The sequence below is a fragment of the Prevotella sp. P2-180 genome (assembly GCF_002251435.1).
Lineage (GTDB): Bacteria > Bacteroidota > Bacteroidia > Bacteroidales > Bacteroidaceae > Prevotella.
Window position 1 is genome coordinate 115,343 of the sequence record NZ_NPJI01000029.1, and the last position, 57,671, is coordinate 173,013.

Genomic DNA, 57,671 nt, shown 5'->3' on the forward strand with positions numbered 1-57,671 from the left:
TTGAAGTTGACGAGAGAGATACCGCATTCAAAGTTGGCAGCCACCTCTTTCACGTCGTCCTTGTATCTCTTTAGAGCGTTGATGTCGCCTGTGTGAACCACGATACCGTCTCGTATGAGGCGGGCTTTGTCTGTGCGGTGAACCTTTCCTTCGGTGACGAAAGCACCAGCCACCGTACCGACCTTTGAGATTTTGTATACTTCCCGCACCTCGACTTGACCAGTAGCCACCTCTTTCTTGACTTTTTCGAGCATGCCTTCCATGGCAGAGTGTATGTCGTCGATGGCGTCGTAGATTACGGAGTAGGTATTGATTTCCACACCCTCACGTTCAGCCAGTCTCTTTGCCTCCACGGAAGGTCTCACTTGGAATCCCACAATCATACCCTTTGCCGTTGATGCGAGCATCACGTCGTTTTCTGATATCTGTCCTACTGCTTTGAGTATCACGTTCACCTGCACTTTTTCTGTAGACATCTTGATGAACGAGTCTGACAGGGCTTCCACCGAACCTTGGGTGTCGGCTTTTACCACAAGGTTGAGTTCGTGGAACTCTCCGAGAGCCACTCTGTGGGCTATTTCCTCGAGAGAGAGTGTGGTGGCTGTACGTAGGCTCTGTTCTCGCTGCAGTTGAGTACGCTTGTTGGCAATTTCTTTTGCCTCCTGTTCAGTGTCCATGATATGGAAGGAGTCACCTGCCTGAGGAGCTCCGTTGAGTCCGAGTATGGTAGCTGGTTCTGACGGCAAAGCCTTTTCGATGCGCTGATTTCTCTCGTTGAACATTGCCTTGATGCGTCCATGGCTTGTACCTGCTATCACGATGTCGCCCACTTTCAGCGTACCGTTAGAAACGAGCACCGTTGAGACGTATCCGCGACCTTTGTCGAGCGACGATTCTATGACAGAACCGGTAGCTTTTCTGTTAGGATTAGCTTTGAGGTCCAGCATTTCAGCTTCGAGTAGCACCTTTTCGAGCAGTTCTTGCACGCCGATGCCCTTTTTGGCTGATATTTCCTGACACTGGTACTTTCCGCCCCATTCCTCCACGAGAAGGTTCATGTTAGCCAAGTCCTCACGTATTTTGTCAGGGTTAGCCCCCGGCTTGTCAATTTTGTTGATGGCAAACACCATAGGCACGTTGGCGGCTTGAGCGTGAGCGATGGCCTCTTTGGTGGTTGGCATGACGCTATCGTCGGCTGCGATGATGATGATGGCGATGTCGGTCACCTGTGCTCCTCGGGCACGCATGGCGGTGAATGCCTCGTGACCTGGAGTGTCAAGGAAGGTGATCTGTCGTCCGTCGCCAAGAGTCACGTTGTATGCACCGATATGCTGAGTGATGCCTCCAGCCTCGCCTGCTATGACGTTAGATTTTCTGATATGGTCGAGCAGCGATGTCTTTCCATGGTCGACATGACCCATAACTGTGACGATTGGAGCTCTGGGCACGAGGTCGTTTTCGTCGTCGACTTCTTCGCTGACAGCCTCGCTCACTTCCGCGCTTACATATTCAGTCTTGAATCCGAACTCGTCAGCCACGATGTTGATGGTTTCAGCGTCGAGTCTCTGGTTGATAGACACCATGATGCCGATGCTCATGCAAGTGCCGATGACTTGGTTTACCGGCACGTTCATCATGGTAGCCAGTTCGCTTACGGTCACAAACTCTGTGAGTTTCAGGGTTTTGCTTTCAGCAGCCTGTTCCATCAGCTCTTCGTTGAGACGCTCTTGCACGGCTTCACGTTTCTCCCTTCTGTATTTTGCACCCTTTTTGTTTTGGTTTTTATTGGTGAGACGTGCAAGTGTTTCCTTTACCTGGCGTGCCACATCTTCCTCGTTTACCTCAATAGGCTTTTGAGGCTTGTTTTTGGCTTTGTTCTTGTTTTTGCCTCCGCCTCCTTGCTGGTTGTTGGCATTACCTTGGTTGTTGGCGTTGCCTTGGTTGTTGCCACCTCTATTTTTTTTCTTTTTGTTCGACCCGCCTTGGTTAGCTGCAGCTTCTATGTCAACTCTCTCATTATTGATGCGCACTCTTTTCTTTCTTTCGCCATTGTGGATGGCTTTTTCCTCTCTTTCCTTTCTTCTTTCCTCTTTGGTTTTTTTCTTTGGTCTTGTGCTTTGGTTGAGAGCGTCAAGGTCGATTTTTCCGAGCACGTTCACCTTAGGAGCAAGTTTTTTCTCGCTTCTGAGTGTGAATATTTTGTTGTCGTTTCTCGCCTCTTGAGTCTGTTTGTTTTGACTATTATCGATAGAAGCCGCTGATTTTCCGTTTTGTCGGTTCTGATTTGAGTTCTGATTGGAATTATTGTCCACTTTGGTATTTTTTTGGTTGGATTGCGAATTGCCCATGTCGTTTTGCATCGCATCCTTTCCGTTCTGATTTATCTTTTCGCTTTTGACGTTTTCGTTGCTTTCTATTGCCTTTTGTTTTGTCTCGGGCAATATTATATTATTATTGTCTGTCGTCATTTCGGTTTCGGCCTTTTTGACATTGTCAATGTTGTCGGCCTTTTCCGTAGAGTTTGAATCTGAGGCTTTTGGTGCGTTTTTTTCGTTGTTGGCAGTATTGTCGTTATTCTGCTTGTTGATGTTAATTTGTTGAGATTTGTCCACCTCGTTGCGCTCAGTCGTATTCCCCTTGTTAAGGCTTTCGGCAGTAGTCTTAATTTCGGGTTTTGTCTCAATAGCATCAGATGAGGCCTTGGCAGGCTTGCCAATGCTATCAAGGTCGATTTTTCCGAGAGGAGTGTACTTCTGCACTTTTTTGACTAGGTCGTCTGCTTTGGTGTTAGAAATTTTCTTCTCGGCTTTTCTTTCCTTTCCTTTTTTAGCAAGCTTCTCAGCCTCATTCTTAATGTCCTTGTCGCCTTTGAATTGGCTGACGAGGGCATTATACTGCTCATCTGAAATCTTGGTAGAGAGGTTAGCGTCTTCTGCTATCTCTCCCAGACTTTTCTTGTTTCTCAGGAAATCAACTGCCGTTTGAAGTCCTATATTCAATTCTGTTAAAACTTTATTTAATCTGATGCCCACGATAATTTATTTTTTTAGTTTCGCATGTGCTCAACTTTGTGGAGTTTTTACGTTTTCTCCCTTTCTAAGGTTGAGTTATAATGCATATTGAAAATAATGAATACTATATTTTTGTCTCGCATGTGCTCATGCTTTGTGTGAGTTCAACACGCTTACTGTTCGAACTCAGCTTTGAGCACTCCGAGAACCTGGTCAACGGTTTCTTCCTCGAGGTCGGCCTTTTCGATAAGCATTTCGCGTGGAGCGTTTATCACAGCTTTTGCAGTGTCGAGTCCGATAGCTTTGATAGCATCAATTACCCACTGGTCGATTTCGTCGGAGAATTCGTCGAGGTAGATATCTTCGTCGGCTTCGTTTTCGCCCACTACGCGGAACACGTCGATGGTATATTCTGTCAGCATGCTGGCAAGCTTGATGTTCATACCGCCACGTCCGATGGCTAACGACACTTGGTCGGGCTGCAGGTAAACCTCAGCTTTTTTGTTTGCTTGGTCTACTGTGATGCTGGTTACGGTGGCTGGTGCGAGAGCACGTTGTATGTAGAGCTGAATATTGTTTGAGAAGTTTATCACGTCGATATTCTCGTTGCATAGTTCTTTTACTATGCCAGCCACACGGCTTCCCTTTACTCCAACGCAAGCTCCCACGGGGTCGATGCGGTCATCGTAGCTTTCCACTGCCACTTTAGCTCTGTCTCCGGGCATACGGGCCACACCTCGTATAGAGATCATTCCTTCGCTCACCTCAGGCACTTCGGCTTCCAGCATTCTTTCGAGGAATTTTGGTGATGTTCTGCTGAGAATGATTCTTGGGTTGTTGTTATCGTTGTCTACTCTGAGCACCACGGCCTTAACAGTTTCACCTTTTCTGTAGTTGTCGCGCGAGATTTGCTCGTTTTTCGGCAGGTGTAGCTCGTTGCCCTCGTCGTCGATGAGCAGTACCTCTTTTTTCCATATTTGGTAAACTTCTGCGCTGACCACAGTTCCCACTTTGTCTTTATATTTGTTGTAGAGAGCGTCGTGTTCGAGTTCGAGTATTTTCGAAGCCAATGTTTGTCTGAGGTTAAGGATGGCACGACGTCCGAACTTGCTGAAGTTCACCTCTTCGCTCACTTCCTCTCCGATCTCGTAGTCGGGAGCTATTTTCTGTGCATCGGTGAGTGAGATTTGCTTGTTTTCGTCAGCCACTTCGCCGTCAGCCACAACAATTCTGTTGCGGTGAATCTCGAAGTCGCCCTTGTCGGGATTGACAATGACGTCGAAGTTTGCGTCGCTGCCGAATATTTTCGCAATCACGTTGCGGAAGCTTTCTTCGAGCACGCTGACGAGAGTGGTTCGGTCGATGTTCTTTGTCTCCTTAAATTCCTGGAAGGTTTCGATCATGCTCGGTCCCTTCTCTTCTGTTTTTGCTGCCATAGCTGATTACTTGAAACTTAATAAGTATTTTGTATATTTTATATTATTCATGTTGTAAGTCTTGTCTACTTCCACCTTCACTGGACGTTTTTTCCCTTCCACCTTTTGTTTTTCTGTAATGGTAATGGAGAAACAGTCGCCGTCAACGTCTTTCAGTACTCCTTGTACTTTTTTCCCTTCGTTGTCGAGCACTTCCACTTGTTTTCCTATGTGGTTGATGTATTGTTGTGCTACTTTAAATGGTTGCCCGATGCCAGCCGACCCTACTTCGAGTTCATAGTCGCCTATATTCTCTCCCAGTCGCTCTTGCAATAACCGGCTGAGGTCGGCGCAGTCTTCAATCCATACGCCGTCGGCATGGTCGATTTCCACCACTATACGGTCGTCGTTAGTAAACATCACGTCGACGAGGAAGTAATCATTACCTGTCAACCATTCATCTACAATTGTCTTAACTTCTTTTTTCTCTATCATATCTATATTAAAAAACTGTGTCCCTTGCATGCTTTACCAAGGCGTGCTGCAGGGTAATAAAACAAGAATGAGGAGCTTTCTCTGAAGCCCCTCATTCCACTGAACGGTGCAAAGGTACGGAAAAAATCTGAAATTCTCGCTACAAAGCTAAGAATTAACCTTTTCGTTAATGTTATTTAACTAAAGAGTGGAGAGTAGAGTGATTTCTCACTGTTCACTCTTTGCTACTTTCTCCAGCACGCTTTTGTATTCTTCCTCATTTTCGAGCAGTCTCACGGCTTCTTTGAGTTGTTTGTCGTGATACATTATGTTTTCTATAGCTCCGGCTTCATAATAGTAAGCGGCCACTATGTCTTGTTCAATCATTTCTTTCAGAGTGGCTTTCTCTTTTTCTATATCCCGGGCCACGTTGTGTTTCAGCTTTTTCCTTAGGGCTTCGAATTCTTCTTTCGCGTCTTGGTAGTAACCCTCAAACCGTGCCAACTTCTCCAGTTGGTCGAGTGCCTTGTCACTTTCGGGGTCGTAGTTGAAACCGCTGCTCACCACTCTCTGTTTGAAGTCTTCGAAGTCGGCGTCGGAGAGTCTGAATTCCTTTGGCGGAGCTATCGAGTCGTGTTTTGCCACATAGTCGGCCACATAGTCAAACATCACCTCCATGGAGTCTAGCCGGTCGATATAGAAAGCGATGTTGGGCAAGGTGTCGGGTTTCACCTCCACGTCTGGTTTTATGCCTCCTCCGTCGCGCACCTCGCGTCGGTTTTTAGTGTAGAATACTCTGGTGAGGCTATCGGGTATGCTTTCTTTATATCCGCCTCCGCTGTGCTTGTAGTTTACGGCCTGTATGCATCTGCCGCTTGGAATGAAATATTTTCCTGTGGTGAGTTTCAGGCTTCCGTTGTATGGCATGTCGATGGTGGCTTGTACCAAACCTTTACCATACGTGCGCGTACCTAATATTATCGCTCTGTCGAGGTCCTGTAGTGCACCGCAGGTTATTTCGCTCGAGCTGGCTGTCATGCCGCTCACCAGCACCACTATGGGCATCAGTGTGTCTACAGGTTCGAGCCTTGTCATATAGTCGTGGTTAGCTTGCGGCAGCTTGCCTTTCTGCTTTATGATGAGAGTTTCTTTCGGTACCCATAGGTTGATGATGTCTACAGCCTCTTGCACCGACCCGCCTCCGTTTTCCCTAAGGTCGAACACGAGATTTTTTGCGCCTTTGTTTTTCAGGTCAATAAATGCCTTTCTCACGTTTCTTGCGCAACCGTCGGTGTATGACCTGAAGTTGATGTATCCCGTGTTGTCTCCAATCATTCCATAGTAAGGGATGTCGGCTTCCTTAATGTTTTGCCTTGTGATTTTCAGTTTTAAGGTTTTACCTGTTGATGGTCGTTTTACTTTCAGTACAAACGAAGTTCCGGCAGTGCCTCTGAGGTGTTCGCTCACGTATTTTGTGTCTTTCCCCCTCATGTCCAGATTGTCGATGCTGAGTATTATGTCGCCCTTCTTCAGTCCTGCCAAGTCGGCAGGCATTCCTTTGTACGGTTGGTCAATCACGGTAGCCTTCAGTCTTTGGTGCCATCTTATAATCGAACCAATACCGGCATACTTGCCTGTGATCATGAGTTTGAGGTCTTTGGTTTTTTCCTCCGGATAGTATTCTGTGTAAGGGTCGAGACTGTTGAGCATGGCCTTAATGCCGTTGCCAATCACCTCCTGTGGGTTGAGCGTGTCGACATACATTAAGTCGAGTCCCTTGTAAATATTGTTAAACACGTCGAGGTTTTTCGCCACCTCGAAATTATGGTTTTTCACCTCTTGCGCATTCAAGCAAGCCGTTGTGGCCAAAAAGAATAGCAGAGCCGCTAATGATTTCTTCATATCTACAGACATTATTATTTTTGGTTGCAAAATTACAGTATTATATGGGAAAAGCACAATAAATTGCCATAAAAATAAAAAAAATAGGGCTTTTCGGCCATTTTTTTTGAAAAACGTTTGGTGGTTTCGAAATTTCGTCGTACCTTTGCAGCGCAAATCAGAAATGATGCGCATACTGCTTCAGTAGCTCAGTTGGTTAGAGCACATGACTGTTAATCATGGGGTCGTTGGTTCAAGCCCATCCTGAAGCGCTTTTTTTAGGCTGCATGCGGCAGTCTTTTTTTAACATCACTGCTTCAGTAGCTCAGTTGGTTAGAGCACATGACTGTTAATCATGGGGTCGTTGGTTCAAGCCCATCCTGAAGCGCAGAAGAGTTCGTCGGTCATTGGCTTTAGCCTTTACCGACGATTTTTTTGTTATGCGGTAAAAACACTTATCCGTGCAAAGTAAACTTTTCCAGAAATAGACACTCAAGCAAATCGCGCTCCTCATTCTTTAAATATTTTACCCGAAAAGGTATGAATCTGCGCAAGAATTTACGTAAACTTTTAGGTTAAAAATGTTAAATTTATAATATTGTTTTATTATTTAGCTTCACTGCTGTCCCGTTTAGAAATCATCGTTGTCCAAAAGGCTGGGATATAGCTCTTCGTCACTCTTTTCTTTTGGGACAGTTTTGATAAACAATTCATTTAATGGGGTCTTATCCGTAAGGAATAAACCGACGTTTTTTGAGATAGTATGTAATGATTGATCTATATGCATTACCTTTTTTGCATAAGCCAAAAGCAGATATGTGCATATGGCAATCCAAATTTGCATGTATATGGCATTCTCGGAAGTACCATAGAATGATTTTATGTGAAGATGCTGCTTGATCCATTTGTTGGTATTATGTGAAGCTTCTCATAATACCAACCGTCAGTTGAAGACCGATCTGAACCTGCGTCCGATACATCACAAGAAGGACGACCGGTCTGATGCCCTACTCTTTCTCGGCCTGCTTTCATACTGGATAGTCAACACCATACGATACAAACTCAAGCAAACCGGAGAGACATGCTTTTGGACGGAGATTGTCCGAAGGCTATCCACGCAGAAGGCTGTCACCACGGAAGCCACCAATGCCCTTGGAGAGGAGGTCTACATGAGGCTTTGCAGCGAGCCGAACAAATCCGCGGATGATATTTATGAACGACTAAAGTACAAAAAGATGCCATTCAGAAAAATCAGAATCGAGAAAAGTTTGTAGTACACAGCGCCGCAAATGAAAATCGCAAAGTACAGGAGAGCAGGAAAAACGGATAAGCAAATGTCAAACTTGGGTTAATAGGCGAAGTCCACGATTTGTTGGGACATTCAGTAAATGAGGATGGTACATACCCAATGATAAACACTGGTGTAACATCCGATAATGGCAAGACTGTACAAACAATCACAGTTCCTGCTGATTTCAATCTGGCATCAGACGACATGGGAGGATTTAGCATTAAGGTGACTATTCCAGAATCAGAAGAGTTGGGTGGTCAAGCTATAAGAATTTACGGTCCGGATTCAGGCACGGCACCTCAGATGTTCTTGCTTGAGGGTACATGGCAATGGCCTAAGGAGAGGCAAAACATAGAGGTTGCATATCCTGATTTCGCTAAATGGAATGCCGACCATAACTATTTAGACTGGGTGAAGAATTCTAAGTCAGAACTTATTTGGCAGTAAGATAACAGAAAAATAGTAAATAAGAAGATGCCTTCTACCTCCATATTGCAGGAGGATAGAAGGCATCTTCTATATGATTGATTGTGAAGTCAGACGAAGGAGTTCCTGTAATGGCCACTATGTCAAAACGTATGTTCAAGGATATCCGGTGGAGTCGAATATAAGCGTTTGCCGCTTTTGACAATGACAGCATCTTGAGAGCGTCGACTGTCTGCTCTGGATCCATAAAGAGATTGTTGCGGCGGGTCCTGACTTCAACTATCACAAGAGTGTCGTCTTGCTGCATGATAAGGTCGAGGTCGCGATGGCCTTGGTGCCAGTTTCTGTCCAACAGGCGGTAGCCTTGGTCTAAAAGATAGGCCAGAGCCACGTCTTCTCCCCATTTCCCAAGGTCGTTGTGTTCTGCCATAACGACATCCTCCTTTTTTATAAGCTTTCGAGCATTCGCTTGATGACCACAGTGGCAGATATCTCGCGATTGGCTGCCTCGGGGATGACGAGAGAGTTAGGGCTCTCGATGACATCGTCGGTGACGATGAGGCCACGACGCACAGGGAGACAGTGCATGAACTTGCCGTTGTTGGTGACAGACATATGGGCTGAGTCGATGGTCCACGACATGTCCTTGCTGAGAATCTTGCCGTAGTCAGATTTGTTGGTGACACCAGGGCAGCTCCAGTTTTTGGCGTACACGAAATCTGCTCCTTCGAGAGCCTTCATCTGGTCGTACTCTACACGAGCGTTGCCCACAAACTTTGGATCGAGCTCATAGCCCTCAGGATGAGTGACCACAAAATCCACATTGGCGGCATTCATCCACTCGGCAAACGAGTTGGGCACGGCCTGTGGAAGGGCGCGACAGTGAGGTGCCCACGAGAGCACCACCTTAGGACGACCCACAGGGCTATGCTCAGAGATGGTGATGAGGTCGGCAAAGGCCTGGAGTGGATGGACAGTGGCCGACTCCATGGCAAAGACGGGACGACCGCTATACTTGATAAACTGCTGGATGACGGTCTCGGCATAGTCGTAGTCGCGGTCGGTGAGGCCTGCGAAAGAGCGCACACCTATGAGGTCGCAATAGCAGCCCATGACAGGAATAGCCTCCAGCAGATGCTCGCTTTTGTCGCCGTCCATGATCACACCACGTTCAGTCTCGAGCTTCCAGGCTCCAGCGTTGACGTCGAGTACGATGACATTCATGCCAAGGTTCATTGCCGCCTTTTGTGTGGAAAGGCGTGTGCGCAATGAGTTGTTGAAGAACACCATCATGAGTGTCTTGTTCTTACCGAGGTTCTGATACTTGAACCTGTCGTTCTTTATCTCTTTTGCCTCGGCAAGTGCCATCCTAAGGTCACCGAGGTCATGTACATTCATAAATGTTTTCATATTCTTTTTATTTATTGGGGGGAGTTATTATTCCCTTACTTGTCCTTCTCCTTCTATCAGCCATTTGTAGGTGGTGATTTCTTCGAGTCCCATAGGACCGCGTGGGCCGAGCTTTTGTGTGCTGATACCAATTTCTGCTCCAAGTCCGAACTGAGCTCCGTCGGTGAAGCTCGTCGGAACATTCCAATACACACAGGCAGCATCAACAAGTTGCTGAAAGCGGCGGGCGTTGGACTCGTCCTGAGTGATTATACACTCGCTGTGGCCTGAACCATAACGAGTTATGTGGGCTATAGCCTCGTCGAGAGAGTCGACCACCTTTACAGACATCTTGTAGTCCATAAATTCAGTGCCCCAAGCAGATTCTTCCTCGTATATTTCCACACCTTTAGCTTTCACAGGCTCAAGAAGTTTCGGAAGGTCGGAAAGTCGTGAACGATGGATGATTAGACAGTCGAGGGCGTTGCATACGCTGACACGACGAGTCTTGGCATTGTCGATGATGCGCGCTCCCATCTCTACATCGCCATACTCGTCGAAATAGGCATGAACCACACCAGCACCAGTCTCTATAACTGGCACCTTGGCATTGTCGCGCACAAAGTCGATGAGCTTACGACCGCCACGAGGTATACACACGTCGACATAGCCCACTGCATTTAGCATGGCTGCGGTGGCATCGTGTGTAGCAGGCAGAAGGGTAACAACATCTGGAGAGACACCATATTGATGGAGTATCTCGTGGATGAGAGCCACCTCTTCGCGATTGCTCTCGTCGGCGTCCTTGCCGCCTTTCAGCACACAAGCGTTGCCACTCTTGAAGCAGAGTGAGAAGACGTCGAACGTGACGTTCGGCCGTGCTTCATAAATCATTCCTATCACGCCAAATGGCACGCTGACACGTTTCAAACGCAAGCCGTTTGGCAAGACAGTCTCACGAAGCACACGACCGAGTGGAGATGGCAACGAGGCCACATTGCGCATGTCTGACGCTATGCCGTCAAGACGTGATGAGGTGAGCTGAAGTCGGTCGTAGAGTGGATTGGAGTGCTCCATACGAGCCAAGTCGCGTGAATTGGCAGACAGGATGCGCTCCTTCTGAGAAATGATGGCCGTAGCCACGGCAAGAAGAATCTCGTTGCGGCGGTCGTCGGAAATGGCGGCAAGAGTTCGGCTTGCCGCCTTAGTGTTTTCAAACAGTTGTTTCATACTTCAAACTCCGTATGTGGTGTATTGTCTTTGTTTGTTATTAAGTCGGCAAGTATGTTTTCGCGCTCTCCATTGGCTATGATCACCTTGATGCCCGATTGTTGCACACGTATGGCTGTGGTGTATTTCGACACCATGCCACCACGGCCTGCAGAGCTCTTGGTGGTCTGGATATACTCGCTAAGGTCGCGTCCTAAGGCCACACTGGGGATGAGGCGCGACTGAGGGTCGGCAGGATTGCCTGTATATATGCCGTCAATATTGCTCAGCAGAATGAGCATGTCGGCGTGCATCATCTGTGCTATGAGACCAGAAAGCTCGTCGTTGTCGGTGAACATCAGTTCGGTGACGCTGACAGTGTCGTTTTCGTTTACTACAGGAATGACATCATTTTCAAGCATTACCCGCATGCAAGCACGCTGGTTGTCAAACTGCTCTCCAGGTTCAAAATTCTCCTTCATGGTGAGTATCTGTCCCACATGCATGTTGTGCTCGCGGAAGAGGTCGTAGTACAGACCTATGAGTTTCACCTGTCCGAGAGCGGAGAAGAGCTGACGTTGCTCTACTGTGTCGAGGTCATGGCTGACCTGCAGTTCCCGTCGTCCGCAAGCCACGGCTCCTGAGGAAACGAGAATTACCTCATGATGCTGCTGCTTTAGCCAAGCTATCTGGTCGATGATGGCAGACATTCGGGTGATGTCGAGATGTCCGTCGCTTCTTGTGAGCACATTGCTGCCCACCTTTACAACTATTCTCATTTCTTATTGTCTTTTTCTCTTATTTCCACGCGTCGAATCTTGCCGCTGATGGTCTTAGGGAGTTCGTCGACAAACTCGATGATGCGTGGATACTTATATGGTGCGGTGACATGCTTCACATGATTTTGCAGTTCTTTCACAAGTTCGTCACCCGCCTTTCTTTTCCAGTCGTTGTGTAGCACTATAGTGGCCTTTACCACCATGCCTCGTATCTCGTCGGGCACGCCGGTGATGGCACATTCCACCACGGCAGGATGGGTCATGAGAGCACTTTCCACCTCAAAGGGTCCGATGCGGTAGCCGCTGGACTTGATGACATCGTCTATGCGGCCTTCAAACCAATAATAGCCATCCTCGTCGCGCCATGCCACATCGCCTGTGTGGTAAAGACCGTCGTGCCATACGTTTTGGGTCAGTTCCTCGTCGCGATAGTAATACTTGAAGAGTCCGACTGGCTTGTCGGCTCCAGCACGCACCACTATCTCACCCTTCTCACCGTCTTCGCAAGGTGTGCCATCAGGCTTGATAAGGTCGATGTCGTATTGTGGGTTGGGAAGCCCCATCGACCCAGGCTTAGGCTTTGTCCATGGCATGGTGCCAAGAGTCATGGTCGTCTCGGTCTGTCCAAAGCCTTCCATAAGCGATATGCCAGTGAGCTGCTTGAACTTGTCAAATACCGCGGGATTGAGGGCCTCGCCAGCTGTGCAGCAGTAGCGGAGGGAAGAGAGATCGTAGTTGGAAAAGTCTTCGTGGATGAGAAAACGATAGACCGTGGGAGGTGCGCAGAAGGAGGTGATGCGATAACGCTCTATCTGACGCAGAATCTTGTCGGCGGTGAACTTCTCATGGTCGAACACAAAAACGGCGGCACCTGCAAACCATTGTCCGTAGAACTTGCCCCATACGGCCTTTCCCCAACCAGTGTCGGCCACGGTGAGATGTATGCTGTCGGAGCTGAGGTTGTGCCAATAAACGCCAGTGGTGAGATGTCCCATGGCGTAGAGGAAGTCGTGAGCAACCATCTTCGGTTCGCCGCTGGTGCCAGAGGTGAAATACATAAGCATCGTGTCGCTATTGTCGTTTTTCTCCGGACGGACAAAAGCAGGAGCGTCGTTCCATTCCTTGTGCCAGTCGTGGAAGCCTTCAGCCTGTTTAGGACCTATGCTGACAAGAGTCTGTAGTGTAGGGCTTTCAGCCTTGGAGCCTACAACCTGCTGCATGATATATTCCTCACCTGCGCAGATGATGGCCTTCACGCCAGCACGATTGTTGCGATAGACGATGTCGTGCGTGGTGAGCATGTGAGTGGCAGGGATTGCCACAGCACCTATCTTGTGAAGTGCGAGCATGGCGATCCAGAACTCATACCTACGCTTTAGTATGAGCATCACCATGTCCCCACGGCCGATGCCGAGGCTCATAAAGTAAGCGGCAGCGCGATCGCTCTGTTCCTTGATGTCGCGAAAGGAGAAACGAATGCATTCGCCGTCGTCGTTGGTCCACAGAAGAGCCAGTTTGTCGGGGGCTTCCTCTGCCCAACAGTCCATCACGTCGTAGGCGAAGTTAAAGTGGTCGGGGATAATAAACTCCAGATGCTTTTTATAGTCCTCCTGCGAGGTAAATGATGTCTGTTTTAGGAATCTTTCTATCATGATGTTGGATATGGTTCTGGTTAGAAGATGATGGCAAGAAACTGGACTGCCTTGTCGCCTATGGCTTTCATGCCATGAGGTTGTGTGGCGTCGAAATAGATGCTGTCGCCCTCGTTGAGCGTGAGTGTCTTTTTTCCTATGGTCAGAAGGAGAGAACCAGAGGTGACATAGTTGAACTCCTGCCCTTGATGAGAGTTTAGGTGAATGGGCGCGTCGGCAGCACTTGGCTCGACGGTGACTAAGAAGGGGTCGGCAGAGCGTCCGCGGAAACCGCTGGCAAGGCTTTGGTACTTATACGCCTTGCGACGCTCCACGCTCATTCCTTGACCCTTTCGGGTGAGGAAATAATGGCTCAAGTGAGGTTCTTCACCAAAGAGCAGCACGTCGAGTGCGATACCATACTTCTTAGATATTTTTTGTAGACTACTGATGGAGAGTTCGCCTTCCCCATCTTCCATTTTTAGATACGTGTCGATGTCTAAATCACATAATTGCGCAACGTCCTCGGCTTTAATGTCGAGTACGTCGCGCAGTCCACGGAGTCGTTCTCCAATTTGTTGAATAGCGTCGTGCATAATTGTTAGCCCCCCTTTACTCCCACTGTCGGGGATGGCCTAACGGGGCATCGGGCACAATAAGTAAAAATCGGCTTAAACAATATTTAAAGTGCTGCCTTCAGACCCCTAATGACGGCGCTGGTGAATCCAGCATGCTCCATCTCGTTGAGTCCTCGGATGGTCACACCGCCTGGGGTAGTGACTTTGTCGATGGCAGCTTCGGGATGCTCGCCGGTGGCCTGTAGCAGTTCCACGGCTCCCTTTACTGTCTGCAGCACGATGTTCTTGGCGTCGTCGGCCTTGAATCCTATCTCCACACCACCTTCAGAGGCTGCACGCATGTAGCGCATGGCATAGGCTATGCCACAGGAGGCAAGTGTAGTACCGGCGGCGAGATGTTTTTCGTCAGTGATAATCACCTCGCCCATGCTGCCGTACAACTCGCTGATCAGTTTCGTGTGTTCTGGCTTTGCATTGGCTGGTACGATGAATGTCATGGAGCTGAGGAGAGCGATGGCTATGTTGGGGATGACGAGGAAGAAGGGTATCAGATCCTCGCCGTCCTTGGCGAGCCATTCCTTAATCTGACCAGAGGACACTCCGGCAGCCACTACTACGAGAATCTGTTTCTTGTAGTTAAGCGATGGCTTGATGCCTTCGAGCACGTCTTTTACGAGCCATGGCTTAACCACAACGTTGACGATGTCTGACGACTCGGCGGCTATGTTGTTGTCGGTGGTAATGCTGGCTCCAGTTTCTGCAAATTGGTCGATTACCTTCTGTGAAGGGTCGGCGATGGTGATGTCGGAGTTTTTGGAAAAATCTCCTTTTAGCAGTCCTTGGACGATAGCACCGCCCATGGCTCCTGCGCCAATAACTGAAACTTTCATTGTCTAAATTGTTGATAAAATGTGTTTGAGTCTTTCTATGAACGTGTCGGCCATCTCCTTGCTGAAGCAAAGTGGCGGCAACAGTCTGAGGATGTTTGTGGATGCGCATCCCGTAAAGATGTGGTCGGTGAAGAGAAGGTGGGAGCGCACGTCCTTATGAGGAATGTCGAGTTCGATGCCTATCATGAGTCCGCGACCGCGAACATCTACGATATGCTTTTCTGTCTGCTGAAGTTCCTTAAGTTTATCAAGAAGATAATCTCCCACTTCGCGTGCATTCTCCACGAGATTCTCCTTCTCAATCACGTCGAGCACAGCAAGTGCTGCGGTACATGCAAGATGGTTGCCGCCAAAGGTAGTGCCGAGTTGTCCGTATTCCGGTTTGAAGTCGGGGGAGATGAGCACTGCTCCCATGGGGAATCCGTTTCCAATGCCCTTGGCGCATGTGATGATATCTGGACGGATGTCGAGCCACTGGTGGGCGAAGAACTTGCCGCTACGTCCGTAGCCGCATTGTATCTCGTCGCAGATAAGTATTGCTCCGTATTTCTTGCAAAGAGCCTGCAGTCCTTGTGCAAACTCCTTAGATGCCATACGGATGCCTCCCACTCCTTGTATGCACTCGATGATGCAAGCGCATACATCGCCCTTGGCGAGTTCAGTCTCCCATGCCTCAAGTTCGTTAAGAGGCAGGTAGGTTACATGGCCGCCGTTGTTGATTGGAGCGATGATTTTGGGATTGTTGGTTACTTCGACAGCCAGCGAAGTGCGTCCGTGGAACGCTTTCACGGCAGAGAGCACACGTTTGCGTCCGTTGGTGAACGAAGCCAGCTTCAGTGCGTTCTCATTGGCCTCGGCGCCACTGTTGATAAGAAACAGCTGATAGTCGTCGTATCCGCATGCTTTACCGAGACGCTCGGCAAGAAGCTGTTGCAACTTGTTGACCACTGAATTGGAGTAGAAGCCAAGTAAGTTGAGTTGTTGGGTCATCATCTCCACGTAGTGAGGATGGCAGTGGCCAATGCTGATAACGGCATGTCCGCCATAAAGGTCGAGATATTCCTGCCCCTTGTCGTCCCATACATTACAGCCCTTACCTTTAACTATGTTTATGTCGAATAAAGGATATACGTCGAATAATTTCATTTTTAATACCAATTAAAATGCAGAAGCCTTGAGGTTTAGTCCTGCAGCCTCGTCGAGTCCAAACATGATGTTCATATTTTGCACAGCCTGTCCAACGGCTCCTTTCAGAAGGTTGTCGATGGTGGAGGTGACAAGAAGTTTGTCGCCATACTTGTCGCAATGTACAAGAGCCTTGTTGGTGTTGACCACCTGTTTCATGTCGATAGGTTTGTCGACATAGTGAGTGAATCGGGCGTTTTTGTAGAATGCCTTGTATCCCTCTACGATTTCCTCTATCGGTTTTTGGGTTTTTACTACCGATGTGGCAAAGATGCCGCGGGCGAAGTCGCCACGGTATGGTATGAAGTCGATGGCGGCATCAAGACGTCCTTGCACTTGGGTGAGGCTTTGCCTTATTTCAGGAACATGCTGATGGGTGAATGCCTTGTAGATGCTCATATTGTTGTTGCGCCATGAGAAATGAGTGGTGGCTGAGGGTTTCTGGCCTGCTCCGGTGCTACCGGTGATGGCGTTGACAGCCACGTCGTCTGTGAGGATTCCCATGTTTGCGGCGGGGAGAAGTCCCAGTTGTATGCAGGTGGCGAAGCATCCTGGATTAGCCACATGCTGCGCCTTTTCTATTCTTTCTTTGTTGATTTCGGGGAGTCCGTATACATAGTCGTTGCCGGGAGCTGCCAGACGAAAGTCTTGTGCGAGGTCGATAATCTTTACATTTCCTGGTATGGAATGCTCTTTAAGGAATGCCTCGCTCTTGCCATGTCCGAAGCAGAAGAACACGACATCCACTTTGTCGAAAGGCATCTCCGACGTAAAGCAGAGGTCGGTGTCGCCATAGAGTCCTTCGTGTACTTCTGCCACGTGGTTGCCGGCATTGCTTTCGGAATTGGCAAACACAATGTCAGCCTCAGGGTGATTAAGCAGCAGGCGTATCAGTTCACCGCCAGTATAGCCTGCTGCACCTAAAATACCTACTTTTACCATATTTTTTTCTATAATCCTTTCTTCGGTGCAAGAATCCACAAGAGAATATAAAGCAACAAGCCAGTGCCCCAACCAATGATCAGTGCAACGAAGATAAGTCTCAGGATGAGTGAATCGATACCGAAATATTCGGCGAGACCACCACATACGCCACCGATTTTCTTGTCGGTTTCTGACAAATAAAATTTCTTGTTCATAATTGTTATGTATTAAAGGTTATCTCTCATTCGGATGTATGCCATAATAAACTCTCAGCGGAGTGCTCGACACCTTGATAAAGCCCTTTGCCTCATCTGCTGTCCATCCTGTCTGTGTCTCGCCATATTCGCCAAGCTTCGACTTAGTGAGGTCGTTGTCGGAGTCGATGCCCACTGTCTCGAAACCGTAGGGACGGAGCTTGAGTATTGCCGTTCCTGTCACGTTGCGCTGCGAAGAAGTCAGCATTGCCTCGATGTCCGGCATCACCGGCTCAAGATACTGGCTCTCGTGGAGGAACATGCCGTACCAGTTGGCAACCTGGTCCTTCCAATACTGCTGCCACTTGCTCAGAGTAGACTTCTCTAACAGACGATGGGCTTCGATGATAAGCTTCGGAGCGGCTGCCTCAAACCCTACACGCCCCTTGATACCAATGATGGTGTCGCCCACGTTAGCGTCGCGGCCGATGGCGTAAGAAGCACCAATCTCCTCAATTTTCTGAATGGCGGCAACCTTGTCGTCGAATGTTTCGTCGTTGACTGCCACTATCTCGCCCTTGTCGAATGTGATTTTCAGTACAGCCTCTTGTTCCTTGGCGGTGACATGCTTTAGATAAGCCTCCTCGGGCAGACCTTGTGTTGGGTCGAGCAGTTCGCCACCGCAGATACTTGTGCCCCAAATGCCTACGTTGTATGAGTACTTCAGCTTGGTGAAGTCGGCGAAGAAGCCATGGTCGTTGAGGTAGTCAACCTCTTCCTTGCGGGTCAGTTTGTGGTCGCGTGTAAGTGTGATTATCTCCACTCCCGGAGCCATGACGAGGAAAGTCATGTCGAAACGTATCTGGTCGTTGCCGGCACCGGTAGAACCGTGTGCTATGGCATCGGCTCCAATCTCCTTGGCGTAGCGTGCAATAGCGATGGCTTGGAAGATGCGTTCTGACGACACAGAGATAGGATAGCAGTTGTTTCGAAGGACGTTGCCGAAAATCATGTATTTCAGCGACTTTTCGTAATACTCGTGAGTGACGTCGAGTGTCACATACTGTACTGCGCCGAGCTTATAGGCGTTTTCCTCGTTCTTCTCCAACTGTTCTGCGCTGAATCCACCAGTGTTGGCGCAAGCTGCATAAACGTCATAACCTTCCTCCTTCAGTTTCATTACTGTGTAGGAGGTATCCAATCCGCCAGAAAAGGCTACTACTACTTTCTTATTCATGTTTTATATAAATATTATATTTAAATTTCGAATTAGTTTTGCCAAACGATTATTTTTCCAATTCTCGTATACGGTCCAGCACATCCTGTGGGATTTTTGCTGGCAGATGCTCTTCAGGGTCGTAGAGCATGGCAGTGCAGATGCAGTATTTGCGATCGGTGCGGTGCAGCACATCGACATTGATGCAACCCTCGCATCCACGCCAGAAAGCCTCGTCATCTGTAAGATCAGCGAAGGTGACAGGTTGATAGCCCAATTGAGTGTTCATGGTCATTACGGCCGCTCCGCTGGTGAGAGAGAAAATTTTGGCATGTGGCCATCTTGTTCTTGCCAGAGTGAACGTCATGTCCTTGATTTTCTTAGCAATGCCAAGATGACGATAGTTTGGATGTACAATGAGTCCCGAGGTGGTGACATATTGTTTGTTGCCCCACGTCTCGATATAGCTAAATCCGGCGAAGTTCTCGCCTTCAAGTGCAATCACAGCCTTTGCCTCTTTCATCTTTGTGGCAAGGTATTCATGAGTTCGCTTTGCGATACCGGTGCCTCGCACTTTTGCGGCATCGGCGATGGTCTGTAAGATGGTGTCGACATATTTCTCATGTGAAGGGTCGGCTACCAAAATTCTAATTTCTTCCACTTTTATATATTATATATTTAAGTTTCGCATGTGCTTAACTTCCCTTACTTGTGATCGAAAGTCACCTCTCTACTTACACCATATTCGGCACCACCTTGCTCAATGCAGCCACCACGTCGTGTTCGGAGGAATTTTCCGTACATACTATAAGAATGGTGTCGTCGCCCGCTATTGTACCTAAGATATATGGTATGTTGCTGGCATCGATGTTATAAGCAATGCTGCTTGCGTATCCAGGTCGTGTTTTTATCACACCAATATTTCCTGAGAAATTGATAGATAAGAATCCCGGAACCTGCATCATCTCTTTCACTTGTGCAGGGCTGCTCACCCTTTTATACATTGCCACGTTTGGCAACACATAGACATAGTTTCCGCCCATGCTTGCCGCCTTGGCGACCTTCAGCTGCTTAAGGTCGCGGCTAAGAGTAGCCTGTGTGAGTTTGAATCCCTCTTCCTGCAAAGCAGCTAGAAGCTCTTCCTGACTTCCCATTTCCCTGCTTGAAATTATCATTCTCAAGGTTTCAAGCCTGTCCTTCTTTATCCTCATTATTGAATGTTTATACAAATTTGAGCGCAAAGGTATACATATTTATGCAAAACGCCAAATAAAATTCCACTTTTTTTTGTTTTAACCATAAAAAATAGCCATTTACTATCAAAAGGTGGAAAAATCAATTAAAGCATGACAGTCTATTATAAAAAGTAGACTGTCATGCCCTAAATAGTTATTATGAAAAATGTGGTTTATTTTAGGTGTTTAAACCAACAATTTTTTCACGATTTCCGATATTGTCTTTCCGTCTGCTTTACCGGCGAGCTGCTTGCTTGCAATACCCATCACCTTTCCCATCTCTTTGATAGAAGAGGCTCCGGTTTGTGAAATAATGTCTTTTACTGCATTTTCAATTTCTTCGGAGCTCATGGGCTTTGGAAGGTAGCTCTCTATGACGGCAACCTGTGCCAGTTCTGCCTCGGCAAGGTCTTCTCTGTTTTGTCCTTTGTAAAGGGCAGCAGAGTCGTTACCTTGTTTTGCCAGTTTCTGAAGTATTTTCAATGCGGCTGCATCGTCGAGAGTGTCGTTGGCCCCTGGAGCCGTTTTAGCTTCGATAAACACTTTTTTTATGTTGCGAAGTGCTTCAAGACGCACTTTGTCTTTTGCCTTCATGGCAGCAACTATGTCTTTGCTTACTTGATCGAATAACATGTTCTATATTTTTTTATTGAAATTTGTAACTTGCTCAAGTTTGTGTGGAGTGTAAAACTCCAATGAGTTCCGTTGAACTATACAATGATTCCTTTTTTTATAAAAACTTTATGGTTCCTGGAGTGGAGTCTTTGGCTTCCTCAACCACTGGTTCTGGCTTTATGACCTGAATGTTTGACAAACTGTTGATGCTTTCCAGTATCTCTTTTGTCCTCTTATAGGTAGGAGTGTCTTCAACCTTGGCAATGACATTGTCGTTGTCGAGGTCTTCAGGATGGAAGAGGTAGATGTGTGGTCTACGCTTATATTTCTTGTTGTTGCCTTCTGTGCCATAATATTGGTTTCGTCGTTCTTGACGCTCGGCAGCCCTTTCCTGTTCCTCCGCAATGCGGTTAGCCTCTTCCTGAGTGTGGCGCTTGATATGCCCGTGCATTCCGTCCACGTTTTCTATGCCGAATCCTGTGGCGAGAATGGTGACCTTCACCTTTTTACCTAATTCCGGGTCTGTAGCGATACCCCATTTTATCTCGAAGTCGCCAAACTTCGCCATGAAGTCGTTGACATCGTTCATCTCCTCCATGAGCAGTCCGTCCTTGCTGTCCTTGTTGCCGCAGAAGGAGATGTTGAGAAGAATCTTTTTCGACTTAAACACATTGTTGTCGTTGAGCAACGGCGAGTTAAGGGCGTCGTCGATAGCCTTCTTTACACGTCCTTCCCCTTCACCGTATCCAGTAGACATGATTGCTACACCACCATCCTTGAGAACGGTTTTCACGTCGTTGAAGTCGAGGTTGATGAGTCCATGAACCGTAATGATTTCAGCTATACTTTTTGCTGCTATGCTCAGTGTGTCGTCAGCCTTTCCGAATGCGTCGAGCACAGTGAGCTCTGGATAGATCTCACGCAAACGCTCGTTGTTGATGACGAGCAAAGCATCTACATTTTTCGACATTTGTTCAACACCATCGAGAGCCTGGTCTATTTTTCTGTCGCCCTCGAAACGGAATGGAATTGTCACGATGCCCACGGTGAGAATGTCCATTTCCTTCGACACCCTTGCTATGACCGGAGCAGCGCCAGTGCCAGTACCACCTCCCATACCAGCCGTAATGAATGTCATTCGCGTTCCGTCGTTAAGCATTTTCCTGATGTCGTCGATACTTTCCTCAGCAGCCACTCTTGCACGTTCAGGCTTATTACCTGCTCCAAGACCCTCTTTGCCAAGCTGCAAGTGAACAGGCACAGGCGAGTCGTTAAGAGCTTGCGCGTCTGTGTTGCACAACACGAATGTCACGTCGTGGATTCCCTCTCGGTACATGTGGTTAACGGCGTTTCCACCACCTCCACCGACGCCGATGACCTTAATGATGCTATGTTCTTTCTCTGGTGACCCAAAGTCGACCAATGGTATATTGTTGTCTGCCATCTTAATTTTCTTAATGTTTATAAAGTTCTAAAACTGTTGCTCATCTGTCCTCTGAGTATGTTGAGTTTTGGTTTATTCATCGGTAGTGATTTCCTTCACCACCTTTTTAAGCCATCTCATACCCTTGTTTAGAGGGCTGTTGAGTTTTCTCTCTTCTTCTCTTTTCTTTTTCTCCTCTTCTTCGATACGTTTTCTTTCAAGTTCTTCCTCTTCTTTCCTTCGTTCCTCTTCCTCGCGTTTTCTTTGCGCTTCCTCTTCAGCCTTCCGCTTCTCAGCTTCGGTAGGAACCACTCCTGGGCGTTTGGCGGTATCAGCGCGCTGTCCGAGAGCTATAGGGCCGTTGAGCGAGGCAGTATTGTTGCTGTCGAAGAGGTTTGTAGGGTCTACTTCCACTCCAGCGCAATTCTGGTCTCCTTTTATGAGTAGACCCAATATTGTGTTCATCATTCCGTTTTTTGCATTGATGTCTGCATTATTGGACTTAACGGTGTGGTTGACGAATTTAGCCACACGAATTTTGTCGAGATGCGTATAGTTGTAGAAAGCTTTTTCTATGTTTTTGAAATTTGAGCCTCCACCAGTGAGTATGATACCTCCGAGGAGTAGCTTTTCGTAGTAGTCAGAAGGTATCTGGTTCCACACGTTTTCTATTATTTCTTCCAGCCTTCCTTCTACTATTTCGATAAACTTCCTGCTGTCTACGCTTCGGTCAGCATCAATAGGCAGTTTGAGATTGTTGTCGATGTCAGCGTTGTCGGTATATGCGCAACCATATTTCAGTTTCATCTTCTCCGCGTCGCTTTCCTCAATCTGCAGGGAAGCGATATCCTTTGTGATGTTTCGGCTTCCGAGTGGAATGACGGCGAGATGGCGCAGTACATTCTTGTTGTAGACACTCACTGTGGTGGTGTCGGCACCGATATCGACGAGAGCACATCCCGACCTTTTTTCAGTTTCAGTAAGCACACTGTCGGCTAATGCGATAGGTGAGATAAACATTTGTGCGACATTCACTCCAGCATTTTCAAAACACTTGTTGAGGTTCTTGTAGAAGGTGTATCTCTGGAGAATATTCAAGAAATTACCCTCCAGTCTTGAGCATTGTATACCTACGGGGTCGCTCTGATATTGTGAGTCAATCTTATACTCCTGTATGGCCACATCAAGGATTTCCTGATCAGGATACTTCACCATGTTGTTGGCATCCATAAGGTCGATGACCATTTGTTCTGTAACCTTAGTGTCAACAGGCAGGTCTTTTGTAATTACATTTCTTACACTTCTTATAGATTGCCCACCAACACCAACATAGACCTTTGTGATCTCTGTCTTGAGTTGATTAGTCAGCTTCTTGACTATATTCGATATGCAAAGAGCCGTTTTGTCGATATTATAGGCGACTCCCTTACGAATGAACGATGACGACTCCTCCTTAACCACGGCCAGCACATTGATGCTTCCGTCGAGGTTCTTCTGTCCTGCGATGCCTGTCACCTTAGATGAACCAAGCTCGATTGCTACAATAAATTCCTTTGTTGCCATCTTTATATTGTACTATTGTTATGTTGTTTTTTCTTGCAAATTATCTGGTTGTCGAATGCGATGTTTATATAAGAATACTTATTCCACCCTGCCTGACTCAATCCGTACTTATAGAATTTCATCAGTCTGTTGAGCTTGGCTCCTACGTCAACAGGTTCTCCGAGATATACGATGTGGTCGCCAACCCTTGGTACCATTTCTAAAGTTCCGTCGGGCAAGACATTTATCTGTACCACTTGATTTTGCCAGAACTTGTCAGAGAGTATGGTGTTTCCCACCTTTGTCAGCACTTTCTGTGCATACTGTCTGCTGATGTTGCCTGTAGCGACCACGATATTGGTACAGTACTTCACGTTAGGCATAATGCCTCCGTTGTTGTCGATGTAATAGTCGTCGCCGTTGTTTGCCTTTATCCTGATTATTGGCATCCTCTGAGTCAGTTTGATGCAGATATGTCCGCTTTGGGTCTTATAGCACTGTGCCTCATTAACGAACGGGCTTTTGACGAGAGTCTCTTCAATTTCCCTTATGTCGACCGTATTCATAGGTTTAGCCAGAGGGTAGAGATGATTTCTCTCCAGTATGCCTTTTATCTCATCAACGTTCAGGAATCCGTCGACCACGCCATCCGTTATGTCAATCTTCACTTTATTGCATATGGCATTTGCCCCTTCAGGCTTGTTGAAGGATGTAACGGCAAAAAGCAGGTAAACTGCCAAGATGACATCGAGTACGATAATGACGATTTTCTTCCAATTCATTGATGCTGATTCGTTTCCACCATTCAGGGGATGTTATATATTCTTTTTCAGTATATTCTCTATCTCAGGCACATAGTTGTCGAGGTCTCCTGCCCCAAGGACAATAAGCACTTGGAAATCTTTGGACTTCACAAAGTCAAGCACCTCTTCTTTTTTGATCATCTTCTTTTCCACCCCTTCGCGCAAGTTGTCGTAGATGAGCTTGGAGGTTACTCCCTCAATAGGCTTTTCTCGAGCAGGATAGATGTCGCAAAGCACCACCTCATCGAGCAGACTGAGACTGCTTGCGAAATCCTTGTAGAAGTCTCGAGTGCGAGTGTACAAGTGTGGTTGGAATATTGCAGTTATCTTTTTATCGCGATATAGTTCCCTTATGCTTCTTGCGCTTTGGAAAATTTCTTGGGGATGATGTGCATAATCGCTAAGGAACACCAGCTTGTCTGTCTTTATCTTAAAGTCAAACCTTCGTTCCACGCCGCTATAAGTCTCCATTGCCTGTCGAAGTTCGTCGGCAGTACATCCTGCCAATTGTGCCATTGCCATTGCAGCCACACCATTTTCGATATTAATAGGCACAGGTTGTCCTAATCTCACATTCTTCACATTTTCTATCGGAGAAACGAAGTCGAATGTTATCTCTCCGTTCTCGATGATGATGTTTTCGGCATGGAAGTCACCTTCGTCAAGACTGTATTCATATCTTTCGACACCCTCCTGCAGTTCGTCCTTCATCTCCAGATTCTTGTGTATGATTAGTGCGCCTCCAGGTTGTATGAGAGAAGAATAGTGTCTGAAACTCTCTAGGTATGCCTCTTTTGTGCCATAGATGTCGAGATGGTCTGGGTCTGTGGCTGTAATGACGCTAATCCATGGTCTCAACCAATGGAAAGAGCGGTCAAATTCGTCTGCTTCTATCACCACATAGTCGCTTTTGCTAAGTATATAGTTGGTGCCGTAGTTCTTTGAGATGCCACCAAGGAAGGCATTGCAGTCTACGTGGCTTTGGTGAAGAAGATGGGCGCACATGGTTGATGTTGTTGTCTTGCCATGTGTTCCTGCCACACACAGTCCCTTGTGGGCTCGTGTAAGTGTTCCGAGAACCTGTGCGCGTTTTTCTATCTCGAAATTGTTTTCTTGGAAGAAGCAAAGCTCTTTATGTTCTGCCGGTATAGCTGGAGTATACACAACAAGACAAGACGTTTTGTCCTTACATCCATCAGGTATGAGGTCGATATTTTCCTCATAGTGGATGCTCATGCCTTCTTTCTCTAACTGTCTTGTCAGTGGTGTCGCTGTTTTGTCATATCCAGCCACAACCAGACCTTTTCCGAGGAAATATCTGGCAATGGCACTCATCCCGATGCCTCCAGCACCGATGAAGTAGACTGATTTTATATCTTTTAGTTCCACGTTCGTAAATTGAATTAATTATTTTTTCCCTTCTTCAGCCAATTTCAACACCTCGTCGGCAATGATGTTTGCAGAGTCCGGAAGTGCAAGTTTCTTAATGTTCATGCTCAGGCTTTCGAGCTTTTCTTTGCTGTTCACGGTTTCCAAAGCGAGGTCTACAAGTTCATCTGGAGCTTGCGCATCCTTCATTATCATGGCAGCCTGCTTGTTAACCAGAGACATCGCGTTTTTTGTCTGATGGTCTTCTGCCACGTTTGGTGAAGGCACAAGGACCACAGGCTTGCCTATGAGGCAGAATTCAGAGATGCTGCTTGCACCTGCCCTGCTGATAATGAGGTCTGCTGCCTTGTATGCTGTCCCCATGTCGCTGATAAAGTCAGTGACAACGAGGTTTTTCACTGGTTCTGCATTCTCCAGCTGAGCCTTTATTTTTGCGCTATAGAATTTTCCCGTTTGCCATATTATCTGTACTTCCGACTTCCTTATAACGTCGAGTCTTCTTAATATGCTCTCGTTGACCGTTCTTGCTCCGAGACTTCCACCCACGAAGAGTATGGTTTTCTTTTTCGGGTCGAGACCGAATGAAGTGACAGCCTCTTCGCGCGACATTTTCGTCTCGATAAGGTTTTGTCTTACAGGATTACCTGTAATCATTATCTTGTCAGCAGGGAAGAATCGTTCCATTCCCTCGTATGCCACACAAATCTTTCTCGCCTTCGATGCAAGATGCTTGTTAGTTACTCCGGCATAAGAATTCTGTTCTTGTATGAGACAAGGTATTCCCATCTTTGCGGCAGCGTCGAGGGTTGCACCGCTTGCATATCCTCCAACACCAACGGCCACATCAGGTTTGAAGTCCTTCACTATAGACTTCACCATGCGAATGCTTTTCAAATAGTCTAAAGCCACTCCGATATTTTTTGGCGACCATAGCGGACGTATTAGTCCTCTCACCGGCAGTCCCTTTATGTCATAACCAGCCGCTGGCACCCTTTGCATTTCCATCCTTCCTTCAGCGCCTACAAACAAGATCTGCGCCTCTGGTCTCTTTGCCTTTATTGCATTTGCAATAGAGACAGCGGGGAAGATATGTCCTCCCGTTCCTCCTCCGCTTATTATGATTCTAATACTGTCACTCATTTTTCTCATTTTTTATAAGACCGCAAAGATACATTTTTTTGGCCTTATTCAACCATTATTTCCAGTTTTTTTCTTTTTTTTCTTTAAATGCTTGATATTATTGAGCTTTTCGGAGCGTTTTTCATAACCATTTCTTGGTTATAATCATCTGCAGCCACTTCTTTCGTCTTTCTTTTTGCTGACCTACTTATGCTCAAAATCATTCCTATGTAGACACAGTTGATTACTGTCGATGTGCCACCTTTGCTGATGAGCGGAAGTGGCTGTCCTGTTACAGGCACAAGACCAACGGCCACCATCATGTTGAACACAGCCTGAATGACAAGCAGCAAAGCAAGTCCCATGACGAGGAATGCCGGGAAATTGTTTTCGCACCTGTTTGCTATCCTTGCCGCCCTGAAGAGCAGTACGATATACAAGAACACTACAATAGTAGCACCCACGATGCCCATCTCCTCAATGATGATGGCATATATGAAGTCGGAGAAGGCCTGTGACAAGAAATCCCTCTCAACCGAATTTCCAGGCCCCTTTCCTATAATATTGCTTGAGACGATGGCGATATTTGCATGAGCCACCTGTGCGTCTTTGTCAAGGTCGTAGTCCTTGGGCGCTATCGGTTTATTGTCGAGAAACTTCTTGATTCTTTTCTTCCATGTACCGAAACGTTGCAGCTTCATGGGTTGTGACTCGACCTTCTCTACATCATTCTTTTGAATCTCTTCTGTCTTGGTAAGATTGGGATTATCAGTAGTTTCGTCTTTGCCAAAGAGCATAATGCTTCCAACGAACAAGGACACGGCGATAGTCACAACTCCGAGCAATTTCCCCAGTTGCACCATTGGCACTCGTCCTAAGATCATCATGAGATAGATGACGAGACAGAGCAATGCTGCTGTGGAGAGGTTCTCCTTACCTATAAGAATCGACATGGGAATCAGCAGGATCAATATGAACCTGAAGGCGTTTTTATCTGTTGTGCCATGTTCGTTCTGCATGGCACTCAGTATCTGAGCTGATGCCAGAACCATTGTGCCCTTCGCTATTTCAGAAGGTTGGAATGTCAAGGCTCCCAAACCTACTACTCTGTTGGCTCCATTTATTGTCTCACCAGCAAAAAGCACCCAGAGAAGTGTGAAAAATGAAAGGCATATCAGTATCGGTGTAAATAGCTTGAAATACCTGCATGGAACGTTTAATGTGAGTATGGCTACAAACAGTCCCAAAAAGATAGTCATCGAGTGCTTTATAATAGGCATTATATAATTGTTGCTTCCATAGGTCAAGTTGCTGGAGGCACTGAACACCTCGACGATGCTTATCATGCAAAGCATGAAAAACACCATCCACACCACTTTGTCGCCTTTGAAGAGATTGCCTATTTTGCGTTTCATTGTTTACTTCCTTGTTTTATTGTTATAAAGCTCTGACCAAAGTCTTGAACTGCTCTCCTCGGTCTTCCATGTTCTTGAACAGGTCGAAGCTGGCGCAGCATGGGCTAAGTAGTACCGTTTCACCAGTTTTCGCCATCTTGTAGCAAGCCTCTACGCAATCTTTCATGGAGTGTGTGTCACACACAGGGATTCCGAATCCGTCGAAGAAGTTATGCAGCTTTGTGTTGTCTGCCCCGAGATAAACCAGACCAGAGCATTTCTCCTTCACCAAGTCGGCAATGGCATTATAGTCGTTGCCCTTATCCTTTCCTCCTATGATGAGTATCACTTTTGTATTCATGCTTTCCAATGCATACCAGCAAGCGTCTACGTTTGTAGCCTTAGAGTCGTTTACATAGTGTACTCCCTTTATAGTGGCCACCTTTTCCAGTCGATGCTCCACACCGGGGAAGTCGCTCAGACTTTTTCTTATCACCTCTTTTTTAATTCCAGAGATGTCTGAGGCGATGCCAGCCGCAAGACTGTTATAGATATTATGCTTTCCTGTGAGGCTCATTTCTTCCTGCTCCATGTTGAATGGCATTGGAGTTTCTATTTTGTATTCACCTTCTTCAATGTATCCTATCGAGCCTTTTTCTTTCAGTTCAGAGAAAGGATAGCATACAGCCTTGATATCGTATTTTTCCAGTTCGCGCTTTATTATTGGGTCGTCGTTCCAGTAAATGAACGCGTCCTTTTCTGTCTGATTCTGTATGATACGCATCTTTGCGTCTACATAGTTCTGCATGCAGTTGTCGTATCGGTCAAGATGATCTGGGGTGATGTTCAGCAGTATAGCGATGTCGGCACGGAAATCGTACATATTGTCGAGTTGGAACGAACTGAGCTCGATGATATAGTACTCGTGTGGTTCTTCAGCCACTTGCAAGGCCAGTGACTTACCGATGTTTCCTGCCAGTCCAGCGTCGTAGCCAGCTTCTTTGAATATATGATATATGAGCGACGTGGTCGTTGTCTTTCCGTTACTTCCTGTGATGCATATCATCTTTGCGTCGGTATAACGTCCTGCGAACTCTATCTCGCTGATGATATGTATACCCTTATCCTTTATCTTGCATATCATCGGCGCTGTGTCTGGTATACCAGGACTTTTTATTATCTCGTCGGCATTGAGTATTTTCTCTTCAGTATGCTTTCCTTCTTCCCACTCGATGTTGTGTGTCTCGAGCAGTGTCTTGTATTTGTCCTTTATTGTCGACATGTCTGACACAAACACGTCGAATCCCTGTTTCTTTGCCAGTACTGCTGCACCGGCACCGCTCTCAGCGGCTCCTAATATAACTATTCTTTTCATCTTTCTTTTATCTAATCTTCAATGTAATGATTGTCAATGCGGCCAAAATGATGGTCGTAATCCAGAATCTTATTGTGATTTTTGATTCATGGAACGGACGGTGTGGCCATTTTTTCAATATGTATGTACTTGTAGAGTCGAGCTGAGAGTCGAGCTTTCTGAAGTTGTCGTGTATTGGAGTGGCACGAAACACTCTTACCCTTCGTCCGTTTCTTTTTTGTATCTTAAACCACTGCGTTTGAATTATCACACTGAGGCTTTCCACGAAGAAAATACCGCATAGTATTGGCAGCATCAGCTCTTTGTGTATGATGATGGCACACACACCGATGATGCCTCCGATGGTAAGCGAACCAGTGTCGCCCATAAACACCTGAGCTGGATAGGCGTTATACCAAAGGAATCCTATCATGGCACCTACGAAAGCACATGAGAAGACCACAAGTTCCTCTGTTCCTGGTATATACATTATATTTAGATAAGAGGCATATTCTATATGACTCGACACATACGCCAAAATACCTAAAGCCACACCAATGACTGCTGAGTTTCCTGCACACATCCCGTCCATTCCGTCGTTGAGATTTGCTCCGTTAGACACGGCAGTGACTACTATTATGGTCATAAGCACGAAAAGTATCCATCCTGCCTCTTCCTTGTATTTCCCGCAGAACGACATTATCTTCGAATAGTCGAGATTGTGGTTCTTGATGAATGGAATCGTAGTTTGCAAAGACTTTTCAGCCTTGCTCTTGTGTTTCACCACAAGTTCCTGATTTTGTCTTTCCACAGAGATGTTTTCCCTTATTACGGCGTCAGGACTGAAGTATATCACCAGTCCTACGATGAGGCCTATCGACACCTGTCCCACAATTTTATATTTGCCTTTCAGTCCTTCCTTGTTGCGACGGAATATCTTAATATAGTCATCGAGAAATCCCAAGAATCCCAACCACAAGGTTGTGACAATCATGAGAATAAGATAAATATTTCTCATTCTTCCGAGAAGAATGACTGGCACGAGAATGGCTACGATGATGATGATGCCGCCCATGGTTGGCACTCCTTTCTTCTCAACGCCAAACGGGTCGATGCTTGCGTCGCGCTGCACCTCAGAGATGTTTCTTCTCTTCATGTATTTGATAAACTTTTCTCCAAACCATGCCGAGATGACTAGCGAGAGTATCAGGGCGAGAAGCGACCTGAAGGAGATGTATGACCATATATGGGCTCCGGTAATTCCAAACTGGTCAAGGAATCTAAACAGATAGTATAACATTTGCCTTTACCTTTTATTTGTGTTTATTGTGCGAATATTTTCCTCACTTCTTCCCTGTCGTCGAAATGATGTTTCACTCCCTTTACGTCCTGATAATCCTCATGGCCTTTTCCGGCAATGAGTATCACGTCACCCTTTTGGGCAAGCATACATGCTGTTTTGATGGCTTCTCTTCTGTCAACAATGCTTATTACCTTCTTCAGTTGCTGAGGGGTAAGTCCGGCGAGCATGTCGTTGATTATGTCCTGTGGCTCTTCGAATCGAGGGTTGTCGCTTGTGATTATCACCTTGTCGCTCTGCCTTACCGCTTCCTGTGCCATCAGAGGTCGCTTGCCCTTGTCTCTGTTTCCTCCAGCACCACAGACCGTGATTACATGTCCTTTGCCATCTAACACTTCATGTATGGCGTTCAGCACATTCTCCAGTGCATCCGGAGTGTGCGCGTAGTCAACGATGGCCGTATATCCATCTTTCGAGCGTATTGGTTCAAGACGTCCGCTCACACTCTTCAATGTGCTCATTATCACCAGGATATCCTCCGGAGACTTTCCTAACATCACTGCGGCACCATATACAGCGAGCAGGTTGCTGACATTAAACTTTCCAATGAACTGCACTCCTACCTCATGGGAGTTGATGTCCAGATACATGCCTTCGAAGTGGCATTCTATGATTCGGGCCTTGAAGTCTGCCATAGTTCGTATAGAATAAGTCTTCACCTTAGCCTTGGTGTTCTGAACCATCACCATTCCATTCTTGTCGTCGGCGTTAGTTATGGCGAATGCGTCTTTTGGCAGCATGTCGAAGAACGCCTTCTTTGCGTCGCGGTAGTTTTCGAATGTCTTGTGATAGTCGAGATGGTCGCGGGTGAGATTTGTAAACAATCCACCCGCAAATTTCAGTCCTCCAATGCGTTTCTGTGCAATGGCATGGCTCGAACATTCCATAAATGCATATTCGCAACCAGCCTCCACCATTTTTGCAAGCATTCTGTTCAGCTCAATGGGGTCAGGAGTGGTATGACTGGCTGGTATCGCTTCTTCTTCGATATAGTTGCATACGGTAGACAATAGTCCGCAACGATGTCCGAACTTTCGGAACATATTATATAATAATGTGGCGATGGTAGTTTTTCCATTTGTTCCAGTCACGCCCACGAGTTTTAGTTTAGAAGTAGGGTCTCCGTAGTACATGGTGGCAACGGGGCCAACGGCCTCCTCTGTCGATTCAACGACAACATAAGTCACGTTGTCGTTTAGATTTTCGGGCAATTGTTCGCAGAGTATTGCATCTGCTCCCAAGTCTATCGCCTTTTGAATAAACGAATGTCCGTCCACCTGTGTGCCTCTGATAGCGACAAAGAGGTGTCCGTTCTCTATGCGGCGTGAGTCAATGTTCACTCCTGTTATCTCGACATCATTATTTCCTACGATGTCGAGAATCTTCACTTTGCTTAGAATTTCGTTCAGTTTCATATTATGCTCCTTTTTTTTACTAATTCATTGTCAATATGCATATCTGTCCACGCTTTACCACGGTTCCAGGTTCTATGCTTTGTCCCACTACTTTTCCGCAGCCATTGATGGTGGTCTTCAATCCTCTGCTTTCAAGCATGAATACGGCGTCTCTTGCTCCCATGCCTTTCACGTCAGGCACGATGTTAGAGTATGTCTTTACATGTTTCAGCAGAACTTCCTTTGGATGTTCTTGAGTCTTTCCCCATATAGGATTCCCATTTGAATAACTGCCGCTCCACTGTGCGTTGTTTTTTATTCCAAGTCTGTCCAGCACGTAAGAAGCCGCAAGCAAGTTCCCGTTTTTTACGTTCGGTATAAATACAGAAGATGTGTCTCTTGCGTCTTCCACACTGAGTTTGAGATGTCTTGCCATCACTCCTTCTGCCACATGATGGAACACCACTCCACTCATACCACCTCCAGATGCAGGCAGTCCTGACTTTTGTATACATACGATGCAGCTGTACATCGGGTTGTCGGCGGGGAAGTATCCTGCAAAGCTAAGCAGGTAGTGAGTCACTCCAGTTTTGTATCCTCCTGCACCCTGAGATACCTGAGCCGTACCTGTTTTTCCAGCCACCTTAAACGATTTCGACCCAGCCTTTTTCCCGAGACCTTGGCTCACTACGTGTTCCAATATTGTTTGCATCTCCTTCAGAGTCTTTGGCTTGCAGATGCTGTTTTTTATTACCTCAGGTTGAAATTCCTTCACCACCTCTCCGTTTTTCATCACCTGTTTCACAAACCGTGGTTTCATCATCTTTCCGTTGTTTGCAATAGCGTTGTAGAAAGTCACGGTAGAGATGGGTGGTATCTGTGTTTCATATCCTATGCTCATCCATGCCAGTGCCGTTTTGCTCCAGTTTACATACTGTCCTCTAGAGTTTTTCTTTGGCATGCGAATTCTAGGAGGTGTAGAGCCTGCAATTGGCAGATGCAGGTCGCTGGCCAGTCCTATTCTTCTTATTCCCTCAACAAACTTCTCGGGGTTGTTGTGGTAGTGGTCGTCGATTATTCGGCTTACACCTATGTTAGAGCTCACCTCAAGCGAGCGTGGAAGTGAAATGACCTGATAGCCACCTCTTCTCCAATTATGGTCTTTCATGTCTCTTCCATACATTTTCCAGATGCCACATCCCGTGTCTACTTTGTAAGTAGTGTCCACCACTCCGTCGTCGAGAGCCACCATGATGGAGGCTGTTTTGAATACAGACCCTGGTTCAAGCAGATTGCTGACAGCAAGATTCTTGATTTCCCTATACTCACCGTCGGCACATTTGGTCATGTTCACCATGGCCTTTATGTCTCCTGTAGGTACATCCATGACAATCACCACTCCCGCATCGCCATTCACCTGTGGGTCTTTCAGTTCCTCAATGAGAGCCCTTTCTGCCAAGTCCTGTATACCCACGTCGATTGTGGTGACGATGTCGCAGCCATCAATAGGCGGTGTGACTGGAATGTTCATCCAGTGGTTTAGCACCTTGCGTCGATGTGTCAGACCGTTGGTGCCTCTTAGTATGGAGTCGTATGTCAGTTCGAGTCCGCACCTTGCAGTATCCTTTGCTCCATACATGTCGCCTACGGTGCGTTGTGCTAACGAACCGAAAGGTCTTCGTCGGGCGTTGAACTCTTCATAGTTGAATCCTCCTTTGTATTTTGAAAGGTTGAACACTGGAAGTTTTTTTACCTCTGTAAACGTGTTGTAGTCCACTCGTTTAGGCCAGATAGCCCAATATCTGGACTTTTTCTTTCGTCCCTTTTCCAGATGCTGTCTAAACTCCTTTGCACTTTTCGAAGGAAATATCTTGTTGAGTCCCATGCATATGCTGTCGAGTTTTACTTCCCAAAGCGAGTCTTTCTCCTCACCACCAGCCACGAAGTCCATATACATTTTAAACTCCGGCAGACTGCTGGCCATGAGCTGCCCGTCGCAGCTTAGGATGTTGCCTCTGTTTGGTCTGACGTCCACACTATCTCTTTTAAGCCTTGACGCCACTTCTTCCCAATAATCCTTTTTAGCCGTCATGATATACATGGCCTTTCCTATGATGGCAACTCCAAGCAGAGTCAGTACCACGGCAATGGCGAAATATCGCGGCATCACCTTATCATTGTCAAACTTACTCATTGTCTGGAATATTTATTATATAAGGCGGTTGTTCTGACACTTTTAGCAAGCTGTCCTTGTTGCTCTTTAGTAATTCGAGCACATGGCTTTCCCTGCATCGTTCAGTGAGAGTGCTTGAGCTCGACAGTGCCTTATATTTTGCATCCTTCAGCCTAACCTCGAGTTTGTCGATGGTTATCATGTCTTGCTGGCATTGGTATCTGAATGCAATATATATGATGGCGAAAAATACTATTATTGTAATTGTCAGCAATTGCTTTCTCAACACTTCAGCATAGAGGATATCGCCTCCAAGTATTGTTCTCAGGGTCATCGATGATGCAGGAATCTCGTCTTCCTCGCTTACGCTTTGTCGCAGTCGCTCGAAAGCCGACGTTTTTTCTGCAGCATCCTCCTTTATGTTGTTTTTATCAGCCTTGCCTTTGTTGTTGACTTCAGCTTCCTTTATATCATTCTTTTTTTCGTTCATATCACACTTCCGATAATTATCAGTTGAGTTTTTCTGCCACTCTCAGTTTTGCGCTTCTGCTTCTTGGGTTTTCCTCTTGCTCTTGTGCCGTTGGCACTATTGGTTTTCCTTGCAGTTGTTTCATTTGCGATGTCGACCTTCCATAGAAATCTTTTTCCGTTCGTCCCTCAGCGTTTCCTGTCTTCATCACGTTTTTCACCATACGGTCTTCAAGCGAGTGATATGTGATTACCGAGAGTCTTCCTCCTGGCTTTAGCAGTTCCACGGCTGCGGCAAGCATTTCCTTCAGAGCTTCCATTTCCTTGTTTACTTCTATTCTCAATGCTTGGAATAGCTTTGCGAGGTCTTTCTTCTGCCTGTCTTTCGGCATCAGTGGTTCTACTATTTCAAGTAGGTCTGATGTCGTCATTATTGGTTTTGCAACTCTCGCCTTTACCACAACCGAAGCTATTTTCCGTGCGTTCTTTAATTCTCCGTAGATGTAGAAAATGTCGGCAAGTTTTTCTTCTTCGTATTTGTTCAGCACGTCGGCGGCTGTTTGTCCCGCTCGTTTGTTCATCCTCATGTCCACTGGTGCATCGAATCGGAACGAGAATCCACGTGTTTCGTCATCGAAATGGTGGCTCGACACTCCTAAGTCGGCAAGCAGCCCGTCAATATGTTCAATGCCGTAATATCTCATCCAGTTTTTCAGATACCTGAAATTGCTTCTTACGAATGTAAACCTGTCGTCGTCCACAATATTGTTTTCCGCATCGGCATCTTGGTCGAAACTGAACAGTCGTGCCTTTGTGTCAAGTCTTGAGAGTATTTCGCGGCTATGGCCACCTCCGCCGAATGTCACGTCGACATACACTCCTCCTTCTTTGATGTCAAGTCCGTCAACACTTTCCTTCAGCAGTACTGGTTTGTGATATACAAAATCTCTTTCTTCTGTCATTGTCACTCCTCCATCTCCTTTTGGTCGTTTTCCTTTGTTTGTCTTTTGTCTTCAGCCATAAGGCTCTCAATGGCGTAGCTGAAGGTGTTGTCGTCCAGAAATGCTGTTGGCTCTTCTGGCTTAGGCCATATCTCAATGGTGTCGCCCATGCCTATAAATATTACATTCTGGTCAATATTTACCGACTGCATGCATCGCTTTGGCAACAGTATTCTTCCGCTTGCGTCGAGCTGAACTATTTCGGCTTCAGCAACAAACTGCCTAAACACCTGCTGGTGGGCCTTGTTCCAGCGGTTGAGTTTGTTTCTAAGCGTTTCCATTTGGTTATTCCATACATCGTCTGTGTAAAGTACAAGACAGTCGCTGAACACGTCTTTGCGCAACACGAGTTTATCCGCAGTAGAACCTTGAAGTTCCTTGCGGAAAGTAGCAGGAAGGAACACACGTCCCTTGCTGTCGAGTTTTGCTTCTGTCTTACCTATAAAACGCATGTGTACACCTTTTATATATTGAATTCGCTTGCAAAGATAATCATTTTCCCCCACATTTCCCCACTTTTCCCCACTTTTTTTTGTTATTTCTTAAAGCGTATAAAAAAAACAAATCGCAAAGTCCTTATTTACAAGCACTTTGCGAAATGTTAAAAATATCATAACCCTACTTCTTCCTTGGTTTTCTCATAGCCCATCCTTCTTCGCTGAAGTCAGGTTCGTCGTCCTTGAACTTTACATTGTTGTTCTTAAAGAACTGGCGCCAGTCGCCATTATCGTTGTTAACCTTTCGACCGTGACCTTTCTCGTCGGCATCGTTACAACGAACTTCTCGTCCTTTGTACACTGTTCCGTCGAGAGCTTTCATTACCTTGGCGGCGTCTTTTTCAGGCACTTCTATATACGAGAATTTGTCAAGAAGGTCTATGTGTCCCACGTCTTGCCTTCCTTTCACATGCTTGTTGATATACTGCATGACCTCCCCAGGATAGAATCCGTCATTCTTTCCAAGGTTGATAAACAGTCGTTTGTAGCCCTTTTCTGCCTTTTTTTTGCCACGCTTAGTCTGTCCCTTATCGCCTCTTTGTGAGTTTCTGTCATTTCTCTTTGTTTTACGCTCCTCCCTTGCCCGTCTTGATGTAGGTTTCTCTATTTCAGGAGCGTCGGCATAGTATGCAAGAAACTTTCCGAACTCCATACTTACAATTTTCTTTATGAGGTCGCCTTTGTCCATGAATTCGAAATAGCGGTTTATGTCCTTCATAAACGGGTCTATCTCCTCGTCGTTCACGTCGGTTTTCACAATCTGGTCCATCACCTTGTAGAGTTGCTTTTTGCAGATCTCCTTTGGCGATGGAATATCCCCTTCTACAAAGGCCTTCCCTATCTCCTTTTCTATGGCCCTCATCTTGTGTTTTTCACGTGTGTGTATGATGGATATCGACGTACCTTTCTTACCTGCTCGTCCAGTGCGTCCGCTACGGTGGGTGTAACTCTCTATGTCGTCAGGCAGTCCGAAGTTTATCACATGTGTGAGGTCATCCACATCAAGTCCTCTTGCAGCCACGTCTGTAGCTACGAGGAGCTGAGTGAGATGCTGTCTGAACTTCTGCATTGTAAGGTCTCTCTGCTGCTGGCTTAGGTCTCCGTGTAAGCTTTCCGCATTGTATCCGTCGTGAATGAGTTTGTCGGCAATCTCCTGCGTGTCGAGTTTAGTACGACAGAAGATGATGCCGAAAATCTTTGGGTTGAAATCCACTATACGTTTCAGTGCAAGATACTTGTCTTTGGCATTTACGAGATAGTAGATATGGTTTACGTTTTCAGCACCCTCGTTTCTGCTACCCACTATAATCTCCTTATATTCATTCAGATAGCTCTTTGCTATTTTCTCTATTTCCTTGCTCATGGTTGCCGAGAAAAGTAGCGTGTTTCGTTCTTCTGGCAGATCTTCGAATATTTCGTTTATACTGTCGGCAAAGCCCATATTGAGCATTTCGTCAGCCTCGTCGAGCACCACGTTGTTCACGTTTTCCAACTTTGCTTTTCCTCTGTGCATCAGGTCGATAAGTCTTCCAGGGGTAGCTACAATTATCTGTGCTCCATGCCTAAGAGCGTGAATTTGGTTTTCGATCGATGTACCTCCGTAAACTGCTACGATATTTACACCCTTCATGTATTTCGAGAAGTCTTTCAAGTCGTCTGCAATTTGTAGGCACAACTCTCTTGTTGGACTAAGCACCAAAGCCTGTGTGTCCTTGTTTTTAGGATTGATCTTTTGTAGCACAGGTATTCCGAATGCAGCTGTTTTTCCTGTTCCGGTCTGTGCTAATGCAATAACGTCGTTACGGCTTCCAAGTAAATAGGGTATTACTTCCTCTTGTACAGGCATTGGGGTTTCAAATCCCAATTCCTCGATGGCTCGGCGAATCTCTTCGCTTACACCCAATTCTTCAAATGTCTTCAAATTAAAAATATCAAAATTACGTAATGGGGGAGGGGATTTTTTCAGGAGTTAAAGGGGGCTTTTAGGAGTTAAGGAGTTCAGGGGTTAAGACAATAGTTATGAGCGCAAAGTATTCTTGGCTTGGACATTTGTCTTAACTCCTAAACTCCATATCTCCTTTACTGCTAACAATTCTTTCTACTTATTATCACAGATCAAGTTCTCACCAGTCATGTCAGCCGGTTGCTCAAGTCCCATGATGTGGAGTATAGATGGAGCCACGTCGGCAAGGCGTCCGTTCTTTACTGTTGCCGAGTTGTTGTCGGTCACGTATATGAATGGAACTGGATTGAGAGAGTGGGCAGTGTTTGGAGTGCCGTCTTCATTGATGGCATTGTCGGCATTACCATGGTCGGCAATGATGATTGCCTCATAATCGTTTGCCTTTGCAGCCTCTATTACGTCGCGTACGCAGTTGTCCACTGCATGTACGGCCTTGGCTATTGCATTGTATACTCCAGTGTGTCCTACCATGTCGCCATTTGCGAAGTTTACCACGATGAAGTCATACTCCTGGGTGTTGATGGCACCAACGAGCTTGTCTTTCACCTCGTATGCCGACATCTCAGGTTTGAGGTCGTATGTAGCCACCTTTGGAGAAGGAACGAGGATTCTGTCTTCGCCTTCGAATGGAGCCTCTCGTCCGCCGTTGAAGAAGAATGTCACGTGAGCGTATTTTTCAGTCTCTGCTGTGTGAAGCTGTTTTTTACCCTTTGAACTGAGATATTCGCCGAGGGTGTTCCCCACGTTCTCTTTGGGGAAGAGAATGTTCACTCCGGTGAACGAAGCGTCGTATGGAGTCATGCAGTAGTATTGCAGCCCAGGAATGGTCTTCATGCCTTCCTCTGGCATGTCTTGCTGTGTGAGCACCTGTGTGAGCTCTTTTGCACGGTCGTTTCGGAAGTTGATGAATATAACGACGTCGCCTTCTTGTATCGTACCGTCAATATTTGCGTTGTTGATAGGCTTGATAAACTCGTCGGTCACACCTTCCTCGTAGCTTTCCTCCATTGCCTTCACCATACATTCTGCTTGTTTTCCCTTTCCTTCTACTAGCAGGTCGTAAGCCTCTTTTACACGGTTCCAACGCTTGTCGCGGTCCATGGCATAGAATCGTCCTATGATAGATGCAATGTGAGCGTCGTTTTTCTCACACACCTCGGCGAGCTGCTTGATGAATCCTACACCGCTCTTTGGGTCGGTGTCGCGTCCGTCCATAAAGCAGTGTACGAAGGTTTGTGTCAGTCCATACTCTTTGCCTATTTCCACAAGCTTAAAGAGGTGGTCGAGAGATGAGTGTACACCTCCGTCTGAGGTAAGTCCCATGAGGTGAAGTCGTTTGCCGTTCTCCTTTGCATAGCCGTAAGCTGCCTTTATTCCAGGGTTGTCCATTATTGAGCCGTCTTTGCAAGCTCGGTTGATTTTTACGAGGTCCTGATAAACCACTCGTCCTGCTCCGATATTGAGGTGTCCTACTTCAGAGTTTCCCATCTGACCGTCGGGCAGACCCACGTTTTCGCCTGATGCCTGAAGTTCAGAGTGAGAGCTGATAGCTGTAAGATAGTCAAGATAAGGTGTTGGTGTATTGTAGATCACGTCACCATTTCCGTGTTTTCCGATTCCCCATCCATCGAGAATCATGAGTAATGCTTTTTTTGCCATAATTTGCTTATATATTTATTAATGTACTTATTCCGACTGCAAAGTTACAGTAAAAAGTGGTAATATCCAAAGAAAAAAATCACATTTTAATAAAAAAAAGCAGATGAAATACCAACTATTCCAAATATTTTCATTACTTTTGCAAATTGTAAAGTGGAGTTGACAAAACTACCATCTCATAAAGCCAGAAACAAATTTCAGAACTACATAAAAAACAACTATGAATTTAGTAGAAAAAATCATTGAACGCGCTAAGAGCAACAAACAGCGCATCGTGCTTCCGGAAGCTACCGAGGAGCGCACATTGAGAGCTGCCGACCGCGTGTTGGCAGATGACGTGGCAGACCTTATACTCATTGGTAATCCAGATGAGATTCATTCGCTGGCAAAGCAGTGGGGCCTGACAAATATCGACAAGGCAACACTTATCGATCCAGAAAACAATCCAAAGTCGGAGGAGTATGCCCAACTGCTCACCGAGCTTCGCAAGAAGAAAGGAATGACGATTGAGAAGGCTCGCGAACTGGTGAAGAATCCTCTCTACCTCGGATGTATGATTATCAAGACTGAAGGTGCCGACGGTCAGATAAGCGGTGCTCTGAGCACCACGGGCGACACACTCCGTCCTGCCCTACAGATTATCAAGTGTGCTCCTGGCATCTCTTGTGTTAGCGGTGCCATGCTTCTTATCACCGACAAACCTCAATATGGTGAGGAAGGTATACTTGTGATGGGCGACGTAGCCGTAACACCAATGCCTGATGCAAGTCAGCTGGCTCAGATTGCAGTCTGCACAGCTCAGACTGCCAAGAGTGTGGCTGGATTTGAGGAGCCGCGTGTGGCAATGCTGAGTTTCTCCACGAAGGGTAGCGCAAGCCACGAGGTGGTTGACAAGGTTGTTGAGGCCACTCGCTTGGCAAAGGAAATGGATCCTGAACTGCAGATTGACGGTGAGCTTCAGGCTGACGCTTCTCTCGTGCCCTCCGTGGGCGAGAAGAAGGCTCCTGGTAGTAAGATTGCCGGTCGTGCTAACGTACTGGTTGTGCCATGTCTCGAAGTGGGCAACATCTCTTACAAGCTCGTTGAACGTCTTGGAGGTGCCACAGCCCTCGGTCCTATCCTTCAAGGAATAGCTCGTCCGGTAAACGACCTGAGCCGCGGATGCTCTGTCGATGACATATACAAGATGGTGGCCATCACTGCTTGTCAGGCAATGGATGCAAAGAAATAGAATAAATGAAGAGTGAAGAATGAAGAATGAAGAATAATAAGTGAAGAATGAAGAATAGGAACTCATCTTTTATGCTATGAACGATAGAAAATATAATTACAAGAGGGAAGAATCTCCACTCCACATCAAAAGTTATGATTTTGCAGTGAGGATTGTGAAAATGTTCCTGCATTTATCAGACAACGATTGGCGACTTGCCTCAATATATAATCAGATATTACGTTCTGGCACTTCTATCTCCGCTAATGTTCATGAATCAGAATTCGCTCAAAGCCCCCAGGATTTTGCTTCAAAGCTAACCATTGCATTGAAAGAGGCTAATGAGACTATCAACTGGCTAAATCTTCTAAAGGATACAGGATACTTGTCAGAAACTCAATTTGACAGTATGGCTAAAGATTGCAGCGAAATCATCGCCTTGTTGGTCTCTTCCATAAAAACAATAAAAAAGAATACAATAAACAATAATAAAAAAATGAATGTGGAATGAAGAATGAAGAATGGCTGGTTTCACCTCAGCATAGCTCGAGCTCGGCTCTGCCTTCGGTTCGCGCAGCCATTCTTCATTCTTCATTCTTCATTCTTCATTTTAAACCGCAATGAAAATATTAGTTTTAAACTGTGGAAGCTCATCTATTAAGTATGCGCTCTACAACATGGATACCAAGGAAGTGATGACTTCCGGAGGTGCAGAGAGAGTGGGTCTCGACGGTGCTTTCGTCAAAGTGAAAATGGCTAACGGGGAAAAGAAGCAGATAATGCACGATATCCCTGAGCATACAGAAGGTGTGAAGTTTATCTTCTCACTGCTCACCGACCCTGAAATCGGAGTAATCAAAGACCTGAAGGAAATAGACGCAGTGGGACACCGCATGGTTCATGGCGGAGAGAAGTTCAACAAGAGCGTACTGCTTAATGAAGAAGTACTCAAGGTGTTTGAGGAGTGCAGCGACCTAGCTCCACTACACAACCCCGCAAACCTCAAGGGCGTGAACGCCGTGTCGGAACTCATGCCTGGACTGCCTCAGGTAGGCGTGTTCGACACTGCTTTCCACCAGACTATGCCCGACTATGCCTACATGTATGCTGTGCCATACGAACTGTATGAGAAGTATGCCATACGCCGCTACGGATTCCACGGCACCAGCCACCGCTATGTGGCACAGCGCGTGTGCGATTTCCTCGGTGTTAACCCCGAAGACAAGAAAATCATTACCTGCCACATTGGCAATGGTGCTTCCATCGCTGCCGTGGACGGCGGAAAGTGTGTTGACACCTCAATGGGTCTCACACCGCTGGAAGGCGTGATGATGGGTACTCGTTCGGGCGACATCGACGGCGGTGCAGTGGCATTCCTCCAGAAGAAGCTCAACCTCGATGCCGACGGCATCTCCGACCTGCTCAACAAGAAGAGCGGCGTGCTCGGCATCACTGAGCTATCTTCCGACATGCGCGAAGTGGAGGCTGCCTGCGAGAAGGGCGAGCCAAAGGCTGTGCTGGCCATGCAGATGTACAACTACCGCATAAAGAAGTACATCGGCGCATACGCTGCCGCCATGGGTGGTGTAGACATCATCGTGTTCACAGCTGGTGTGGGCGAGAATCAGTGGAGCACACGTCAGGAATCGTGCGAGGGTCTAGAATTCCTCGGTGTTAAAATCGACAAGGAACTCAACAAGGGCTTGCGTGGCGTAGAGAAAGTCATATCCACTCCAGACTCCAAGGTCACCGTGTGCATCATCCCTACCGATGAGGAATTGATGATCGCCACCGACACCATGAACCTTCTTTAATTACCTCATAAGAAAATGCCCCCTCTCCCATGCCAATTTTACTCTTGGGAGAGGGGGATTTTTTGCGACCGAAGTATTAATGTTGGTGTCTGACCTCCCCGCCAACGATAGAAAAGACTTCGTTCTTTGCTTTAGAAGTGGTCTTAAGCGTTATTTGCTTGAGGATTTTATGATCATCTCTTTTGTTTTTTTGGGTAGCTTTTTCACTACAAGGTCGTAGCTGTGGCGTATAAGCGACTGGATGAGGGAGTCGGGTAAGGTGCCGTAGAGGTTGAGCTGGTTCCAGTGTTTTTTGTTCATGTGCCATGCAGGTGTGATTTCTGCATGCGATTCACGGAGTTCCACGGCATAGTCGGGGTCGCATTTGAGTACAAACCACTCAGTGTTGTCAAGGTCAATCATGGCAAATATCTTGTCGGCTACACGAAAGGCAAGGGTGGTCTCGTCAAATGGGAAGTATTCTGAGGTGGCAGGAAGCGACAGGCAATAGTCGCGGATGGATTCTATGTTCATTGATTTTTATGGATTTTATAATTCTATGGTGAAACGGGCACCGGCATTATAGTTGGTGTCGAGTGACACTCGGGCGCCGATACGCTTGGCTATGGCTCTTGAAAGCGTGAGACCAAGACCTACGCCGGGGGTGAAGCTGTCGAGCTTGTAGAAACGTTCAAAGATGGTTTCCGCCTTGTCTGTCGGTACACCACGGCCTGTATCGGTCACGCTGAATACTCCGCCTGACGAAGCGGGGGAGAAGGCAACTTTGACGAAGCCTGAGTCGGTGTTCTTTATGGCGTTGTCGACAAGGCATGAAAGGATTCTTACTATAGCGTCGTGGTTTGACGTAATGACAATGTTGTCGTCCACGGTCTCATAGATGAGTTGTACACCTGGCTTTGCCTCGGCATGGAGCTCCATTACGGATGTGAAGATGGAGTTTACCGTGATGTCGCTTGTGGGAAGCCTGCTTTTGTCGGATTCGTATTCGGATATCTCTATGAGGTCGTTGAGCATCTTTGTCATGTGGCGGGTCTGGTCGACGATGATGTCGTTGAATTCCTTCTTCTGGCTGTCCTCAACCTTGACATTCGGGTCTGTGAGCAGCTGTACGAAACCTGATATTTGGTTGAGTGGGGTTCTTATTTCGTGCGACATGTTTCGGATGAATGAAGTCTTCATGTCGGAGGAATTGTCTTTCTTCTTGTTTGCAAGTTTATTCCAGTGCATATACTCGCTTGGAGTGAGTCCATAATGACTTTCAAAGAGCCTTGTGAATGTCTTTTCGTCCTTGAAGCCACATCGTTTGGCCACTTCCTCAATGCTGTTGCAGTCATCTCTCTTGAGCATATTTACAGACTGGTTCATGCTTATTTCCTTTACGAAGTTGTCGGTGTTGCCGTCGGTGATGTTGTTGGGTCTAAGTTTCGAGAGTTCGTCCTGTTGCTCAACGAGTTGTGATATTGTGGCCACTGCAGCCTTGCTTCTTCTGTTTATTTTCTTGTTGTAGTATATCATTAAGGCGATAGTTACGGCAGCAATTATCAGAAGGCCTATGAAGGCGTACATTATCAGCTTTTGTCGAGCGAGTAGCCTGTCCTGGTCGGCGAGTTTTAGGTCTTTTTCCTGTGTTTCGTATATCTTTGCCAACTGCATCACATCGTTTTCCTGTGTACGCTTGTCGATGGAGTCCCTGATGGTTAACATGGCCTCTGCCGTAAGTCGTGCCATTCGCTCGTTTCCCATGGCTTTGTATGCCTCGAACTCATTTACAAGTATGTTGGTGAGATATTCTGAGGTAATGGAGTCTTGCATTTGCACTCTGATTCTTTCGCGCATGGCTTGCGTTGTCTTTAGCAATTGGGAGTACTGTTTTGAGGTGAGATAGTGTGTGACGAGATTTATTTTCCCCGTCTCGCTCTTTCCAATATTTGTCTTTTCAAACTCTTTCTTATATTTCTCGGCAGACTTGATATCCCCTACCTTGTCATATATATTCATTATTATGGCATAGATAGATGCTTTTCTTGTGTCCATGTAATATTCAGGAAGCAAACCGCTTTTTTCCACTTTTTCCATTCGTCTTGTCATTTCGTGAATGTGTGGTATGGCATCACTTGCCTTTCCTTCCTTCAGCATCATCTCCAATATGGTGGCAAAACTGAATATCACTTCGTCGGCGGTATACATGTCCGGATTTTCATCAAAGATTTTTTCTGAGTTTTCCGTTGCCTTCCACATCATTTCGTAGCCTGCTTTCGGGTTACCGATTTTCACAGTGTTACGTCCGACGCAGTGCATCATTTTGTTCTCTAATTGGCGATTTCCTCGCTTTCTTGCCTCATCTGTTGCCTTCTTTGCGTAATTAAGGCTGCTGGAATAGCGGCTTTCCTTGTAATCCAACTCTGCCAGCATGCGCAAGGCGTCGCAATAGTCTTCTTTGTTTTTCTTCTTGAAATCAGGGTTGTTGACAGCTCTTAGGCAATGGAAACGTGATAGGCGGCGTTGGCTCAGTACATTGTGGTAAATAGCCATACGGATGTAGTCGGCATTGTATGATTCCATTTCCTTTCTTGTCTCCATAGTGTCGAGTATACGCAGTGCGAGGTTTGGTTGCTTTGTATGTATCTGTACTATGTATTTTCTTGTGTGTGTACTGTCGCTGCTTGTCTCTTCGCTTGTTTGCTTGCCGTTACATCCCATGGTGAGTGCTGCCGCCAATGTTATTGACAACGTAAGGAGGATTTGTCGGATGTCTATATTTCGTTTTACAGGTTGCATATTTTATGTTTTTGGCTTAGGTGTAACAGGCGTTTTTATGGCAGGCTTTCTCCTTCTATGTATTCGCTCATGAAGATGTGATTTCCGTCGAATACTACGTATGAGAACTGGGTAATCCAGTCGCCGAGTATCATGAGGCGGGCTTTCTTGGTGAGCTGCAGGTCTACTTCGATATGTCGGTGTCCATAAATGAAATAGTCAACGTTGGAATGATATTGTATGTATTTCTTTGTGAATAGTACGAGGTGCTCGCGCGACTCACCCATGTATGCCGGTTCTTCGTTGTTTTTCCTTTTTAGCCTGCTATGCTTTGCCCATGTCATTCCGAGCCACTGGCTCCAGCGGGGATGTATTGCAGAGAACATGATTTGACAGAAGCGATTATGGAACAGGGCACGCAGGAGTTTGAATTTCTTGTCTGGGTCGCCAAGTCCGTCGCCATGGGCGAGGAAGAACACTTTGCCGTAGATCTCGGTGGTGAGCGGCTTTTTGTGGAGTATCACACCGCACTCCTGCTCAAGGTAGTTGTAGGCCCAGATATCGTGGTTGCCGGTGAAATAGTGTATCTCGACACCCAGGTCTGTGAGTTCTGATAGTTTGCCGAGAAAGCGTGTGTAACCCCGTGGCACGACATATTTATATTCGTACCAGAAGTCGAACATGTCGCCGAGGAGATATATTGCGGCAGCCTTGTGCTTGATGCTGTCGAGGAAGCGCACCAGTCGGCGCTCGTGCATGCGGCTATGGTCGATGGCGAGTGAGCCAAGGTGTGCGTCGGAGAGAAAATAAACGTTTTTCATAAGCGTTGGGATAGGGCTTATTCGAAACCGAGTTCCACACGAGCCTCTTCTGTCATCATGCTCTGGTCCCATGTGGGTTCGAAGACAAGGTTTACAGTGGCGCTTTTGACGCCTTCAAGACTATCGACCTTTTGCCTGACGTCCTCGAGGATAAAGTCAGCTGCGGGGCACGATGGAGCTGTGAAGGTCATGTCGAGCTCCACGTCGCCGCTGTCCTTTACGTCGACCTTATATATGAGGCCGAGGTCGTAGATGTTTACGGGTATTTCTGGGTCGTAGACAGTTTTGAGCACGTCTACTATACGTTCTTCTATCTTTGTTTTTTCTTCAGCTGTCATAATGTGTAATTATTTCTTGCTTGCAAATTTACGTATAATAGTCGTAACTTCCAAATTTTTCTGTCTTTTTTTGTAGTTTTTTATTTTAAGTTTATCCTGAACCCGAAGTTTAAACTAAAGTTCCATGGTTTGTCCTTGTAGATATTCTCTACTGAGGAGTGATTGTCGAAATGGTGGGTGACACCAGGCTCAAGATATAGTCCGACATACGGCGTAATATTGTATTCTACTCCCGCTGCGGCCTGAGTCGACCACTGCAGGCGTTTCTCTGTCACGCTATTGTCGTCGTTGTCGTTTCCTGTGATACTGAGGCTACGTTTGCCTTTTAAGAGTTTCTCTGCAGTGACTCCTGCTGAGACGTATAGTGCGAGATGATTGCTTTGCCAAACTGTATAGTTGGCGGTGAGCGGTATGCCGATGTAGTGGAGCTTTTGGTCGCCTAATGTTTCTGCTTGTCCTTCAACTGTGTATGTGGAGTGGAGGTAGCTGTAGTTAACTCCCGTGGTGATGCTCCAACGTGGACTGATGTTACATCGGAAGTTCACGCCGAGGCGTATTGGCATGTCGTGGTTGTATTTTACATCGGGTGTGGCTTTCTGTAAGAAGAGTGGATAGACGGCGCCTTCTATTTGTGGTTCGCCGTTGTCATATACGGGTGCTGAGCTCATTGCATAGTTGTGCATTACAGTCATTCCCTTGTTTGCCTTATCGGCATAGGCAAGTAGGCCTTGTGCATGGATGTCTGCCTGAAAGCCTGGTGAGCGTGTTTTCTTTTTTTTGTTATCACTCAAGTTCGCCGTTTGTGCGAACAGATCGTAGTTTTTGCTGTTGGAATTATTTTTCCTTGCTATTGTTTTCTTTTCCTGTGGTTTGTCAACAAGATGTGTTTCTTCTTGCTTGTTCTCTACTGTTTCCACTTTTGTGGCGATTGCTATGTGGTCCTCGTGTTTAGCCTGGATAACTTGAGGAGTTTTAACGGCTTGAGGCGTTTTTATGGGTTTATGTGTTTGGGTAGTTTGAAGTGTTGGAGAAGACAGTCTGACAGAGGTAGTGAGAGGAACTGCTTCGTCATGTGATGTTTCTTGTATCATCTTGTCGAACAGGAATTTGCCTCCACTAATGGCTATCAGTGCTACAGCAGCTGCTGCAACAATACGTTTTGTCCACAGGTGTGTAGTGGAAGGTCTTGATATGGCAGCTCTTTTTTCTAGCAGACTGTCGATTTCAGACCACGACAGTTCTGGGGCAGGTTTTTCAAATCCTTCCATCTTCTGTTTTATTTGTTTTGAAAATTTGTCTGTCATGATCAGTTGTGGTTTTTATTACGTTTATAATTTTCAATTTGTTTTGCTAAGATGTTTTTTGCCCTGAAGAACTGGGAGGCAGAAGTGTCGGCCTTTATTCCGAGTAGGGCAGCTATCTCCTTGTGGCTTTTGCCCTCTATGGCAAAGAGGTTTAACACGGTGCGGTAGCCGTCAGGCAATTGGCTGATCAAGCGATGTATTACCTCGGCTGGGACGTCGCTGATGTCTGGCTCTTCATTATCAGCCAATGACAAGTTGCCGAGGTCTTTGTCGGCAAAAGTGTCGTGAAACCGTTTCTGTGACTTGACGAAATTGAGAGCCTGGTTCACGACGATTCTCGTGGCCCAAGCTCTCAGTGAGCCTTCCCCCTTGTATGTGAAGTTGTCGATGTTTTGAATGATGTTGACCATTGCGTCTTGCATAAGGTCTTTCACATCATCGTCGTTGTTTACATATCTCGAACAAGCAGCAGCGAGGAGCCCTCCATATTGGGCATAGAAGTGGCGCATCGCCCGGTTATCGCCCTTGCGAATGCCTTTTGCAATGTCTTCTTCACTGTGTTGTCCGAATATGTTCATCACTCGTTTCTCGGTATGTATTTAAATGTTTGTGATTTGTCGCCAGAGAACGATTTCCATTTTATTTTAATGTCGCGTGGTGTTCTGTCGATGTCTTTCTCAAGGTCAAGATAGAACGATACCATACCATCGCCCGGTGTTCCACTGATGATTCCGTTTGCATCGTGGTGGAACTGGAAAGTGGCGAGTCCGTCTTCGTCAGCTACTCTCACGAGGTTTACGCGGTGCTGGCTGCCTTGAGTCCAGTTGGTGCGGAAGCGTATGTTCATATAACCGTCTTCAGCTAATGTCTCGAGCGGGCTTTTCACTATTTCCACAGGGTCGTTACCGTAGGCCTTGTTGTTCGCCTCTACAGACTCAAGATTTGGGGCGAGCTGCATAGTGAGAATTGTGTCGATGCGTGTGACGGTGATGGAGTTGATCGTTGCTGCCAACGAGGGTTCTGAGTCGAACTTGAAGTAGATGTATGCCCTGTATTCCTTTTTGTTGTCGTAAGGGAACTTCTTGATGTTCGAACAGGTGACTATACTTGAGTCGCTGAGCTGGATGAACCATTCGTGATTTCCAATGGCTGTGGGTTTCAGTGTAACCACACCATAGCTCGTGTCCGTATCGATGCAGAGGTAGTTGTCGTCGTCGTCGAGACAAGACTGGAATGTGAGAGCTACTGTTGTGAGTGCCATCATGGCAAAGATGAATGTCTTTATTCTTTTCATGTTTTTCTCCTTTTGTTTTTATTGTTTACGTCAATAAAATAACGAGAATGTTGGAATCTTGCATGAAAGGCACAAAAAAAATGTTAATTCAATCCGTCCTCATCATTCCTCTTTTACAAATCCTTCCTTCTTTGCTGTCTTGAATAACTGACGTACATCTGAGGCTGAGAAGGGAAGAGGGGCGGAGCCGAGTTCTGGTGCATTGAACGATTTCAGGCAGTTGTCGTAGAAGTATGGTGACTGCTGTGGGAGCACAAAAGGTTTATGAGCCTTGCCTGAGTGGTCAACATAGCAGAAGTATGGCTTGCCATAGAGTCCGTCGTCGCGCTTGCTGGCAAATACAAACCATCGGCTATTTGACGACCAACTATGGTATGTGTCTGACATGTTGCTGTTTACTATTTTCAGACTGTCAACTTTCATGCTCTGAAGGTCAAGCATACGGAGGTCTGACTCACGATGCCATATAGGGAATGTGCCGTAGTCTTGAATCGTGTAAAGCAGATGTTTCCCATCAGGCGACACACGTGGATGACACACTGATGTCCCAGCTTCCTGTAGTGTATCTACTTTTGTGCCGAACGATGATGAGTCTGCATCGAAGCTGATGCGGCAAAGGTTGTATTGCAGGCTTTTTATGGCTGTCTCGGCATCGGGTATTGTTGACGACTTGATGAAAGGATTCCTGGCAGTACAGAAGTATATGTCTCGTCCGTCTGGCGAGAAAGTTGGGAAGGTTTCCAGTGAGGAGGAGTCGCATAACTCAGAACATGAAAAAATGGTATGGTCGACTATGTCTGCCACATACACGTCTGACTCAGTGTCGAACACCTCAAGGCGTTTGCTTCCTGCCGCATGGAATGCGGGAATAATCTTGTTGGCGGAGAACACAATGTGTCTGCCGTCGGGATGGAAAGAGAAGTATACGCTGCTAGAGGGCATGTCTTCTGTTTTTATGTCGAGCAATGAAAGTTCACCATTACGATTAAGTACGGCACCACCTCCCTCGCCACGTACGTACATCATAGAAAGGTTTGCGTTGTGATGGCTGTAAGTATGGCAGTTCATGCACCGGTTTCCGACATGCTCATAGTCGCAGAAGTTTGTAGTGGAAAAATCTTCCACACACCGCTGTTGCAGCTGAAGATTGTTGAACACCTCATAGTCTGGTTCTATGAGGCGGTATGTGAGGAATGGATCGATGCTGTCTGGCACAATAGTCCATTTGAAAGGCTTATACTCTAACCATTCGTTTTCTTGTCCTACGTGCACATTTACTGTAACCGTCTTCCCGCAGTATCGTGTAAGCATCCTGTGCCATTCGTCGAGATCGAATGTCACTCCGTTGCCGCTGTTGTCCGCCATTAGTTCACCTTCTACATACACCCTCACGTCTTTGGCAAGGTCGTTGCGCACGAGAAAGTTCAATGGTGCGATGTTAACTGGGATTGTTACGTCGGAATAGTCGGGGTAGATGGGTGCGTCGCAGTCAACAGCCACCTCCACCCTGTTGTCGCAGCCTGTGAGCAGCATCAAAGCTGCTATGATATTAAATAGATTCTTCATTTTTCACTCTTCATTCTTCATTCTTCACTCTTCATTCTTCATTTTATACAGTTCCCGATACATGGGTTCTACAGGTTGTCCGTATTGCGGGATATAGTATTTGTTTATGTCGTTTATGAACATATCCCGTGCACCTACTAAATAGTCGGTGCAGAGAAGGTAGTCGAGGGCCATGCGGTTTCTAGGGTTTGATTTGAGTAGGTTTTCGAGTATGTCGCGGCAGTTGGTACCTACTCGTATTGTGTCGTGCTTTATGGCATAACGTTTTAAGTCGGCCAATTTTGGATTGAGTTTGCCTGGACGATTTGCTGTCGCCCATTTCCTGTATGCGATGGTCTTATCCAGAAGACGGAGGTATTTCATGGCGGCAGGATGGTCGCCGGCCACGAGGTTGGCTTCTGCAAGCCGCTTTATCATCCTTACATTACGGTTGTTGTGGGAGAATACACACGAGAGTAATGCCTCACGCTCTGCAAGTGTCATGTCGCCTAGTGCGAAATACAGTTCGCCTACCATCTTTATCTCGATATTAGTGGATTTTGGTCCTATCTGATATAGTGTACCGAGATTGACGGGGTTGACACTGCGTAGCGTGTGTGCCAGTTCGCCGCGTTTAGCCTTTACGAGATAGTAATAGAACGATGCTTCTTCCGTTGGCTTTGGCATGCTCTTCACCTTTTCTATAAGTTCATCGTAGCGTCCGAAATAATAGAGGTTTTCTATTTCGAGATAGTCTTTAAGGTCTTGTTGCGGACGGCTGAATGAACCTACTCCAGGATATGTGTCGGTTAAGCAAACTAACACAATGCCTGTAACAATGAATATTAAAGCATGTATCACAGAACAGCATCTATTACCGGCTTTTCTTATTGACAACATAATTTCCGATATGGTTACGAGCGCAACGAAAGCGACAATGCCAAAACTGAACATCCATAGGCAGGTAACGCCTAATAACGCTATGGAGACGATGCGGAAAACGAGCGGTCGGTTAAGAACAAGTCCATGGATGAGGAAGACGAGGATGCCGCCTTGTACACATAGCATCGACGAGAGACGGAAGTCGTGGTTGAAGTTGAACGAAGTCTCTGCTGCCATTATGGCAATGGATATTGTCAGTGCCACCCAACGATTGACCCTTGAAAGACGGAGGGAGGCAAAAGTGGTAAGGCCAAGTAATAGAATGAGCACAGCGAGGATGGCTGCCCCTGCATACATATAGTAGAAATACTGCGTGACGTAATCGCCTGCAAGACATGCTGCCCATGCCGGTTTATCGAAGTATGTGGATACATAGTCGGCCGACAGAAGAAACAACTGGTTTTGCTCCTTGTAGTAGAAGGAGTAGGGATATGAGAACTGGAAGAAAGCCCATACTTGAATAGTTACAAGTACAATTATGTATGGAATGAATCTCTGTAATTTCGCGTTCATAAGCTAAAGATGTTAGTTTGGGATATATTCTATTACCCCTTTCCATTCGTCGTCGGCCGTAATGGTGATGTTAACCTGCTGACTGTTGCCACCTTCCGAACCATCAAACAATGCCAGGGAGCATTGTGTGATGATGCCGGTCTCGATACCAACATCGCTCAATATGCGTTCGGCTATAACATTGTCTGCGTCGTCGAGTGCCGAAATGGTGATTTTCAGTTTGTCGTCGCCAGTGTTGTGTGGGAATGTGAATATTTCATAAGTCTTTTGGGTAGGATTGACATCACGATATTCCGTCTGCCTACTGTTTACGCTTCCGGCCTTTGTCGTTGCGTCAAAGCTTGACGAACCTCCGGTGTAGTAAAACTTCAGGCGTGTCACTTCTTTGGGTATGTCGTCGGTAATGTTCAGTTGAAACATTGCAACATTTCTCACTGCTTTGGCGTTTATAGTAAGTGGTTCTTCTCCTATTTCAATTTCCTCGCTGTAGACAAAAGTGTCGCTCACCTTTCCAGAGAAATTTATTTTCTGAATGTCGGTGGTCGTGGCGTTGGATGCAGTGGAATGTCCCACAATGAGCAGTGTATAAGTGCCGGGCAGGATTTTTACCGCAATGCTTCCGAAACCATTATCGCCAGCCGACTGTGATATTGATTTTAAGCGTTCGCCATCTTTATATAGTGCAAAGCTGATTTTCGTACATAGCTCGCTTAATGGCCTTTGTGCCCTTGACAAAGGAGCTTGGCTTGAAAGCGAGGTGTTTACAAAGAGGTTTGCATCTGGCTCAAACGAGTTGCTGTCCAACGGATATTTCTCGCAAGAGATAATGAGCAATAGAGATAAAATTGGAAATATGACCTTTTTCATGACTGTTACCGTACTTTTGTTTCTGTTCTTTTTTCAGATAGTATTGATGCTCCCACCTCACGATTGTCTATTTCAACAGGAGCTGAGGTGAAGTCGGGTGTGTTGAAAGAATATATCGACGAGGTGTAGTAGTCCATAGGATTTTTTTGTGGCAGGAGGAAAGCCTTGGTGGCCTGTCCTTTTTCGTCGACGCATGAGAGGTATAGATGAGAGTAGAGGCCGTCGATGCGTCGGCTGGTGAATACAAACCAGTGTGAACCAATGCTCCAGTTATGGAAACTGTCAGCATCGCTACTGTTGGCCTCCTTCAACGGCCATGACTTCATGGTGTTGAGGTCAAGCAGGTAGAGGTCGCTCTCCTTGTGCCAGATGGAGAAATAGCCATAATCCATCTTGGTGAACATAATGTAACGACCATCGTAGGAAGGTCGTGGCCAGGTGACGCTCTTGCCCTCGCTCACGGCATTGTATATGGTGTCCGCCTTTTCGCCATAGCGGCCGGTGGCAGGGTCGAAGGCTATGCGGCAGAGATTGTATTTCTGGTCCTTATAGTAAAGGGGATAGTCTTGTTGTAGGGATGTAATGTAGTACAGGGTGCGCCCGTCAGCCGAGAATACCGGCGAGTTTTCGGAATATAGTTTCGTGGAAAGCAGCGTGTCGACAATCAGTTCGTGTTTCTCTACGTCATATACGAAGATATCGGATGACAGGTCGAACACTTCCACCCTCTCGTCCTTCACCATGTGGAATCCTTGGCGAGTCATGTTGGTTGAGAAGGTGCAGTACTTGCCCGATGGATGCCAATAGGGATAGACCATGGAGCCTTTTATGGAGTCGTTCTTGGCTTTTAGTATTTCTGTCTTCTGACCTGTCTTGAAGAGAGTGCCGCCGTGGTCGCCACGAATGTGGAACACATAGTTGTCGGGATTTGTCTTGCAGGATGTATGACAGTTTACACACATGCCGGGCACTTGTGTGTTTTCTATTAGAGCTCTTTCGTCGAAGTTGTCGAGTCGTCGCTCATAGAGTCCCATCTTGCTGTATACTTCATAGCCAGGGGCTATCCGTCGGTAGGTGAGGGCATAGTCGGGCATGTCGTATTGGCTCACGGTCATGGTGAAATCATTATATCTCAACCATTGTCCTCCTTTTTTCACACATACGCTGAATGTCAGTTTCCCGCCTTTGTTTTGTGATACGATAGAGTGCCATTCGTCTATGTCGAAGTCAGCATAGTCGTCTTGTACATGCATCTCTCCTCCATTGCTCCCTCGCACAGTAACGTCAATTTTCTCGATATTGTCGTCTACACAGAAGTTCATCGGAGCTATGTTTTCCGGTATGGTCACTCCGATGTAGTCGGGAAATATCTTAGGCAGCTGGTCTTGTCTTGCGGCGTTGTCTACAGATTCAGTGCATGCAGATAGCAAAATCAATGCCGATATTAGAATATATGATAAATGTTTCATGTCTGATAATTTTTTTATTTCAAGAAATATCTCCAAACTGGAGAGAATTTATATCTCTCCACTTGAGCCTGCGGCAGTTTACCCTGCTGGGCATAGGCGAGTGCCAAGGCCTCTTCGCACGTCTTCGAACTGTATTTGGTAATCGACTTCACGTAGGAGAAATATTGCATGAAGGTGTTAAGGTCTTTATTGAGAAGGGGGTACATCAGCAGGTATTGTATGGCCACGACATTCTTCTTGTCATGCATGACGAGTTGTCCGAAGATCTTGTCTATTTCCTTGTCGCTGAAGAGGAAATCATCAGTGAGCCTTACCTTGCGAAGGTAGCTGTACATAGGATGACTGTCTATGAGTTTGGGGTTGTGTATCATCTCCATGCGCTTGTCTGCCCATTTTTTGTAGAAGATGGTTTTTTGCAGGGCTTTAAGGTATTTCTCCGCTGCCTTGTATTGACCATTGATGATATTGGTTTCTGCCAGCCTTTTGAACACTCGTCCGCTCTTGTTGTAGTTTGGTATGGATTCCATGGCCTCAAAGGCATAACGTTGGGCTGTGTTGACAAGGCCGAGCATGAAGTAGGCATCGCCAGTGACGAGTATGGTATTGAAGTTGCGTTCAAACTCGGGCAAGAGTCCTTCAGGACCATGCTGATAGAAGTCGAAACAGCGGTCGGTAAGCTCTCCTGTCATGGCCAAGGCGAGGTTTGTGGCGCAGACACTCATAGGCAAGTCGGGACTTTTTTGTTCTGCCTTAGCCACGATGTCGGTCCAACGCTGCTGGCGCACGAGGCAGTCGTAGTCCATCAGTTCATATTTCTGTGAGTCGATGGCACTTCCTAGAGATGAGGCAACAGCAACCACTATAGCAACAGCCACTGCCTTGGCTATTTTATTGGTCAAGGGTATCATTACACCAGTTAGTATAAGAAGGATAAGTGGTGAGATACACATTATGTGAGTGGGCACTTCGATGGAACGGTAGTAGAAAAGGCCGTGGAAGAACCTCACTGTGGGGTAGGGAAGAAAATATGAACTTGCGGCAATTATTAGAGTGGTGTATACTAAAGAGAATGCAGCCAATGAAAAACCCTCAATATTCCTGTCGCATGTTTTTATTAGTCTTATGCCTGCATAAACGGCAAGCATACCTGTCATCGGACCTGCTATCCAATAGGTTATTGGTATGGCGGGCAAAATATATACAAGCATGGCGTTTCTCGTCTTTGGGGCAATAAGCATGGTGGCTTGCACAATTATGAAGGCTACAATGTAGGCAAGCATGAGGCTCTCGTCGCCCATGATGCGCCATATTAACAATGAAGGCAAAAAGCTTAGCAAGTATGCTGACAAGTCTTCGGCTTTATAGACATTTTTGCGCATCAGCCTCCATGTGAGCTGTTGTGAACCGATGAGCAAAAGGCTTATGACAAGGGCACCGAATACGGGCGTGTTGTAAAACTGGGTAAGAAACTCTGCCATGTATGTAGCTATTCCTCCTGGCAAGGCTATGCGTTCTGAAAGATAATGGTAGTCGAAGAGAAACAGTTGAAACTGTTCCTGATATGCCATCATTGAGGGATAGCCGTAGCGCCAAAAGATGAAGGCAGATAGTCCCATGACGATGGCGAGTGCCCATTTCCACACTGTGGCTTTTGCGATATGATTGTTAGTTGGTTTCGTATTCATCCTATTTCACATTATTATATATATAGCCTATTGTCTTATTCTCACTTAACTCATAAAACTATTGAATTCGCCGTCAAGCAGTAGCTGTCCCATAAAGTAGCTGAGGGCAAGGCGGTTGTCGGTGTTCTGCTGGAAAAGCAGCCCCAACATCTTATGCTTCTCGGGATAGCTATACAAAAAACTGTCCTTGTAACGATAGCGTCGCAACTTTCCCCATGTCTCATGACTGTTCACCTTGGCGTCGTTGAATAGATAAGTCTCGGCTTCTTCCGCCCATGACTTGTAGAAGATGGTATTTTTGAGGATGTTCAGACGTTTCTCTGCTGCCTTATAGTCGCCTTGGTGCCATAACATTAGCAGTGGCAGCAGGAATGTAATAGGGAATGCAGTCCTGTCCCATTTCCTCACTATCGTCCACATTATCCATTGCATTACGGCATACATTATCCCTATGAGCAATGCTCCGAGCCATGGCACATAGTAGAACTGAACGATGAACTCACTGACATAGTCAGCCAATCCTCCAGGCACTGCCATTCGCAGGATGAAATAATCAGTGGTAGTCAGAAACAGTTGATTCTGCTCCTGATAGTTCAGTGCTTCAGGATAGCCCAAGAGCCAGAACAAGAATACCGCGATACCGAATAACGCAGAAAATATCGCTCTAAGATTATTCTTCATTCTTCATTCTTCACTCTTCATTTTTAAAAAAACTCCACTTCTTTTATGCTCCCGTCAGGCATTTTCTTCTTATAAGTCTTCGGAAACTGCTTGAGTAGGAAGTCGCCAAGGCTGGTACCTTTCATGCTCTCGCCCAAGGCATTTGACTCCTTACGATATTCGCGACGTATGCTGTCGAGCTTGGCCTGCATCGTAGCAGCTGTAGCCAAGTCGCCCCTCTTCTCGGCGTTGCGCCCGTCAATCATAAATGGCTGGCACTCCATGTTAAATCTCTCAGTCCTCTCCTTCCATGCCTGCAGTGAGTCGTTTTGCGGGGTTCCCTTGCAAGAGCTGATGCTGTCGATATTCACTACAAGGTCGCCAGGCTCGGTAATAACGAGCAGGTCTTGCACTCCTATACGGAAGTGATAGTCAACACGTATCACTCTCAGGTCACAAGTGTCGGCAGTAAACGCAAATTTCCCGTCTGCTACAACCATCGAGTCAACAGTCTCCATAGTGGCCGGTCGGGTCATCGGCACGAGAAAGATTTTCTTTCCGTTGAACTTA

The 57,671-nt window shown here is 46.4% G+C and carries 51 protein-coding genes, 2 tRNA genes and 1 pseudogene (2 of these 54 running past the window's edge); 7 read left to right on the plus strand and 47 right to left on the minus strand.

Translation table 11 applies throughout. The annotated features are described in order from the left end of the window. The 4 genes from infB to CIK98_RS04650 all read right to left on the minus strand — a co-directional run. Positions 1-2,999, minus strand: the 5' portion of a protein-coding gene (gene infB, locus CIK98_RS04635; protein ID WP_371683240.1) for a translation initiation factor IF-2. The gene continues 64 nt to the left of window position 1, outside the view; the window shows 2,999 of its 3,063 coding nt (coding positions 1-2,999); it begins with the start codon at positions 2,997-2,999; its stop codon lies beyond the left edge, outside the window. A gap of 185 nt (positions 3,000-3,184) precedes the next feature. Beyond that, entirely contained in the window at positions 3,185-4,447 is a 1,263-nt protein-coding gene (nusA, locus tag CIK98_RS04640; RefSeq protein ID WP_094383113.1) for a transcription termination factor NusA, read from the minus strand. Positions 4,448-4,453: 6 nt separating this feature from the next. Then, positions 4,454-4,921 (minus strand): ribosome assembly cofactor RimP, encoded by a 468-nt coding sequence (rimP, locus tag CIK98_RS04645; protein WP_094383114.1) that lies wholly within the window; start codon positions 4,919-4,921, stop codon positions 4,454-4,456. A gap of 207 nt (positions 4,922-5,128) precedes the next feature. Next, positions 5,129-6,802: a S41 family peptidase gene (locus CIK98_RS04650; RefSeq protein WP_094383115.1), complete on the minus strand. Its 1,674-nt coding sequence runs from the start codon at positions 6,800-6,802 to the stop codon at positions 5,129-5,131. Between the two features lie 177 nt (positions 6,803-6,979). Here CIK98_RS04650 and CIK98_RS04655 point away from each other — a divergent pair. The 4 genes from CIK98_RS04655 (at position 6,980) to CIK98_RS04675 (ending at position 8,519) form a co-directional block, all read left to right on the plus strand. Then, positions 6,980-7,053: transfer RNA gene (locus CIK98_RS04655), tRNA-Asn, on the plus strand. A 42-nt stretch (positions 7,054-7,095) separates the two neighbouring features. Continuing rightward, positions 7,096-7,169: transfer RNA gene (locus CIK98_RS04660), tRNA-Asn, on the plus strand. A gap of 559 nt (positions 7,170-7,728) precedes the next feature. Next, complete coding sequence (locus CIK98_RS04670) at positions 7,729-8,055, plus strand: transposase (protein WP_253249646.1); 327 nt, start codon at positions 7,729-7,731, stop codon at positions 8,053-8,055. Positions 8,056-8,189: 134 nt separating this feature from the next. Further along, positions 8,190-8,519: a DUF4842 domain-containing protein gene (locus tag CIK98_RS04675; protein WP_094383117.1), complete on the plus strand. Its 330-nt coding sequence runs from the start codon at positions 8,190-8,192 to the stop codon at positions 8,517-8,519. Between the two features lie 34 nt (positions 8,520-8,553). Here CIK98_RS04675 and CIK98_RS04680 read toward each other — a convergent pair whose 3' ends face one another. The 29 genes and pseudogenes from CIK98_RS04680 to gpmI form a co-directional block, all read right to left on the minus strand. Beyond that, positions 8,554-8,928, minus strand: coding sequence for a YraN family protein (locus tag CIK98_RS04680; protein WP_094383118.1), 375 nt, complete (start codon positions 8,926-8,928; stop codon positions 8,554-8,556). A gap of 17 nt (positions 8,929-8,945) precedes the next feature. Then, entirely contained in the window at positions 8,946-9,908 is a 963-nt protein-coding gene (locus CIK98_RS04685; protein WP_094383119.1) for an acetylornithine carbamoyltransferase, read from the minus strand. A gap of 27 nt (positions 9,909-9,935) precedes the next feature. Further along, positions 9,936-11,117 carry a glutamate-5-semialdehyde dehydrogenase gene (locus CIK98_RS04690; RefSeq protein WP_094383120.1) on the minus strand — a complete coding sequence of 394 codons (1,182 nt, stop codon included), beginning with the start codon at positions 11,115-11,117 and terminating at the stop codon, positions 9,936-9,938. A gap of 5 nt (positions 11,118-11,122) precedes the next feature. Continuing rightward, positions 11,123-11,875 (minus strand): annotated as a pseudogene (proB, locus tag CIK98_RS04695) (glutamate 5-kinase); the annotation flags it as partial. Further along, the gene (locus CIK98_RS04700; protein ID WP_094383122.1) at positions 11,872-13,527 is read right to left on the minus strand and encodes an AMP-binding protein; all 1,656 of its coding nucleotides are present in this window, start codon (positions 13,525-13,527) and stop codon (positions 11,872-11,874) included. The pseudogene proB and the gene CIK98_RS04700, both read right to left, overlap by 4 nt. Positions 13,528-13,547: 20 nt before the next feature. Next, positions 13,548-14,102 (minus strand): helix-turn-helix domain-containing protein, encoded by a 555-nt coding sequence (locus CIK98_RS04705; protein ID WP_094383123.1) that lies wholly within the window; start codon positions 14,100-14,102, stop codon positions 13,548-13,550. An 86-nt stretch (positions 14,103-14,188) separates the two neighbouring features. After that, the gene (locus CIK98_RS04710) at positions 14,189-14,974 is read right to left on the minus strand and encodes a pyrroline-5-carboxylate reductase (protein WP_094383124.1); all 786 of its coding nucleotides are present in this window, start codon (positions 14,972-14,974) and stop codon (positions 14,189-14,191) included. A 3-nt stretch (positions 14,975-14,977) separates the two neighbouring features. Beyond that, positions 14,978-16,120: an aspartate aminotransferase family protein gene (locus tag CIK98_RS04715; RefSeq protein ID WP_094383125.1), complete on the minus strand. Its 1,143-nt coding sequence runs from the start codon at positions 16,118-16,120 to the stop codon at positions 14,978-14,980. A gap of 12 nt (positions 16,121-16,132) precedes the next feature. Continuing rightward, positions 16,133-17,101 carry an N-acetyl-gamma-glutamyl-phosphate reductase gene (gene argC, locus CIK98_RS04720; protein WP_094383126.1) on the minus strand — a complete coding sequence of 323 codons (969 nt, stop codon included), beginning with the start codon at positions 17,099-17,101 and terminating at the stop codon, positions 16,133-16,135. Positions 17,102-17,109: 8 nt separating this feature from the next. Beyond that, positions 17,110-17,298, minus strand: coding sequence for a PspC domain-containing protein (locus CIK98_RS04725; protein ID WP_094383127.1), 189 nt, complete (start codon positions 17,296-17,298; stop codon positions 17,110-17,112). 19 nt (positions 17,299-17,317) lie between these two features. After that, complete coding sequence (locus CIK98_RS04730) at positions 17,318-18,514, minus strand: argininosuccinate synthase (RefSeq protein ID WP_094383128.1); 1,197 nt, start codon at positions 18,512-18,514, stop codon at positions 17,318-17,320. A 49-nt stretch (positions 18,515-18,563) separates the two neighbouring features. After that, positions 18,564-19,154 carry a GNAT family N-acetyltransferase gene (locus tag CIK98_RS04735; RefSeq protein ID WP_094383129.1) on the minus strand — a complete coding sequence of 197 codons (591 nt, stop codon included), beginning with the start codon at positions 19,152-19,154 and terminating at the stop codon, positions 18,564-18,566. A gap of 73 nt (positions 19,155-19,227) precedes the next feature. After that, positions 19,228-19,704 (minus strand): arginine repressor, encoded by a 477-nt coding sequence (locus tag CIK98_RS04740; protein WP_094383130.1) that lies wholly within the window; start codon positions 19,702-19,704, stop codon positions 19,228-19,230. A 210-nt stretch (positions 19,705-19,914) separates the two neighbouring features. Continuing rightward, a complete protein-coding gene (locus tag CIK98_RS04745; RefSeq protein WP_094383131.1) occupies positions 19,915-20,361 on the minus strand; it encodes a GatB/YqeY domain-containing protein in 447 nt (148 codons plus the stop codon). Between the two features lie 97 nt (positions 20,362-20,458). Then, on the minus strand, positions 20,459-21,787 hold the full coding sequence (gene ftsZ / locus CIK98_RS04750) for a cell division protein FtsZ (RefSeq protein WP_094383132.1): 1,329 nt from the start codon (positions 21,785-21,787) through the stop codon (positions 20,459-20,461). A 72-nt stretch (positions 21,788-21,859) separates the two neighbouring features. Next, entirely contained in the window at positions 21,860-23,329 is a 1,470-nt protein-coding gene (gene ftsA, locus CIK98_RS04755; RefSeq protein WP_094383133.1) for a cell division protein FtsA, read from the minus strand. A gap of 2 nt (positions 23,330-23,331) precedes the next feature. Continuing rightward, the gene (locus CIK98_RS04760; RefSeq protein WP_094383134.1) at positions 23,332-24,090 is read right to left on the minus strand and encodes a cell division protein FtsQ/DivIB; all 759 of its coding nucleotides are present in this window, start codon (positions 24,088-24,090) and stop codon (positions 23,332-23,334) included. A 33-nt stretch (positions 24,091-24,123) separates the two neighbouring features. Then, positions 24,124-25,500: a UDP-N-acetylmuramate--L-alanine ligase gene (murC, locus tag CIK98_RS04765; protein WP_094383135.1), complete on the minus strand. Its 1,377-nt coding sequence runs from the start codon at positions 25,498-25,500 to the stop codon at positions 24,124-24,126. Between the two features lie 18 nt (positions 25,501-25,518). Then, positions 25,519-26,640, minus strand: coding sequence for an undecaprenyldiphospho-muramoylpentapeptide beta-N-acetylglucosaminyltransferase (gene murG, locus CIK98_RS04770; RefSeq protein WP_094383136.1), 1,122 nt, complete (start codon positions 26,638-26,640; stop codon positions 25,519-25,521). A gap of 83 nt (positions 26,641-26,723) precedes the next feature. Next, entirely contained in the window at positions 26,724-28,034 is a 1,311-nt protein-coding gene (locus CIK98_RS04775; RefSeq protein ID WP_094383137.1) for an FtsW/RodA/SpoVE family cell cycle protein, read from the minus strand. Positions 28,035-28,056: 22 nt separating this feature from the next. Next, on the minus strand, positions 28,057-29,388 hold the full coding sequence (gene murD, locus CIK98_RS04780) for a UDP-N-acetylmuramoyl-L-alanine--D-glutamate ligase (protein WP_094383138.1): 1,332 nt from the start codon (positions 29,386-29,388) through the stop codon (positions 28,057-28,059). Between the two features lie 7 nt (positions 29,389-29,395). Beyond that, a complete protein-coding gene (locus CIK98_RS04785) occupies positions 29,396-30,667 on the minus strand; it encodes a phospho-N-acetylmuramoyl-pentapeptide-transferase (RefSeq protein ID WP_094383139.1) in 1,272 nt (423 codons plus the stop codon). A 23-nt stretch (positions 30,668-30,690) separates the two neighbouring features. After that, entirely contained in the window at positions 30,691-32,142 is a 1,452-nt protein-coding gene (locus CIK98_RS04790) for a UDP-N-acetylmuramoyl-L-alanyl-D-glutamate--2,6-diaminopimelate ligase (RefSeq protein ID WP_094383140.1), read from the minus strand. A 19-nt stretch (positions 32,143-32,161) separates the two neighbouring features. Beyond that, entirely contained in the window at positions 32,162-34,315 is a 2,154-nt protein-coding gene (locus CIK98_RS04795) for a penicillin-binding protein (RefSeq protein ID WP_094383141.1), read from the minus strand. After that, positions 34,308-34,784 (minus strand): FtsL-like putative cell division protein, encoded by a 477-nt coding sequence (locus CIK98_RS04800; protein WP_253249647.1) that lies wholly within the window; start codon positions 34,782-34,784, stop codon positions 34,308-34,310. Before CIK98_RS04800 ends, CIK98_RS04795 begins: the two co-directional genes overlap by 8 nt. Before the next feature lie 19 nt (positions 34,785-34,803). Next, entirely contained in the window at positions 34,804-35,724 is a 921-nt protein-coding gene (gene rsmH, locus CIK98_RS04805) for a 16S rRNA (cytosine(1402)-N(4))-methyltransferase RsmH (protein ID WP_094383142.1), read from the minus strand. Between the two features lie 2 nt (positions 35,725-35,726). Beyond that, the gene (locus tag CIK98_RS04810; protein ID WP_094383143.1) at positions 35,727-36,215 is read right to left on the minus strand and encodes a division/cell wall cluster transcriptional repressor MraZ; all 489 of its coding nucleotides are present in this window, start codon (positions 36,213-36,215) and stop codon (positions 35,727-35,729) included. 166 nt (positions 36,216-36,381) lie between these two features. Further along, positions 36,382-38,181 carry a DEAD/DEAH box helicase gene (locus CIK98_RS04815; protein ID WP_094383144.1) on the minus strand — a complete coding sequence of 600 codons (1,800 nt, stop codon included), beginning with the start codon at positions 38,179-38,181 and terminating at the stop codon, positions 36,382-36,384. 177 nt (positions 38,182-38,358) lie between these two features. Beyond that, positions 38,359-39,882, minus strand: coding sequence for a 2,3-bisphosphoglycerate-independent phosphoglycerate mutase (gene gpmI / locus CIK98_RS04820; RefSeq protein WP_094383145.1), 1,524 nt, complete (start codon positions 39,880-39,882; stop codon positions 38,359-38,361). A 220-nt stretch (positions 39,883-40,102) separates the two neighbouring features. Between gpmI and pta the strand changes: the two genes are divergently transcribed. From pta to CIK98_RS04835, 3 genes are all read left to right on the plus strand, one after another. Beyond that, positions 40,103-41,113: a phosphate acetyltransferase gene (pta, locus tag CIK98_RS04825; protein WP_094383146.1), complete on the plus strand. Its 1,011-nt coding sequence runs from the start codon at positions 40,103-40,105 to the stop codon at positions 41,111-41,113. Positions 41,114-41,189: 76 nt separating this feature from the next. Beyond that, entirely contained in the window at positions 41,190-41,603 is a 414-nt protein-coding gene (locus CIK98_RS04830) for a four helix bundle protein (RefSeq protein WP_094383147.1), read from the plus strand. Positions 41,604-41,712: 109 nt separating this feature from the next. Next, positions 41,713-42,906, plus strand: a complete 1,194-nt coding sequence (locus tag CIK98_RS04835; protein WP_094383148.1) for an acetate kinase — start codon at positions 41,713-41,715, stop codon at positions 42,904-42,906. 150 nt (positions 42,907-43,056) lie between these two features. Here CIK98_RS04835 and CIK98_RS04840 read toward each other — a convergent pair whose 3' ends face one another. The 14 genes from CIK98_RS04840 to CIK98_RS04905 all read right to left on the minus strand — a co-directional run. Then, a complete protein-coding gene (locus tag CIK98_RS04840) occupies positions 43,057-43,419 on the minus strand; it encodes an MmcQ/YjbR family DNA-binding protein (protein ID WP_094383149.1) in 363 nt (120 codons plus the stop codon). Positions 43,420-43,434: 15 nt separating this feature from the next. Further along, a complete protein-coding gene (locus CIK98_RS04845; RefSeq protein WP_094383150.1) occupies positions 43,435-45,684 on the minus strand; it encodes an ATP-binding protein in 2,250 nt (749 codons plus the stop codon). A gap of 35 nt (positions 45,685-45,719) precedes the next feature. Then, on the minus strand, positions 45,720-46,484 hold the full coding sequence (locus tag CIK98_RS04850; protein WP_094383151.1) for a UDP-2,3-diacylglucosamine diphosphatase: 765 nt from the start codon (positions 46,482-46,484) through the stop codon (positions 45,720-45,722). A 17-nt stretch (positions 46,485-46,501) separates the two neighbouring features. Then, positions 46,502-46,822, minus strand: coding sequence for an iron-sulfur cluster assembly protein (locus tag CIK98_RS04855; RefSeq protein WP_094383152.1), 321 nt, complete (start codon positions 46,820-46,822; stop codon positions 46,502-46,504). An 80-nt stretch (positions 46,823-46,902) separates the two neighbouring features. Then, positions 46,903-48,126, minus strand: coding sequence for a porin family protein (locus CIK98_RS04860; RefSeq protein WP_094383153.1), 1,224 nt, complete (start codon positions 48,124-48,126; stop codon positions 46,903-46,905). Between the two features lie 2 nt (positions 48,127-48,128). Continuing rightward, a complete protein-coding gene (locus CIK98_RS04865) occupies positions 48,129-48,704 on the minus strand; it encodes an RNA polymerase sigma factor (protein WP_094383154.1) in 576 nt (191 codons plus the stop codon). Continuing rightward, positions 48,704-49,420 carry a NigD-like protein gene (locus CIK98_RS04870; RefSeq protein ID WP_094383155.1) on the minus strand — a complete coding sequence of 239 codons (717 nt, stop codon included), beginning with the start codon at positions 49,418-49,420 and terminating at the stop codon, positions 48,704-48,706. Before CIK98_RS04870 ends, CIK98_RS04865 begins: the two co-directional genes overlap by 1 nt. Positions 49,421-49,522: 102 nt before the next feature. Beyond that, positions 49,523-50,986 (minus strand): PD40 domain-containing protein, encoded by a 1,464-nt coding sequence (locus CIK98_RS04875; RefSeq protein WP_141210408.1) that lies wholly within the window; start codon positions 50,984-50,986, stop codon positions 49,523-49,525. Between the two features lie 24 nt (positions 50,987-51,010). Then, positions 51,011-52,420, minus strand: coding sequence for a DUF6057 family protein (locus tag CIK98_RS04880; protein ID WP_094383156.1), 1,410 nt, complete (start codon positions 52,418-52,420; stop codon positions 51,011-51,013). A gap of 12 nt (positions 52,421-52,432) precedes the next feature. Continuing rightward, positions 52,433-53,287 carry a hypothetical protein gene (locus CIK98_RS04885; protein WP_141210409.1) on the minus strand — a complete coding sequence of 285 codons (855 nt, stop codon included), beginning with the start codon at positions 53,285-53,287 and terminating at the stop codon, positions 52,433-52,435. Positions 53,288-53,292: 5 nt separating this feature from the next. Beyond that, positions 53,293-54,756: a PD40 domain-containing protein gene (locus CIK98_RS04890; RefSeq protein ID WP_094383158.1), complete on the minus strand. Its 1,464-nt coding sequence runs from the start codon at positions 54,754-54,756 to the stop codon at positions 53,293-53,295. Positions 54,757-54,770: 14 nt separating this feature from the next. Continuing rightward, positions 54,771-56,441 carry a DUF6057 family protein gene (locus CIK98_RS04895; protein ID WP_094383159.1) on the minus strand — a complete coding sequence of 557 codons (1,671 nt, stop codon included), beginning with the start codon at positions 56,439-56,441 and terminating at the stop codon, positions 54,771-54,773. Between the two features lie 45 nt (positions 56,442-56,486). Beyond that, on the minus strand, positions 56,487-57,122 hold the full coding sequence (locus CIK98_RS04900) for a DUF6057 family protein (protein ID WP_141210410.1): 636 nt from the start codon (positions 57,120-57,122) through the stop codon (positions 56,487-56,489). A 23-nt stretch (positions 57,123-57,145) separates the two neighbouring features. Further along, a protein-coding gene (locus tag CIK98_RS04905; RefSeq protein WP_094383161.1) for a DUF4369 domain-containing protein crosses the window boundary here: on the minus strand, positions 57,146-57,671 show its 3' portion. The gene runs 116 nt beyond the window's last position; only the last 526 of its 642 coding nucleotides appear in the window; its start codon lies off the right edge, out of view; it ends in the stop codon at positions 57,146-57,148.

Excerpts from the sequence above, each read along its gene's own strand:
- nusA (WP_094383113.1), bottom strand. The coding sequence starts at position 4,447 with ATGGCAGCAAAAACAGAAGAGAAGGGACCGAGCATGATCGAAACCTTC.
- rimP (WP_094383114.1), bottom strand. The coding sequence starts at position 4,921 with ATGATAGAGAAAAAAGAAGTTAAGACAATTGTAGATGAATGGTTGACA.
- CIK98_RS04650 (WP_094383115.1), bottom strand. The coding sequence starts at position 6,802 with ATGAAGAAATCATTAGCGGCTCTGCTATTCTTTTTGGCCACAACGGCT.
- CIK98_RS04675 (WP_094383117.1), top strand. The coding sequence starts at position 8,190 with ATGATAAACACTGGTGTAACATCCGATAATGGCAAGACTGTACAAACA.
- CIK98_RS04680 (WP_094383118.1), bottom strand. The coding sequence starts at position 8,928 with ATGGCAGAACACAACGACCTTGGGAAATGGGGAGAAGACGTGGCTCTG.
- CIK98_RS04685 (WP_094383119.1), bottom strand. The coding sequence starts at position 9,908 with ATGAAAACATTTATGAATGTACATGACCTCGGTGACCTTAGGATGGCA.
- CIK98_RS04690 (WP_094383120.1), bottom strand. The coding sequence starts at position 11,117 with ATGAAACAACTGTTTGAAAACACTAAGGCGGCAAGCCGAACTCTTGCC.
- CIK98_RS04700 (WP_094383122.1), bottom strand. The coding sequence starts at position 13,527 with ATGATAGAAAGATTCCTAAAACAGACATCATTTACCTCGCAGGAGGAC.
- CIK98_RS04705 (WP_094383123.1), bottom strand. The coding sequence starts at position 14,102 with ATGCACGACGCTATTCAACAAATTGGAGAACGACTCCGTGGACTGCGC.
- CIK98_RS04710 (WP_094383124.1), bottom strand. The coding sequence starts at position 14,974 with ATGAAAGTTTCAGTTATTGGCGCAGGAGCCATGGGCGGTGCTATCGTC.
- CIK98_RS04715 (WP_094383125.1), bottom strand. The coding sequence starts at position 16,120 with ATGAAATTATTCGACGTATATCCTTTATTCGACATAAACATAGTTAAA.
- argC (WP_094383126.1), bottom strand. The coding sequence starts at position 17,101 with ATGGTAAAAGTAGGTATTTTAGGTGCAGCAGGCTATACTGGCGGTGAA.
- CIK98_RS04725 (WP_094383127.1), bottom strand. The coding sequence starts at position 17,298 with ATGAACAAGAAATTTTATTTGTCAGAAACCGACAAGAAAATCGGTGGC.
- CIK98_RS04730 (WP_094383128.1), bottom strand. The coding sequence starts at position 18,514 with ATGAATAAGAAAGTAGTAGTAGCCTTTTCTGGCGGATTGGATACCTCC.
- CIK98_RS04740 (WP_094383130.1), bottom strand. The coding sequence starts at position 19,704 with ATGAGGATAAAGAAGGACAGGCTTGAAACCTTGAGAATGATAATTTCA.
- CIK98_RS04745 (WP_094383131.1), bottom strand. The coding sequence starts at position 20,361 with ATGTTATTCGATCAAGTAAGCAAAGACATAGTTGCTGCCATGAAGGCA.
- ftsZ (WP_094383132.1), bottom strand. The coding sequence starts at position 21,787 with ATGGCAGACAACAATATACCATTGGTCGACTTTGGGTCACCAGAGAAA.
- ftsA (WP_094383133.1), bottom strand. The coding sequence starts at position 23,329 with ATGGCAACAAAGGAATTTATTGTAGCAATCGAGCTTGGTTCATCTAAG.
- CIK98_RS04760 (WP_094383134.1), bottom strand. The coding sequence starts at position 24,090 with ATGAATTGGAAGAAAATCGTCATTATCGTACTCGATGTCATCTTGGCA.
- murG (WP_094383136.1), bottom strand. The coding sequence starts at position 26,640 with ATGAGTGACAGTATTAGAATCATAATAAGCGGAGGAGGAACGGGAGGA.
- CIK98_RS04775 (WP_094383137.1), bottom strand. The coding sequence starts at position 28,034 with ATGAAACGCAAAATAGGCAATCTCTTCAAAGGCGACAAAGTGGTGTGG.
- murD (WP_094383138.1), bottom strand. The coding sequence starts at position 29,388 with ATGAAAAGAATAGTTATATTAGGAGCCGCTGAGAGCGGTGCCGGTGCA.
- CIK98_RS04785 (WP_094383139.1), bottom strand. The coding sequence starts at position 30,667 with ATGTTATACTATCTGTTTAGATTCCTTGACCAGTTTGGAATTACCGGA.
- CIK98_RS04790 (WP_094383140.1), bottom strand. The coding sequence starts at position 32,142 with ATGAAACTGAACGAAATTCTAAGCAAAGTGAAGATTCTCGACATCGTA.
- CIK98_RS04795 (WP_094383141.1), bottom strand. The coding sequence starts at position 34,315 with ATGAGTAAGTTTGACAATGATAAGGTGATGCCGCGATATTTCGCCATT.
- CIK98_RS04800 (WP_253249647.1), bottom strand. The coding sequence starts at position 34,784 with ATGAACGAAAAAAAGAATGATATAAAGGAAGCTGAAGTCAACAACAAA.
- rsmH (WP_094383142.1), bottom strand. The coding sequence starts at position 35,724 with ATGACAGAAGAAAGAGATTTTGTATATCACAAACCAGTACTGCTGAAG.
- CIK98_RS04810 (WP_094383143.1), bottom strand. The coding sequence starts at position 36,215 with ATGCGTTTTATAGGTAAGACAGAAGCAAAACTCGACAGCAAGGGACGT.
- gpmI (WP_094383145.1), bottom strand. The coding sequence starts at position 39,882 with ATGGCAAAAAAAGCATTACTCATGATTCTCGATGGATGGGGAATCGGA.
- pta (WP_094383146.1), top strand. The coding sequence starts at position 40,103 with ATGAATTTAGTAGAAAAAATCATTGAACGCGCTAAGAGCAACAAACAG.
- CIK98_RS04830 (WP_094383147.1), top strand. The coding sequence starts at position 41,190 with ATGAACGATAGAAAATATAATTACAAGAGGGAAGAATCTCCACTCCAC.
- CIK98_RS04835 (WP_094383148.1), top strand. The coding sequence starts at position 41,713 with ATGAAAATATTAGTTTTAAACTGTGGAAGCTCATCTATTAAGTATGCG.
- CIK98_RS04840 (WP_094383149.1), bottom strand. The coding sequence starts at position 43,419 with ATGAACATAGAATCCATCCGCGACTATTGCCTGTCGCTTCCTGCCACC.
- CIK98_RS04845 (WP_094383150.1), bottom strand. The coding sequence starts at position 45,684 with ATGCAACCTGTAAAACGAAATATAGACATCCGACAAATCCTCCTTACG.
- CIK98_RS04850 (WP_094383151.1), bottom strand. The coding sequence starts at position 46,484 with ATGAAAAACGTTTATTTTCTCTCCGACGCACACCTTGGCTCACTCGCC.
- CIK98_RS04855 (WP_094383152.1), bottom strand. The coding sequence starts at position 46,822 with ATGACAGCTGAAGAAAAAACAAAGATAGAAGAACGTATAGTAGACGTG.
- CIK98_RS04860 (WP_094383153.1), bottom strand. The coding sequence starts at position 48,126 with ATGACAGACAAATTTTCAAAACAAATAAAACAGAAGATGGAAGGATTT.
- CIK98_RS04865 (WP_094383154.1), bottom strand. The coding sequence starts at position 48,704 with ATGAACATATTCGGACAACACAGTGAAGAAGACATTGCAAAAGGCATT.
- CIK98_RS04870 (WP_094383155.1), bottom strand. The coding sequence starts at position 49,420 with ATGAAAAGAATAAAGACATTCATCTTTGCCATGATGGCACTCACAACA.
- CIK98_RS04875 (WP_141210408.1), bottom strand. The coding sequence starts at position 50,986 with ATGAAGAATCTATTTAATATCATAGCAGCTTTGATGCTGCTCACAGGC.
- CIK98_RS04880 (WP_094383156.1), bottom strand. The coding sequence starts at position 52,420 with ATGAACGCGAAATTACAGAGATTCATTCCATACATAATTGTACTTGTA.
- CIK98_RS04885 (WP_141210409.1), bottom strand. The coding sequence starts at position 53,287 with ATGAAAAAGGTCATATTTCCAATTTTATCTCTATTGCTCATTATCTCT.
- CIK98_RS04890 (WP_094383158.1), bottom strand. The coding sequence starts at position 54,756 with ATGAAACATTTATCATATATTCTAATATCGGCATTGATTTTGCTATCT.
- CIK98_RS04895 (WP_094383159.1), bottom strand. The coding sequence starts at position 56,441 with ATGAATACGAAACCAACTAACAATCATATCGCAAAAGCCACAGTGTGG.
- CIK98_RS04900 (WP_141210410.1), bottom strand. The coding sequence starts at position 57,122 with ATGAAGAATAATCTTAGAGCGATATTTTCTGCGTTATTCGGTATCGCG.